Raw genomic sequence first — 57,671 nt, forward strand, 5'->3', positions numbered from 1 at the left:
AGCTAATACGGCGCGGGTCCATCTATAAGTGACAGCAAGACCGTCTTTCACTGTAGAACCATGCGGTTCAACATGTTATCCGGCATTAGCCCCGGTTTCCCGGAGTTATTCCAGTCTTATAGGTAGGTTGCCCACGTGTTACTCACCCGTCCGCCGCTAACGTCAAAGGAGCAAGCTCCTTATCTGTTCGCTCGACTTGCATGTATTAGGCACGCCGCCAGCGTTCATCCTGAGCCAGGATCAAACTCTCCATAAAAGAAGTAAGCTTGATATAGCTCGTTGATTGTTTAAGCCAATCACTCTCGAAAGTACTTTTGAAGTACTCAAATTATTGGAATTAACGTTGACATATTGTCATTCAGTTTTCAATGTTCGTTTTTGCTGTTACAAGAAAACATTATACTTTAAACAAATTTCTCTGTCAAGATTTAATTTAAAGTTTTTTTAAATTTTTTGTTAATAAGTTGTTGTCTCGTTCAACATTTAATATCTTATAATGTTACGGAGAAAGTTTCAAGCGTTAATTTTACACTTTTAATCATTCGTTTACATGCGTTCAATCATGAAAGCATTATTTTTACAATCTCCTCGAAACGACTTCCTTATCTTACCAAGTAGAATACCCATCGTCAACACAAAATCAACTGTTATTTCTAATCAAATTTACTATGTTTTTGAAAACTAACACGTATTGAGTTATTTTTACATCAAAACATTTAAAACATAGCGTGAATTATCTTTTGAATCAATTTAAACAGTTATAGCCTCACTCAATTCAAAAGCGAACGCACACATATCCTTCAGTTCTAACCAAGAAGATTAACATCTTACTAAGTTGCACGTCGTTCAAAAATTTAATACCTGAATTAACATGCACGATTCAAAACAATCAACGCATCTTAAACTAAAAATAATCACTAAAACTTAAAAAAGGCTTATTCATCATAACGTTTCATTCATACGCTTTCTGAATAAGCCTTCAATCACTTATAATTCTTTTTCAGCCTCTTTACACGATTGACAAACACCATATATCTCCATTCTGTGATGCGTGACGTCAAATTCTGTTACATGTTGCGCAAGTTGTTCAACTTCATGAAGTAATGGATAGTGGAAGTCAACAATCTTACCACATTTCTCACAGATGACATGATAATGATTCTGTGTGTCGAAATCAAAACGACTCGACGCATCACCATATGTTAACTCTTTAACAATGCCTGTCTTTTTAAATACTTTAAGGTTATTGTAAATCGTTGCAACACTTATACTTGGGAAGTCAGGTGATAATGATTGATATATTTCGTCAGCAGTTGGATGTGATTCCGCTTTGATGAGGAAATTTAATATTGCTTGACGTTGCGGTGTAATACGCACGCCTGCTTCACGTAAAGACGCTATTGACTCTTTTAATTGATGATCATGAGATTCCAATTCAGCAGTCATTAGGTTCACCCGTCTTTCTTATTAATAATAATTCTTACCTAATAATATATAAGGTTTACCTATTTATTGTCAATATTTATCTAATATCCTCTATCAATATTAACCTTATTCTCAATCAAATTACCATTACTGAGAAAAGATTTTAAATTGTTAGAAAAAATATCAGTTGCTAATTTTTTGTTATCTACGTGACTGCCTGAAATATGTGGTGTTAAAAAGACATTATCCAACTGGTAGAGTTCTGAATCGGATTCTAGTGGCTCCTGTTCAAATACATCTAAATATGCTTTACGAATCGATTTGTTTTTTAAGGCATCAACAATAACTGATTCTTGTGCAATTGTACCTCGTCCTAAATTAACAAATAATGTATGTTGATTCATCGCTTTAAAATCTTCTACGGTCAATAAATATCGTGTATCTGTTGTTTCCGGTAACAAATTCACAACGATATCCACTTCTTTATAAATATGGTGTCGTTCTGAAATAGGATACGTCTCGTCAAAATATTCTGCCGCATGACCTGTTGTATTTAACCCTATCGTTTTCATCCCCAATATTTTTGCTATTTGGGATGCACGTTGAGGAATTTTTCCGGTACCTAAAAATAAAATATGCTGACCTTTAACGGATGGTGTAACACGTTTATGATTATAAATGCGTGCTTGTTGTTCTTCATAAATTGATTTGAGTTCTTTGTAGTCATCTAATATGTACGCAAACAGAAATTCCGTAAGTTGTTGTGCATGTACACCCCCTGCATTAGTCAATTGAATCTCTCTTTTCTTGAGCGTTTCAAAAGGCAAACGATTGACCCCTGTCGCATACCAAGCTATCCATTTTAGATTTGGTGCGTTTTCAATAAAAGCTGCATCAACTTCTGGATGATATGAAATCAACACATCCATTTGTTGGTGCACTTCTTCAGGCAGTTGAGAGGGATGCTTATAAAATTTAAAGTCAACATGAGGAAATGCTTCTTGTAATCTTGTTTCTTGATCATCTAAACGCATCAAGCTAACGACTAACATGTAGAATCACCCTTCCAAGATTTCTTTAAGTTGTGCCATTTGTTCTTTGACTTTTACTTTTTCAATAACATCTATAATTTTCCCTTCTTCATCTAGTACAAAAGTTGTTCGTACGATGCCCATCGATTCTTTACCAAAAGATTTCTTCAATTGGTATACACCAACCGCTTCTGAAAGTTGAAAATCTTCATCTACCAACAAATCAAAATTTAACTGATGTTTCTCTATGAAATTTTGATGTTTGCGTTTTGAATCGCCGCTTACACCGTAAACTTGCACATTTAAATCATTAAAGTATGCGATGTTATCTCTGAAGTCACATGCTTCTGTTGTACATGTAGGTGTGTTATCTCGTGGGTAAAAATAGAGAATTACTTTTTGTCCTTTTAATGAAGCTTTTGAAATTTGCTCGCCATTTTGATTTTCTAATTGGAAGTCTGGAAATGTGTCACCTTTTTTTAACATAACAACCCTTCTTTCTAATATCTTCTCATTTTATGATACGATAATAGGGAAAAATATTAAATTAAAAGAGGTTGGTTGATTTATGAATTTTAATCGAAGTGAAGCATTACAAGAACAATCCAATGAATATATTTTAGGGGGTGTCAATTCACCGTCTCGTTCATATAAAGCTGTCGGTGGTGGCGCACCAGTTGTGATGAAGTCTGGTAAAGGTGCTTATTTATACGACGTCGATGGCAATGAATATATCGACTACTTACAAGCATATGGTCCTATTATTACTGGACATGCCCACCCGCATATTACTGAAGCCATCCAAGAACAGGCTGCCCTTGGTGTATTATACGGTACACCTACAGAATTAGAAATTGCATTTGCACGAAAATTACGAGCAGCCATTCCTTCATTAGAAAAAATGCGCTTTGTCAATTCAGGAACAGAAGCTGTGATGACTACGATTCGTGTTGCACGTGCTTATACAAATAGAGATAAAATCATCAAATTTGCTGGCTGTTATCACGGCCACTCTGACTTAGTGCTTGTCGCTGCAGGAAGTGGTCCATCACAACTTGGTTCTCCTGATTCAGCGGGTGTGCCGAAAAGTGTAGCCCAAGAAGTAATCACTGTGCCATTTAACGATATTGAGTCTTTTAAAGAAGCAATGAAACACTGGGGCAATCAAGTGGCTGGCGTGCTAGTTGAACCTATTGTCGGTAACTTTGGCATGGTCGAACCTCAACCTGGATTTTTAGAAGAAGTGAACCGTGTGACACATGAATATGGTGGCTTAGTTATTTACGATGAGGTCATTACTGCATTCCGTTTTCATTATGGTGCTGCACAAGATTTATTGGGCGTTTATCCTGATTTAACTGCTTTCGGTAAAATTGTAGGAGGTGGCCTTCCAATCGGTGGTTACGGTGGTCGCCAAGATATTATGGAACAAGTCGCACCACTCGGACCCGCCTATCAAGCAGGGACAATGGCAGGTAACCCATTATCAATGAAAGCAGGTATTGCGTTGTTAGAAGTATTAGAACAACCAGGTGTATATGAAAAATTAAATCAACTCGGTAAAAAATTAGAAGCCGGGTTACAAGCTGCTATTGATAAATATCAAATCAAAGCAACTATCAACCGTTTATATGGTGCGTTAACGGTATACTTTACAGATGAAAAAGTGACACATTACGAACAAGCTGATGCGTCTGATGGCGAACAATTTGCGAAATTTTTCAAACTGATGTTACATCAAGGCATCAACTTAGCACCATCAAAATATGAAGCATGGTTTTTAACAACTGAACATACAGAAGCAGATATTGAAAAAACAATTGCTGCAGCGGATTATGCATTTAGCCAATTGTAAACTTCGCTATTGAAATTTGCGATGTAACAGTGTATAACATGATTAAACCTATGCACGACTCAGGCTTTAATTTAATCAAAGGAGCGCGATGATTTGAAACTGGGAGCTAGAATTTTAAAAACAGGTATCGCCATTATACTTGCGGTTTCGATTGCCTCACTGTTACCTCATAGTGCTGGGATGGTGACCGTCGCAGGCATTGCAGCGGTCGTTGCCATGCAGCCTAGTGTCTATCGGACATTTAAAACGATTGTCGATCAATTCCAAGGTAATGTCATTGGTGCCCTTCTCGCTGTAGCTATGGTGACCATTTTCGGCAACAATGTCATTATTATGGGTGCGACAGTCATTTTGTTAATCGCATTACTCTTTAAAATGAAAATCGCACATGTTGCAACGTTAGCGACAGTGACTGCACTGGTTATTATGGGACAACATGACGGCTCTTTTTACATCTCAGCCTTTTACCGATTTTCTCTTGTGATGATTGGGGTCATCAGCTCATTCATCGTTAATCTCACATTTTTACCACCAAAGTTTGAGACGAAGATTTATTACAACTCATTAAACATTTCGACCGATATTTTTAAGTGGTTTAATTTAGTGTTAAATGATGCGACAGAATTTAATTATGTGAAGCAAGATTTAGAAAATTTACGTCAACGTATTGTCAAACTTGAGCAGTTACTTGAATTTTATAAAGAAGAACGTGTCTATACAAAGAAACAAGTCTTCGCACAAACACGTAAGAAAATCTTATTTAAAGAAATCGTCTTGTCGACACGTGATGCGTATGACGTGCTCAGACGAATGAATCGATATCAAAATGATTTGGTGCATTTAAATCATGCATTATTATTACAAATCAAATTAGAAATTGATGAGCTGACACAATTTCACGAACAAATTTTAATTAGTATAACGAAAAAAGCAAAGTTCGACGTGACACTCGATCAACGTTTTGTCCCGAACCCATTGAAAAAAGAAGTCATCACAGCCTTTCAAGAAGAGGTCATAGTAGACCCAGAACCTGAAAACTTTTCTTATGCCAACATTATGCATATCATTTCAGCTTTAGAAGAATATCGCTACAATTTAGAACACTTAGATCGTTTACGTGTCAGTTATTTTAAATACCATAACACAGACCCCGATATCGATATCATTGAAGAAGATTTTGATTTATAACAAATAAAAGCTCGAGCAAAATGATTTAACGTCATCTTGTTCGAGCTTTTTCTGTATTGATAAGGCTAGTAGATCAACTTTTTCTGCCTCTATCACATTTAATGAGGGTGCGCATCAAAAATTTTTTGTACCACCCCATTTCCCCATTTAATCAATCAACTTTAATTGATATTGATGAACCGATTCAATTTCACCATTCTGATATTTAATCGTCACATGTTCAGGACCGATTTCAGTTGGACTTTTCACACCGACCGCTGCCGCAATATTAAACAACCCTTCATGCAAGCTCGTAATATAGTTCGTTACACGATATTGTTTTTCATCGACGACAAGCGCTTCTTCTTTTTTAGGATCCGTCGTTGCAACACCGACTGGACAAATATTTTTATGACATTGACGACTCATGATACAACCTACACTAATCATCATCGCTCTGGCTACATTCACGAGGTCAGCCCCTAATGCTAATGCAATGGCAATTTTATCAGGCGTGACCAATTTTCCAGATGCAAAAATTTTCACCTTGTCTCTTAACTGATGCGCTTTGAGTAAACCATCAATGATAGGTAACGCTGTAAATAACGGTAAACCGACGCCATCTTGCAATTCCTGGAACGTTGCACCTGTCCCACCTTCACCACCATCAATCGTAATAAAGTCTGGATAAATCTGTAACGTTTGCATAGCGTCAATCAATTGTTTAAAGTCGTCTTTTCTACCAAGTACCATTTTAAAGCCCACTGGTTTTTGACTCATTTCTCGCAACTCATCAATCCATTTCAACAAATCATACGCGTTATTAATAAAGTCAAAACGGTTCGGCGAGTCGACAGTTTCATAAGGTTGAAGCTTACGAATTTTGGCAATTTCTTCTGTCACTTTTTTACCTTCAATATGACCGCCACGTGTTTTAGCGCCTTGTGCCAACTTGATTTCAAACGCTTTAACTTGGGTATGTTGTGCAACTGCCATGAAATGATCAGGGTCGAATTGTCCGTGCTCGTCCCTAACGCCAAATAAGCCAGGCCCGATTTGGAAAATAATATCAACATCACCGGCAAGATGATAATCAGATAAGCCGCCTTCACCGGTATTCATCCATGTGTTCGCCATCCCTAATCCTTTCGAAAGTGCCGTAATCGCATTTTTACCCAGAGCACCGTAACTCATGCCCGACTGTCCAACTAAACGTTTAACATAAAATGGATGCGCGACATGCTCACCGATTTTGACATAATGTTCAGGCGCCAAATAAAAAGGTTCAATTTCTTTCGCACGAATATGCTCTGAACGATTAAACAATGTTTCGCTTTTAATTTGATAAATGAACGTTGAAATCCATTCATCATTGTCGACCCTTAACTGATGCTTTTGCGTTGGAAACATTGCATTATTAATAAAATAACCGCTGTCGTAATTTTTCTGCGTCCCAAAACTCGCCCCTCTTGAGTTGTACTTGCCCGCAATAACAATATTTTGATATTCCATTCTTGAAAAAGGTTGGTCTTCATTGTCATTTAAAAATAAATATTGGCGCATTTCAGGTCCAATATGTTCTAAAAAGTATCTCACACGTGCGAGCACAGGATAATTACGTAATACACTGTGCTGCTTTTGTCGTTTATCAAAAATTAAAAACGCAATCAATGCGATACATGCAATGACGAATATACCTACTAATAAAACATTGATAATTAATTGAAGTACAGTTAAAAAAGTCATTGTACCCCCCACTCCCTTTTTCTTTCATTATACATGAAATATAGGGCCATATTGACTTAAGTGACCGATTTAAATTGGAAATAACTTGATTAATCACCTCTAGGCACATGCATCATTGACACATTCCATTTATAGATTTTTCCACTAACAATGAATTCAAAAATGATTTATTCTTATCACATTTTGCACTCAGAACATCCTATTTATTTTTAAATTTAAATTTTCACCTTGCTTTTAGGCGTCACGTTATACCTCACAAACATCAAAAGGAGCTAGGACATTAAATTTCCTTAGCTCCTTTACTATATGTTGTGTATGCCAAGGGATGGGACATAAAAATTTAAGCCTCAAACCCTTCATAGATCGATGATTCATTAATAACTTTAAAAAAGTCAGATAATGAGGGTGAAAAGGATAAAAAATTGATGCTATTGTTTTGGGGTTCATCATCTTGCATCAATAGCATCAAAATTTTTCTGTGTTCCAATCCCTTTCATATCACTATCATACGATTGCAATTGCAATTATAAGTTTTGAATTGAGAATAATCGACGGTATGCGCCTTCTCGTTGCATTAACGTCTCATGGGAACCTTGCTCCACAATTTCACCATTTTCAATGACGACAATTTTATCTGCATGTGTAATCGTTGAAAGTCGATGTGCTACAATAATAGTAGTCCGGTCATGACTCAGCTTTTCTAACGCCTCTTGAATAATCGCTTCACTTTCTAAATCTAACGCACTTGTTGCTTCATCTAAAATCAATATAGGTGGATTATTTAAGAAAATACGAGCAATCGATAAGCGTTGTTTCTGCCCACCAGAAAGTTTTACGCCACGTTCGCCGACTTCCGTATCATAACCTTGAGGCAATGCCATAATAAAGTCGTGGGCATTTGCGAGTTTCGCCGCTTCTACAACTTCCTCAAATGACGCATCTGGACGACCGAGCAAAATATTTTCTTTCACCGTATCAGAAAATAAAATGTTGTCTTGCTGCACCATACCGATTTGACGTCTCAAACTTGCCGTATCGAAATCTTTAACGTCATGGCCATCAATTTTAATATGGCCTTCCGTCACATCGTAAAAGCGAGGAATAAGATGAATTAAGGTTGACTTTCCGCCTCCACTCATACCGACAAATGCGACTGTTTCGCCATGTTGGATATCCAAATTCAAATGGTTCAATACATTTCGCTCTTCTGGATTGTACTTAAATGAGACATTTTCGATTTCAATTTGCCCTTCACGAATCGGTATCGCTTTCGCTTGTGGTGCATTTTTAATATCATAAGGCTCGTCAAACAATTGAAAAACACGATCCATTGATGCAAAACTTTGCGTTAATGTTGTAAAAGAAGACACAAGTCGACGCAATGGCCCGTATAGTTGTTCAAGGTAGCTGACAAATGCCGCAAGTGTCCCCACTGTCACAGATCCCGTAATGGCTAAATAAGCACCGTAACCTATAACAATTAATGGACCAATATCAGTCACAGTGTTGATAGCCGAAAATGAATAAGCATTCCAACGTGTATGTTTAAAGGCCTTGTTTAAAAAGTTCGTGTTGCGTTGATCGAAATTTTTAGCTTCATTTTCTTCAATCGCAAAACTTTTAATGACCGCCATCCCATTGACACGTTCATGAAGAAAACCTTGTGTCTCAGCAAGTTTTTGTGAACGTTCACGAGTCAGAGCCCTTAAACGGCCGAAAAAGAAATATACCGTTAAAATGTAAAAAGGTAAGACAACGATTGCCGCTAACGTCAGTTGTACGTCTAAGAAAAACATCACCGACAACGCAATAATAATCGTAATACAGTCAAGCCAAATATTCATGAGCCCCGTCATGATGAAATCTTTCGTCTGTTCGACATCATTAATAACACGTGAAATGACTTCACCTGCTTTGTTGTTCGCATAAAACTTTGAACTTAACGCTTGTAAATGATCATACAATTTTTTTCGAATATCATATAAAATTTTGTTACTTGTCCATTGTGCTAAATATTGTCTAAAAAACTCAATCGGCGGACGTACTACTACAAAAATAAACGCCGCGATAAGCATAGACACACCTAAACGCATTAACTTATCATCTACTGTTAGAGCCGCATTATTTATGACATCATCAATGACATATTTGATTAATAATGGAATCAGTAATGGAATACCAAACTTCAATATTCCGACTATAATCGTACCAACAATCAGCCATCGATACGGCTTTACAAACTCTAAATATCTTCTTATCAAAAAAACGCCCCCCGGTATTATCCTACGTCAACATTGACCCCATTTGTATCATGTGTTAAATAAATTTCGCGCGTCTCTTTGAATGACGAATTGAACGGGACTGGGACATGATGTTTTCCCAGTCTCTGCTTCTATTTATGGATTGATATCCATTAATGGTGATTAAACCGTTGAAAAATAAGGGTGTATGTAAAAAATGATGCGATCGTTTTCTTGATTTCATCAACTTGCAAGCAGTTGCGCAGTATTGAAATATGATTGCCCAGAAGGCTGAGACTCCTGAGGGATAAGTTAAACGCTAAACAACGTCATTTAACTTTAAAAGTGGCTACCGTTTAACGCAGTAGCTGTCTGACTTCTCAATGCGCATGCTTTTGAGAAGTCGAGTCAGCCTTACGGGGGCAGTACGACGAAATCTTTGTTACACATGAGATTCCTGTACTGCTCCCAAAATCCACAATGAATGGGTGCGCTGGGAATCAATAAACGGTGTTCCAAAAGCAGGATTTTCGACAGAACCCCCGCGATTTCGGCAAAATTTGGAAAGCAATTTTGCTCATCGCTCGGTTCTGCTCAAATCCTAAGCGCTTTTGTCACAACCTCCCTTCATCCCCTAGGAAAGGGAAGCCATGATGGCAATCAAAAACCGAAAATCGTAGGGAGGGCAAGTTTAACAAAATATTGCATCAATCGCATCAAAAATTTTTATGTCCCGCCCCCGTATTACATTGTCATCGCCAATCAGTATTGTTATTCAATTACAAACGATATGATATTTTAAAAGTTTTTCACCTTTTGAAATCGTTGACGCCACACTTTAATAAAATCAGGTGCAAATGGTCCCTTTTTCTGCTCAATCCATTGTTGTAAAATATCAACATTGCGTCTTAAAATCATATCAATATCTTTTGGATAATTCATTTGATTCATATGTTGTTCGTACTCATCTTCATCTAATAAATGATATTTGCCATTTGGATAAACTTTAATATCTAAATCATAATCGATATATTTTAAAGCTTCTTCATCACAAACAAAAGGCGACGATAAGTTACAATAATAATAAACGCCATCTTCACGAAACATACAAATGACATTAAACCAATATTCTGAATGGAAATAGACAATTGCAGGCTCACGCGTTACCCATGTTCGGCCATCACTTTCGGTTACAAGCGTATGATCATTACCACCGATGACGACATCTGCTGTTCCTTTTAAAATTGTAGTTTCGGACCATACACGGTGTATATTGCCATCGTGTTTATAAGATTGAATTTTAATCGATTCCCCTTCTCGAGGTATACACGATTTGACCAACTTCTCACACCACCTTGTTAAAAATTCACCTCGTTATTATATCATATTCCATTCCTATTACTTAATTATTCCGCTTCATTTATTGCGTTAAATATTTTTGTCATCGGGACTGGAAAAGAGTAGTTATCCTTTTCAACGGATGCCATCCATCTTCTTCCATTTGCGACAACCGGTGCGACCGTTTCATCCACCGTTGCAGTATGTACAGTCAAATGCCATGTCAAATGTGTAAATTGATGTTTCACTTTCACTACATTTTTACGTTGAATCGTTAAATGATTGATGTCTAAGGTTGGTTCTATGTCTTCTTTCACACCATGTTCAATCATCGGAAACTGCCACATACCTTTGAGTAATGATGCTGTACGTTGTTCTATTAAAAAGTCTCCTGATTGATTTTGAATGACATACACATCAAAGTTCAACGTTTTTTTCTTCAACTTTTTCGTTTTGACAGGACGTTCTAATACGGTCCCTTGTTCGTAGGATTCACAATGCATTTGAACTGGACAGAATAGACAAAGTGGCGCTTTAGGTGTACACACAAGTGCACCTAACTCCATCATCGCTTGATTAAAATCACCTGATTGTTGTGCAACATAAGGCGCCAGCTCATTTTCATAAGCTTTTCTTGTCGACTGAAGCGCCGTATCACGTGTATCATCATTTAAACGAGACCATACACGAAAGACATTTCCATCCACTGTCGCTAACGGTAAATCAAAAGCAATACTCATCACAGCTGCTTGGGTGTATGGACCTACACCTTTCAAATTTAAAAATGTCTCTGGATGTTGTGGTACGCTTCCATCATGAAATGCGACGACTTCTTTGGCGGCAGTGTGAAAATTACGTGCACGACTATAGTATCCAAGACCCTCCCATAGTTTTAATACATCGTCCTCATCTGCATTCGCCAAATCTTCAATTGTCGGAAACGCTTCAACAAAACGATGATAATAATCACGAACCGTATCGACTTGTGTTTGTTGTAACATCACTTCACTAATCCAAATATAATAGGGATTTTTCGTTTCTCTCCAAGGCATTTGCCGTTGTTCCTTTTCAAACCATTCCAATAAATGTGGCTTGAATGTAAGTTCATCTAACATTTCAATTCTCCTTGCATATATTAATGATTTTCGTTCATTTCAATAATCGACTATAATAAAGTTACGTTATATTGAAAAGAGTGAGACATTATGGATACAGCCACACACATCGCGATAGGCGTTGGACTTACAGCAATCGCAACGACGGATGCTGCTATGAGCGGAAACTTCGCTGCAACAGCAACCGTACTGATTGCAGGTTCTTTAATTCCTGATAGTGATACTGTACTAAAATTAAAAGATAATGCAACATATATTTCAAATCATAGAGGCATTACACATTCTATTCCTTTTACTTTACTTTGGCCATTATTGTTAACTTTACTGGTCTATAGCCTTTTCAAACATGTCGATCCCTTACATGTTTGGTTATGGGCACAACTCGCCGTCTTTCTCCATGTGTTTGTTGATATTTTCAACTCATATGGTACACAAGCATTACGGCCCTTTTCGAATAAATGGATTCAATTGAGTGTCATTAATACATTTGATCCGATTATTTTTGCGATTTTGCTCGTCGGTATCGCCATTTGGGCCATCGGTGTACACCCTTATATTGTGTTTATTCCAATGTTAATTGTCCTCATTGTATATTATATTTTAAGATTTCAAATGCGCAGTTGGTTAAAAAAACAAGCTTTAAATCAAGTGGAACATCTCGGCACACCAATTAAAGTTTTTGTAGCACCGACCCTTCGTTTTATGCAATGGCGTATCGCAATCCAAACTGAAAAACACGATTATGTCGGTCGCAGTTATGGACGTAATATTGTGTTTAGTGACAAGGTAGAACGTCAGCCTTTTCCAAGTAATGCAATCATGAAATATGCACAATATGATAAAAATGTGAAAGCTTTTCTGAACTTTTCTTCCATTTATCGTTGGCATGTGAGACAAGTTGATTCTTATACGACTGAGCTGCGATTTATTGATTTGCGTTATTTGAAGGATGGGCATTATCAGTTTGTGGCGATTTTGCATCTTGATCAAGAGATGAAGGTGAAGCATTCGTATACAGGGTGGGTGTTTAGTGAGGAGAAGTTATTGAGAAAATTACTCACTCATTAATTCAGCGTGATGATATACTATAACGATTTAACTGGTTTTACTCCAATCAAACCTTAGATTGCAACACGATGCTGCAGTTTTTAAAATTATTTAGCCTTTATGGGTTGCACGCTTTAGACTCGTCTTCCTAGGCGCTGAAACTTCAACTAACAAACGTTTTTAATTTTACTGTTACATTCATGAAAGCGATAGTGGATTATTTGTTTCAGCTGATACCTCAGGAGTCTCGCCTAGCTTTGCTCCCCTTAAAGGCTTTTTATTGTTTTATCGCAGCGTCGTTCTGTTATCTGATATGTTTCTTAAACTGAATAAATGCACTAATTATCATTAATTAATCACTTGTATTCATGGTGCTTCATATCTCCTTCACCTTAGCGTTAAAATGTGTTTCCTAGCCCTTACCGCTTCAAAACCATCAAACAAAAAAGCTGTGTGCAACGATGAGATGTCGTTGTTTCACAGCTTTTGGTTTATTCGGCTTTTTCTTTTTGTACTTTTGATTGATGGTGTTCGTTTGGTCTTAATTGTGAGACATAATCTTTTAATGCATAACAAAATACAATCATCAATCCAATGAAACACATGAAATAAAAATGATAACCGAGATGATTCATGGCTTCATGGCCAACGATGACAGCTTGTTGCATGCCATTGACTAGATAATACATCGGGTTCAGCATCATCACATGTGTCACCCAGCCGTTACTATTAGGTGGAATATAAAGGATAGGCACGAGTAAAAACGTCAAAATCACAATCAATGTAAAGACACGGTCTAACTTTGGATAGAGCACATACACTAAACCAAGTAAAAATGACATGATGACAATAAAAACAAACGACATCGCACTATAAAAGAATACGCCTACCCACGTCGTATCAGTATTCAATGGTTTTAACCAAGCCATGACAGTCATTAAAACAGTTAATATTATGGTATGCATGCCGCTCGACAAAACAATATGGAAAAATGGACTCATATTAAAGTGACGCGTCACATAATAATCTCTAGGAAAGAAGCGGTAATGGATATAAATCGCAACCCATATGACACCAAAAGCGACTAGCCCTGTCAGTCGATAATCAAAAGTCGCTTGTGTCACTTCCACGATATCTAAAAAATAAAAAGCTATTGCGGTTAAAACCATTAAACCAAATGCAATTAAAAAAGTTAATGCTGTCCATTTGCGATGTTTTTGAAGGCGATATTTACTGTGTCTAAACAATCTCGTTCGATTATGAAAAAAATGAATTAAGTTTTCTAACACGCTCATCACCTACAATTCGATATAAATCCATTTGGAATGTTTAAGATCGGCAATGAAATAACCTGAATCTGTTTTGCTCATCCAAATATCGGTTTTAATATTAAATTCATCTTTAAATTTGTCTTGCTTCACGATTGGAAATGTAAAGCCGAGTAAATGATCGCGGTCATCAAACAACATTGAAATCGGCTGTTCGACAATCGGCTCTACAAATCGTTGTTCATGTTCTGGCACAAGTGTTTCATTCACCTTTTTATGTGATTTATGGAGTGCACTGTTAAAGTAATCGACAAAGTTAATATAGTTGTCTTTCATATAAGGTTCTAACTGTTTACGATCGACTTCTTTATAAAGTGCTGCTGGATTTAAATAAAGGAATTTGTCTTTGTTTGCTTTATAACTTTTGCCATCCACTTCAATACGGTACGCTGTTTTATTCTCACCCGTAATCGATGCGACTGTATAGTGCGGTAACTGTTCTTCTTTACCCTTATTGTCTAATGGCGTGATCGTCATTTCACTGTCGTTTACAATGCCATAAGCTAATTTGTCCACATATGGATCAGATGTCGATTTCGAAATGGTCGCTTGGGTCACTAATGGTGCGCTTGCAATTTTGCCTAAGTTAGTAAAAATTAATACACCTGCCATGCACATACCAAGAAAAAACAGTGCCAACCAAGTCCATATTCGCGATAAAAAGGCTGGTGGTTGCGCATGACGATAACGTTCAATCCGTCTAAAATTATATGTAAGCTCTGGCATGCGTGAACGATTGCGCTTCCAGTCTTCATCAAAGTGTTCTCGTTCTTCCGCTGTCGTTAACGATGCCATATCCCGTTGATGCGACAGAAAATAAGGCAATACTTGTTTAATCGAGCCTTCTTTACGTACTTGACCGTGTGAAATCCATGCTAAATAGTTACTCACAGCTTTCACTTTTTCGACATCATTGTCAATCGCAATCCAAGTCCATTCGCGGTCGATATAATCTTCTACCATTACTTTTGCTTTTTCAAAAAATCCTTCATCTAAATCACTCAATATATGACTTAGAATGACAATTTTTGCTTCTGATGCGCGTGCTAAGCTGAATAACAACTGCGCATATTGTGCATCTGTTAAGTCTTTGACCCGTTCATCTTGTACAGCTTCTAAATGTGCATACTTAATGACTTGTGTAGCTTTATGTTCAGGTGCATCGTAAGGAAACAGTTGAATGACATCTTTTACATAGTCCATCACTAGAATATTTTCAACTGATTTTTGATTCATATTCGCATAAAACATTGATGCAGCACGTGCGATTCTTCCTTTATCGGGTTCGACAGTCCCAGCTAAAATTTCACCGATTAATGATTTAGATGATTCAGCCTCACCAATAATCCCTAGCGCTTCACCTTCATAAATATGCAGAGAAATATTGTTCAACTCAATATCTTCTGGTTGATAACTAAAAGGTTTAAGCACATTTTGCTTTTTTTGATTACGATAATAATGTGTGACATTAATCATCTTCAAGACAATTGAACTACCCATGCGCTAAAGTCCCTTCTATATTTGTAATAATGAAATTGGTAAACCTTCTTCAGCTTCCGCCCCATTAATGCGATAGCCCCATGCGAATACCCCTTTGAGACGTTCGACTTTAAAATAATTGCCTGTGCCATCTTTAAGGCGATAAATTTTACCAAGTTCAATTTCATTCGTGTCGATTAAATAACTCTCTGCAATAACTACTTTATTCGCATAAACATCATATTCATTCATGATGCCGTTCATTTCAGCTTTTCGCATTTTCTCTTTACTCGTCTGGATAACATGTAAAATTTCTTGTCTATCCATGTCGCTTAATCGTTTTTCAATCATGATCAATACCACTTTCTGTCAGTTTTCGTTGGATATCGTCATACGGATACCCTTTTCTTAGTAATGCCTCAACCGTTTTCATATATAAAGGCTTTCCTTCATATTTCTTCTGATATTTATTATAGACTTTCTCTAAATCCCGTTGCAATAAATTATCCACAGTTTCTGGGTCCTGTTTAAAATCTAATGCATCCATCACTTTAAATATCGTGTCTAGGGTGAATCCTTTTTGTTGTAGGGATTGTTGTACTTTCACCTTTACTTTTGAGGGAGGTCCTTTTTTTTGATTCATTATTTTTTGACCAATGTCTACTATGCTTTCGAATGGTTGTTCCTCTTCGTATACACGGACGCCTTCTTCTATCAAATCCGCTTCAATTCCTGCTTGATGTAGCTTTTGACGAAATACTTCCGGTCCTTTATCCGTTGTTCGTAGCATCGTGTTTTTTAAACTGATCATATAATCGCGGTGATCAATGAGTTTAAGTCGCTCACAATAAGCAATGGCTTCGTGAATGATGTCTTCTTCATAACCTTCTTTTCTTAGCTGTGTGGCGATTTCTTTACGTGTTCTTTTGCGATAGGACAAATATTGAATGGCATGATTGTTCGCTTGCTGTTGATATTCACGTTGGGCCAATGATTTAAGTTCATCTATGTCCAGTTCATCGCCCTTTTTAATATTAAACGCCACCAACGTATCTATTGAAATGCCGATCGCAAATTCATTATCAATATAAATGTTAAAACGTTCATGATTATTTTTTTGCACTTCAATTTTAGTAATTTTTGACATCGTTTCACCCCTTTAAATAAGAAAAAGAGTAGAGCTCAAATCTAAAAATATAATTAGATTCCAATGCTCTACCCCACTCTGTTGACAGCGTCGTGACCGGCATTAAAGTTTGTGCAGTGATAGAAATCGCAAATTGTCTCGTTTTCCTCAACACTTCATGTCCTTATTATGCCATATTCATACATTAAGCACCAAGTTGTTGCAACGCTTCTGTATATTGTTGTTCATTGATAAATTCTTGTTGTTTCATTTTTTCTAACGTCATTTTCGTACGATTAATAAATGAAGGTGACATGTCATTCACATTGTACACGGAAGGCGCATTCACCTTACTTGCTAATATGGCACTTTGTAATACTGTAATATGCGGTAATGTGTAATTTTGTTCATTTGTTGTGACACCAAAATAATCATTCGCAGCAGATTCAATTGTATAATGATTGTCGCCATAATAAATATTATTCATATAGTAGCTTAAAATTTCATCTTTGTCGTAATACCGCTCAATCCGTTTAGCGACAAACATTTCTTTCAACTTACGCGTCACGGTCTGTTGGTTATCATAATAATAATTTTTTGCAAGCTGCTGTGTAATCGTACTCCCACCTTGTAAACGATCACGGTCACGCACCGATGCAAAAATCGCACGTAAACTTCCTCGATAATCTACACCTGAATGTTTGTAAAAACGACGATCTTCTACAGCGATAAATGCCCCTTTTGTATAATCTGGCATTTGTGAAGCACTGACATAACTACTTTTTTGTTCAATACTTTTTAATTCATCTATGTCCGCGCGCTGTGCCATAAAATACATCGCACCAATAAATAATGCACCTGCTAATACAATTAACATCAATAACGTGCGAAAAATACGGCGTGGCTTTTGTTTCTTCGGCGGTTGTCCGACAGGTTGATAATACGTATTGTGATGTGGTTCATTGTGCGGTGCAGGCTTGGCTATTCGGCCTCTTCTTTTCATATATGTGTGACCTACTTTCTCATATTAAATCACTTAATAATGTGAGTTTACCAAGTCCTTCAAAATTATGCTATATGTTTCGGCAAAAATCAGTCTGTAGAACGAGCTTGAGCACGAACATTGAAGATTGTTACTGAACGTGAAAAAATGGGTATGTAACTGTCATAAAGAGAATCAAAACAGAAGGAGTAATCATTATTATGGGAAAAGTAAAAGCAAATATGGCGTTAGTAAGCGCATTAAAAGCATGGGATATTGACCATGTCTATGGGATACCAGGTGACTCTATCGATGCTGTTGTCGATGGATTAAAAGTAGCTGAAAACGACATTGACTTTATTCACGTACGACATGAAGAAGTCGCAAGTCTTGCAGCAGCCGCTTATACTAAATTAACTGGCAAAATTGCAGTTTCACTTGCAATCGGTGGACCTGGTGCCATCCATTTATTAAACGGGATGTACGATGCGAAAATGGACAATGTGCCACAACTTGTATTATCAGGACAAGCAGACAGTCATAAACTAGGCACAAAAGCATTCCAAGAAGTGGACTTACCAAAATTATTTGAAGATGTTGCAGTTTACAACTATCAATTGAAAGAGAGTGATGCGACACGTATTTTCGAAATTGTTGACGAAGCGATTCGTACCGCATATCGTGAAAAAGGTGTTGCAGTGTTGACCTTACCAAACAACATTTTAAATACAAAAGTTGAGGACAATTTTCCTACAGAAGTTGAACCTTACGTACCAGAACGTCGTCAACCTTTAAGCCACGAAATTCAACGCGCTGCACAGTTATTCAATGAAAGTAAGCGCCCTGTCATTTTAGTCGGTAAAGGGACAGACCATGCGAAAGCAGAAGTACGTGAATTCATTGAAAAAGGTAAAATTCCAACTATCGTGACGTTGCCATCAAAAACGATTGTAGGCGATGACCATCCATACAATCTTGGTAACCTCGGTAAAATTGGTTCAAAACCTTCTTACCAAGCCATGCAAAATGCGGACTTGCTCATTTTAGCAGGCACGAACTATCCGTATGTGGATTATTTACCGAAGAAAAACATACCAGCGATACAAATCGATGAAAATCCAGAAGCTATCGGTCACCGCTTTGATGTCGATGCACCTATCGTTGGGGACAGTCAATTGGCATTACGCGCATTGACAGACGCAATTCAACCTGTCGAAAAACGATCATTCTTAAATGAAATGTTAGACCATCGTGAAACTTGGAAAGGTTGGATGACTGAAGATAAAAATAATGATGCTTCACCAATCCGTCCTGAACGATTGATGGATGCGATTAATAAAGTTATGACTGATGATACGGTCATTGCAGCTGACGTGGGCACATCAACTGTATGGTCAACACGGTACTTGAACTTAGGTGTGAACAACCACTTCATTATTTCAAGTTGGCTCGGTACAATGGGTTGTGCCCTTCCAACAGCTATCGCATCACGCATTGCTTTCCCTGGCCGCCAAGTGATTGGGATTACAGGTGACGGTGCGTTCGAAATGGTGATGCAAGACTTCTCAACAGCGGTGCAATACAATTTACCAATGGTGTTGTTCGTCCTTAATAACAGTGAACTTTCATTTATTAAATATGAACAACAAGAAGCGGGTGAATTAGAGTACGGTATCGACTTTAGTGATATTGACTTCGCGAAATTTGCAGAAGCTTGTGGTGGTGTCGGTTACACATTAAAAGATCCGAAAGACATTGATTCAATCGTACAAACAGCAGTACAACAACACAAACCAACAATCGTTAATGTGTATGTAGATAAAAATGCTGCACCACTTCCAGGTAAAATCGTGCCTGAACAAGCGATAAATTATGCAAAATGGGCATACCGTAGCTTAACAGAAGACCGCAAATTTATTTTTAACGAAATGCCATCATTAACAACAGCAGTAAGACGTTTCTTATAAGCACATTCAAGCAGCATAGGTGAAATCACCTGTGCTGTTTTTTTACCGTTTTCAACTGTTACGTTCAAATGTAAGTTTAAGACATTTTGAGGCAATGTAAATTGTAAAAATTTCATATTCAGACGACTCAATCCAAATATAAAAATCGGCAATGCAAAGTGATTTCCATCAATTAAAATAAATGAGAAGTGTAAACACTTAATATACTTTCCCTTCGTATTACGACCATTCTCACATTCGAAGTTTCACTTGAAATTGTAATCATAGAAATTAAGAACTGCGAGTGCTAAAGACGTTCGCTTTCTATTACAACACAATTCATTTTTTGCCATAAACTGTTAGATGACAAGAACTTCCCGAGACTGTTGATGAATCAGACCCAGCCGAAAATCCAATACAGCTTCATTTAAATGTACACTACACTCAAGCTGAATTGAGTTGAGGCCCCCTAAGAAAGCAAAGGTTAGTTCTGCAAACTAGAAAACCCTTTAAATATATGAGTATGTATCAAAAACAGGACATATTAAAAAAGCGAACACTAGAAATTCTAGCGCTCGCTCTCAATCAATCACATATTATTTAAATTGATTTACAATTTCTCTATTAAAGTCATCTAAGTCATCAGGTGTACGACTTGTTACTAATTTTTTATCAACAACAACAGATTCGTCAACAACGTTTGCACCTGCGTTAGATAAGTCTTTACGTACATTAAGCACAGCCGTTAAAGTACGACCTTTTAACTCATCTGTGTCAATTAAAATTTGGGGTCCGTGGCAAATGGCGAATGATGGTAAATCTTCTTTTAAGAAATATTTCGCGAAAGTACCAAATCTTTGTTCTGCATCTCCACGTAATATGTCTGGTGAGAATCCACCTGGTAATAATAAACCATCATAATCTTCTGGTTTTGCATCAGCAATAGATAAATCCACAGTCACTTTAGTCCCGTGTTTACCTACAACTTCAGCATTGGCAGTTGTACCAATGACTACCGTTTCATGGCCCGCTTCTTCAAGTGCTTCTTTGGGGCTTGTGAATTCAACATCTTCAAATTCGTCTGCTAATAATACAGCTACTTTTGCCATAATTTGCATCACCTTTCTTTTAAATATCTATTTCAATGTATACCCCAAAGTAAATCGTTCAAACATATTGACCCATATTTATTGACGTAATTGATTCACTTTCGCTTCAAGTTGGTCTAACAATTGAAGCCATTCGTCGATATCCGCAACATCCACCTTGTTTGGATCCGCATGTTCAATCTCTTCTAAAAATTGAGAAAGTCTCTCTTTCACTTGATTCATAGTTTGTGGCTCTTCCATACTTTACGATTCTCCTTTATAATTGCAGTTGTCATAGTTATATTAACATGAATTTGATTTTCCTCAATGGTAAATATCAAGTGATCATGTATTTTAAGATGAGGAGTTTTTAAAAATGTTAACGACCCAAAAGGAGCCTATTTCAATATTTAATGACCCGTGGGAGCCTTATATAGATATAGAACAATACGGTCAATTGACGCTGAGCAACGTGGAATTCACGACAACGAATTTGTGTAATATGCGTTGTAGTCATTGTGCTGTGGGCTATACATTACAAACGAAAGACCCCGATATATTACCGATGTCATTAATTTTACAACGTTTAGATGAAATTCCAACGTTACGTACGATTTCTATTACGGGTGGCGAGCCCATGTTTTCAAAAAAATCAATTCGTGAAGTAGTTAAACCATTATTAAAGTACGCATATCAACGTGGAATATATGTCCAATTGAATTCGAATTTAACTTTACCGTTAGACCGTTATTTGGACATTGCAGAATATATTGATGTCCTCCATATTTCACACAATTGGGGCACAATTGATACTTTTACTGAAGTCGGTTTCGGTGCGATGGAAAAGCAGCCCCCATTAAAAGCGAAATTGAAATTGTATGAACAAATGATTTCAAACGCACGTACTTTAAGTGAGCAAGGAATGTTCGTCTCAGCAGAAACGATGTTAAACAAAAGTACCTATCCACATCTCACGTCTATTCATCGTGAAGTCGTGAATGATATGAAATGTCAACGTCATGAAATTCATCCGATGTACCCTGCTGATTTTGCGAGCCAATTGGAAGTGCTCGATTTGAAAACGATGAAAGAAGCCATTTCACATTTATTAGATGTGCGTGATTCAAACACGTGGATGTTGTTTGGAACTTTGCCGATATTCCCTTGTTTGCAAGATGAAGCAGATGCGAAATTACGTCAAAAGCTAAAACAAGCACCGAATGTAACGATGCGTAATGATCCTGATGGCCGCAGTCGCTTAAATGTGAATGTGTTTACGGGAGATGTTATTGTGACAGATTTTGGTGATGAAACAGGTACAATTTCTAATATTCGTCATGATCAATTGACGGATGTATTCCAAAGATGGTTGGACAGTCCTTTAGCTCAGGCAATTAATTGTCATTGTCCAAAATTTGAATGTCTCGGACCGAATATTCTTGTTAAAAATATGTATTATCCAAATGTTGATTTTAAGGTACAAGAAGCGCGTATGCATACACTTTTTAATCAATAACGAATAGATGCGTGCTAAAAAAGGCTAGGAAGCAGTTTTTGACGTTTCCCAGCCTTTCTATTGTTTATTGCTTAAATTCTAATTCTGAAATAAATTGCAATGTTTGTTTACTTTCTTGTCTTCTTGCTTTTCGACGTGCTACACGGGCTTCAGCTGTTTCGTGAAACCATTTTTCTGCTTCCGTTTCAGGATATACTGCAGGCACTTTTGTTGGCTTGCCGTCATCATCTAATGCGACAAAAGTTAAAAAGCTGAGTGCTGCTAACTCCTGCTTATTGTTCGGAATATCTTCAATTAAAATTTGAACACAAACTTCCATTGATGAACTACCTGAATACGAAACCATCGCGATATACGTTAAAATGTCACCGTTACGAATCGGTTTTAAAAAGTCTACTGAATCTGTAGACGCCGTCACGACAGTTTGATTCGCATGTTTCATTGCACAAATTGCCGCAATTTCATCAATATTCGCCATCATTGTACCACCGAACAACGTCCCGAGATGATTGGTGTCTTGTGGAAATACTTGTCTCGATTTATAAACTTTCGAATCTTGCATCGCTTTTTTATCTATTTTTGCCATGTCGTCACCTCAATATGTTTAATTGCTCCAATTTCCGTCTTTAAATATTTGTTCTTTTGTACCATCTTCAAGTACACCGTAAATATTAAGGTCACTACTACCAATCATAAAGTCCACATGTGTTAATGAATCATTCAAACCATGGGCTTTCAGTTCTTCAGCCGTCATTTCAGTCCCACCTTGCAAATTAAACGCATATGCAGCACCTAATGCAATATGGCATGATGCATTTTCATCAAACAATGTATTAAAGAAAATCGTGTTTTTATTTGAAATCGGTGAATCATCTGGCACTAATGCGACCTCACCTAAACGACGCGCACCTTCGTCCGTGTCTAGTAAGTCTGCTAAAACTGCTTCTCCTTGTTTCGCTTCAAAATCAACGACAGCGCCATCTTTAAACGTTAATTTGAAACCATCAATAATGGTGCCGTTATAACTGAGCGGTAATTTATTAGTGACATAACCATTCACATTGTTACAATCTGGTGCAGTGAACACCTCTTCAGTCGGGATGTTTGCGATAAAACCTTGACCTTGTTCTGTATAACTCATCGGTTCTTCCCAAATATGGCCTTTCGGTAAGCCAATATGTAAGTCTGTTCCTTCTGAAACGAAATGAAGCGCTGTATAAGCTTTGTCGTTCAACATTGCTGCACGCACTTTTAAGTTTTGTGCATGTCTTTCCCAGTTTTCAATTGGATCATTGCCATCGACGCGTACAATACTCAAAATATCTTCTAAAAACCTCGCCATCGCTTCTTCATCACTTAATTCAGGATACACACGGTTTGCCCATGCTTGGGAAGGATAACATGCAACAAGCCACGGGAAACTATTTTTTTGTGCTGCAATCATGTATGGTTTAAAAGCTTTTGCGTATTGACGTTGTGCCGCCTTTAATTTGTCAGAATCGATGCCATTCAGTAAATCTGGATCTTCTGATAAGAGTGCTAGCATACATGCACCACGGTTCACGTAATCCATGCGTTCTTCTACGTCATAGCCTTTAACCTCTTGTTCAAAAAATGAAGTCGGCTCATTTTCGTAAGTCAGACGTTTAACTTGAGGATCCTCATATTTCACTCTTACATCCGAGGCCCCTGCTGCATAAGCTTCTTTTACAATTAAACGTGTGAAGTCCACGGTTTCTACAGATGTGCGAATGTACACAGGTTGACCTTGTTGCACATTCATCCCCACACGTACGAGCAATTTAGCATATTGTTGTAATCGTTTCTCAGTTGTCATATAAAAACCTCCCAATTCGAATTACTTGCGAATATCACCTAATGCTTCAGTAATACCTGTCATTTCACGTGGTGTAAAGTCACGTTTCGAAGTGACAAACGCATGTATATCTTCTATATCTTCACGATCATTTTCACTATAGTTTTCTGGATCAATTAATCCGGGGTTTACTAAATTTAAACGATTGCGTATTTCTACAATCATTTCTTCAATAGATTTTGACATTTATCTCATCCTTTCGTCTCCAATATTTTATCAAAGTGATGAATATTTGAAAAATTTTTGTCGCTATCACTTTCGAATTGTTTTAAAAAAGGCTAAAATGGGCATATAGATTTAGAACATGGAGGTTATCTGCATGACAACAGTTGCTTTTGTATGTTTAGGTAATATTTGTCGATCTCCTATGGCTGAGGCAATTATGCGCCAACGTCTAAAGGATCGCAATATTGACGACATTGAAGTATACTCGAGAGGGACAGGTCGCTGGAATTTAGGTGAACCCCCTCATCAAGGTACACAAAAAATTTTAAAAGCACATGACATTCCTTTCGATGGGATGATTAGCGAATTATTTACAGAAACGGATGATTTTGATTACATTATTGCCATGGATCAAAGTAATGTAGATAATATTAAGGACATTAATCCTCATCTTAAAGGTAAGGTGCACAAATTGCTTGAATTCAGTGATATGGAGGAAACAGACGTTCCAGACCCATATTACACAAATAATTTTGAAGGTGTTTATGAAATGATTCAGTCATCTACGGATCATTTAATAGACTATATTCTTAAAGACACACGAAAGGGGTAACATCATTATGCAAAACAAATTATTACCTGGAATCTTAATTGGGGCTACAGTCGGTGGTGCGATTGCGTTAATCGACAAAAACACACGCCGTTCTGTGAAAACATCAGTGAATAACATTAAAACAGGGCAACGTTCAAGCCAACCTTCTAAGTTCACTCAAGTGAAAGATGAAGTATTATACTGGAAAAATACGTTTGACGAAATTCGTCGTAACAATCCAGAACTAGAACGTTCTTTACGCAACGCAAAAGATACGTTTATGGAACGCAAAAACAACAAACAAATTGGTCTTTAATCTAACCATTTTTAGAACTATCGTTGGATGACAATGACATCTTAAGTATGAACAGCTCATATGACTCACATTGATACGTTCACATTTCAATGCATTGACGCTATATGTCGTTCATATGTTTGATGTCGTCTGTCATACCCAAGGGCAATTTCAATGCACATTTTATGATGCCTTGGAGATTGCCCCTTTTAATTTTTAAGATAAGGAGTTTAGCTATGTCTAAAAACGAACAACAGTCAGAAGGCTTTATTGATAAAGTCAAAAAGACAATTTCTAATGACGATCATGCGCAAAATCAAAAAGAAGAAACGCCTTCTCCTGATCGAAAAGGAGATGCGACAGGTGAAACGGAAGAGAAGCATAAATTCGTAAAGCCTCAACCGTTTCAATCTAAAGAAGCACCGAAAGAAAATCAAACATTTTTCGTTTCAAGAATTAACAAACCAGCCAAATATACAGACCGTCCGAACTTTTTTAACTATTTAATTTATCGTATTGGAAAAGACGATGCATCTGGATTAGCCGCACAACTTGCTTACTATTTTATGTTGTCGCTTTTTCCAATGTTGATTTTCATCTTATCGCTCGTCCCACTCTTTAACATTGATAGCGATACGATTACAGCACAAATTTCAAAGAATGCCCCTGCAGAAACGTCCTCCATCATTACCGGTATTATTGATGATGTCATGGGTAATGCAAGTGGTGGTCTACTCTCAATCGGGTTGATCTTGGCATTGTGGACAGCATCGAACGGAATGACTGCGATGATGAATGCTTTTAACGTCGCTTATGATGTTGAAGATAGCCGTAACTTTGTCGTATCGAAGTTGTTAGCGATTTTCTTTACATTATTAATTGGGATTACATTACCACTCACACTCGTCTTATTTACGTTTGGTGAGCAAATCGGCAACTTATTATTCGGACCACTAGGCCTAGACGAACAAGTTCGTTGGGTATTTAGTCTGTTACGTACTGCCCTTCCTGTATTAGCTGTACTGATTGTTTTTACAATTATATATACGTTAGCACCAAATGTGAAAATTCGATTTAAATCGGTTATTCCTGGTGCCCTATTCTCAACGATTGTATGGATTTTAGGTTCATTGGCATTTGGTTTTTACGTTTCAAACTTTGCCAACTACTCTAAAACGTATGGTAGTATCGGAGGCGTGATCGTTTTAATGTTATGGTTGTACATCACTGGCTTTATTTTAATTATTGGTGCTGAAATCAATGCGATTGTTCATCAACGTAAAGTCATTAAAGGCAAAACACCTGAAGAAGAAACGTATGATGAACTTGAAGCAGAAGACGAAGAAGACTTAGCTGAAGCACATAATAATTATGGCGAAAAAGACGATAAACAAGTGAATGATGATCAAGAAACAAACGACACGCGCCATAAAGAGAGCGTACAGAACACAGCGTCTGAATCAACACATGACACGACCACGTCAACAGACCGTGCACCACAATACAAAGAACCAGAAATAGTCGAACGCACGAATACAGGTCGTTCAAAGCATATTAAAACAACAGAAGATTAAACAACACTGTACCAATCTTGGGAGGAAGTCTAATGACATTACTAGAACACATTTTAGAATACAACGAAGAATTTGTAGCGAATAAAGCGTACGAAGCTTATTCAACAAGTAAAACACCTTCAAAAAAAGCGGTATTACTCACTTGTATGGATACACGCTTGCAAGATTTATCAACCAAAGCACTCGGTTTCAATAATGGGGATTTAAAGGTAGTTAAAAATGCAGGGGCTACGATTAGCCATCCATTCGGTTCAACAATGCGAAGTTTACTCGTAGGCATCTATGCATTAGGGGCTGAAGAAATTATTATTATGGGACATAAAGACTGTGGTATGGGAAATATTAATGTCGAAGAAGTGATGACAACGATGCAGCAACGTGGTGTCGACCAGCAAGTGATCGATATTCTCAACTACTCTGGCATCGATGTTTCCAACTTTTTAAAAGGCTTTGACGATGTTTATGATAATGTAAAACACAACATTGAAATGATTTATGAACATCCGCTATTTGATAATAAAGTGCCGGTTCATGGTCTTGTCATTGAGCCGCATACCGGTGAATTAGACCTTGTGCATAACGGTTATGAGCGCGCTGAATCCTATCAAAATTAAACGAACTTGAGGAGGAGTAGGAGATAAAAATTTATTTCCTACTCCTCCTCATTTTTTTGACTGTTTCATCACCATTACTGAAATCGATTAATGGTAATCGAGCAGTCGAAAAATAGGGGTAAATGGGATATAGAAAATGTTGCTATCGTTTTCTTGATTTCATAAATTTGCACTCTGTTTGCGCTGTATTTGATATACGATTGCCTAAAAGGCTGAGACGGCTGATGGAATGCATACATACTGCTGACAGTTACCGCTTCTCTTTAATAGTGGTTACTGTCAGCAGTAGCTGTCTGACTTCTCAATGTTTGCAAGGGCAGTCAGACGAAATCTTTGTGACACATGAGATTTCTGTACTGCTCCGATAATCCACTATTGTCTCAACAAATGTAACAGTTTAATCAAACAGTAGTCAATTGAAGGACCAGTCCCTCGGAATGCGAAGCCATGAGGGCAATCTAAAGCCTCAAGTCATAGGAAGGGCAAGTACAACAACCATATTACATCAACAGCATCGAAAATTTTTATGTCCTACCTCTTTCCCTTTTTATGAATACTCGTACGTTCTACTCAATCAAGCCGTGTTGGAAAGCATAAATAACCGCTTGCGTACGATCCTGCACCTCAAGCTTACTTAAAATATTACTCACATGCGTCTTCACTGTCTTAATCGTAATATGTGATGCACTCGCAATCTCTTGGTTCGAATAGCCTTTTGAAATCAACAACAAAATTTCCATCTCGCGCTCAGTCAACAATTCATATAACTCCGCACGCTGCTTCATTCGATTGCGCATTTTCACTAATACTTCCGCTTCAAACACAGACTCACCACGACTCGTTTTACGTACAGCTTCCGCAATATCATTCGCACTCGTCGTTTTTAAAATGTAACTATCGACACCGGCATCTAACGCTCGATACACTTCTTTATCTTCAATATAACTCGTCAGCATCACGACTTTAATATGTGGCAAATCTTTCTTAATTTGCATTGTCGCTTCAACGCCGTCCATATCCGTCATCACTAAATCCATTAAAATTAAATCTGGTTTCAATTCGTGGGCTTTTGCGATTGCTTCTTTACCTGAGGCACCTTCTCCCACTACTTCGATATCGGGTTGTGTTGATAAATAACTTGAAATCCCAATACGTACCATTTCATGATCATCAACAAATAATACTTTAATTGTCATGCTGTTCCTCCTTTTCAAGTGGTGCTTTCACTTCTATTCTCGTCCCCGCATCAGGTAATGAGACGATATGAAATGTGGCACCAATCTCTATTGCACGTTCACGCATATTTTTTAATCCATAACTTTGTTCTAACTTTTCATCGACATTAAATCCAATGCCGTCATCTTGTATACGCAACAATAAATAATCATTGCGGTTAAGTAATTCTACCGTTACTTGCGTCCCCTCAGCATGTCGTAACGTATTGGAAATCGCTTCTTGGGTAATTCTAAAAAGGTGATCCTCAATGCCTTTAGGTACTTCAAACTCATCAATTTCTTGCACGACTTTAATGGGTACTTTACGTTGTAGATCCGTCACAAGCGATTTAATTCCCTCACCTAACGATTTGTCCTTCAATCCTATAGGTCTCAAGTGAAGTAACAGAGCGCGCATTTCAAGTTGTGAGTCTTGCACCATTTTTTCTAACGTTGGAATTTGTTGGTCTAACGGTGGTGCTAAATCTGTTTCTTTGATTGCAGACAACATCATACTTGCCGCGAAAAGTTGTTGCGACACACTATCATGCAATTCTCGTGCTAAACGCTGTCGTTCATCTTCTATAATCTTTTTCACCTTCAAATCATTTAAATTATACGTTTCATTCGTTAAATTTTGTGTTTTAATTCGCATTTTATGCAATTCTTGATTTAATGGGACGAGTGCTTGATATAATTCAATCGTTTCATTATACAGCTCGAGTTGTTGATCATTGATGCCCACTGTTTCACCTTCAAAGGCACGAACGATTTGTTGCTTGAGCCAATCATTTTGTTGATTGATTTTATAAGCTAACACACTGCCCACAATAATACATAAAAAAATGACGACTAAATTTAAAAAGATAAAAACAGGAATACCTAAAATTTGTGTATAAAACATGCCTTGAAAGAAAATAATATTGGTGAACACTTTGTCAATAAAGAAAAACGCGGTGAGCATACTATATACGAGAATGAGCATCGAACCTATCGCTCGGACGTAGTGATTCATCGATAAACCACCTCAACATCGCCTATAAATGTTGAGACGAAGATATTGACGGTATAGTTTTCTGGTTTATGTTGTGATTGCATTAAAATGTTATTATTTTCAACTTTAAAACGCTGTTGATCTAAAGTGACATTGCCGTAAAATGCAGCCACATTCAAATTCACATTATAATTAAGGGGTACCACGACTTGCACTTTACCTACGATGTGACGAATGACGACATGGTTTTGCATTTTTAAATTCGCCGCTTTCGTCATATCCACAACTACGTCACCAATCCCATGTTGAATTTGCAAATCTTCCCATTTATAAACATAGACTGGTGTTTTTTGTTCGCCAAACCATTTTTGTTTGATGAATGAAGGGTTTTGCGCCGCATCTTCTGTTGATAATATTTCAAATGGTCGTCTTTTGTAGATCACATAGCGCACCGCAACGATAATCATAAACAAGAATAATATGACGAGTGTGTACTTATTAGATAATAATGTAAATAAAATCATTAATGCGCCAATCCAAAAGAATAGTAATCCACGCACTTTATGAAAGTAAATATAACCGACATACATTAAAATACTGCCTAATAATAAAACGAAGAGGAACCCGATTTTCTCAAAAAAGATATAGTAAAGGTTCGCAATAATCATTAGCGCAGTAAAAATAATGAGTAATTCGGTCGAAATATATTTTTGTGTCATATTTCCACCTTTCTAGTATGCATACATTAAAGATTGAACAAAATCACATTCCTTTTTCATCAAACCTTTATCTTCTCTTAACTTGAGGAAGTAATTTTCCAATTGCGCATACTCTTTTTCAATTTCATTCAAATCACTTTTAATCGAATTGATGTCTCCACCCTCAATCACTTTCGCACTTGAGAGATGATATTCATTCATTAAGTCGATATATTTATTTTCTAATTCAATCGTTCTTCTGTCAATCATCATCCGCATTTGGCATTTTTTGCGTTCGATATAAGCCATTGCACAGTCAATATTTTGAATTTTAATATCTAATCGATTCAAATATTGATGAAACAGTTGTTGATAAACCTCACGAAAAAACTTTTCAAAATAACTTTTTAATAGTTGTAACATTTTAGAATCACCTCTAACGTTACCCCTATTATAAAATGGTTCTATAACCTTGATAATAGGCTACAGAACCATTTCCCTTTAAGACTTAAGTCCGAATCTATTCATCACGGTCGATTTTCGTTGTGAGTACAGGACCGTCTTTTGTCACAATGACAGTATGTTCGATTTGAGCGACATAACTTTTATCTTTCGTTTCAAATGCCCACTCATTTTTACCTTCAGTGACATATGTCGCATTAGAAGAAATAAACGGCTCAACAGCAAGGACCATCCCTTCTTTTAACAACAACTTTTCATGCGGATCGAAATAATTTAAAATGTGCGCAGGTGCTTCGTGTAAAGATTGACCGACACCGTGACCTGTTAAGTTTTTAATGACAGTCAAATCGTTTTTACGCGCCACAGCATGCACCGCCTTACCTATTTGACTGATTTTAGAACCTGGCTTAATTTTTTTCATTGCAGCTTCAAAAGCTTCTTCTGCAACGTCACATACTTTTTGCTTCATCGGCTCACTCGTTTCACCTACAACGAACGAAACGCCCGTATCCGCGTAATAACCATTTTTCAATGCTGAGACGTCAATATTCACCAAGTCACCTTCACGAATGACACGCTGACTTGGAATCCCGTGAGCGACTTCTTCATTAACACTAATACAAGTCTGTCCAGGGAAATTTTCATCATGAATCGGCGCAGAAATTGCACCCGCTTGTTCAAACATATCTTTAGCGATTTGATCAAGTTCTTTCGTTGTCACGCCTGGCTTAGTCGCTTCACGCATTGTATCACGAACCTCAGCACAAATCGCACCTATTTCTTTTAATGCCTGTAATTCTTCGTCTGTTTTTACTATCATTGTTATCCCGTTCCTTCTAAAAGTTTATACAGTCCTTATTATAACAAAAAATTTTTGATATACTAATAATGAACTACGAAACAGGAGATACGAACTATGAAGGATAAATGGTATAAAAATTTAGTCGGTGCACGGACGCTTAAAACAGGGTTAGCTACTTTTCTTACTGCGCTTTTTTGTTTGTCACTCGATCTCAACCCTATTTTTGCAATTTTATCAGCCGTCGTAACGATTGAACCCACTGTCAAAGCTTCCATTCGAAAAGGTTACAAACGACTTCCAGCCACAGTCATTGGTGCATTTATTGCTGTCGTCTGCACTTACTTTTTAGGTGATGACTCGGCACTCACTTATGGTTTGACTGCAACTTTAACCATCTTACTTTGTATTCGCTTGAACTTACATGTCGGGATTACAGTTGCGACACTTACCGCTTTAGCAATGATTCCAGATATACACGAAGATTATTATTTCAACTTTTTTTCACGCTTATTAACAGCCTTCATAGGATTAGGTACAGCAGGACTGGTGAACTTCATCATAATGCCACCGAAATATTACGACCAAATCGATGTCCTTATTGAAAAAACAGAACGTGAAATTTACCATTTATTTGATACGCGGATGAAAGAACTGGTCATCGGCTTATTTCACTCTAAAAAAAGTGATCAAGCGGTACAAAAATTGCATGTATTGAACGCACGGATTGAAGAATTACTCGGGTACCAAAAAGATGAATTGAATTATCATAAAAGTCGCAGTCAATCCGATGAATGGTTGCGTTTAAGACGGTTGACAAATCGCGCGCATGAAAATCGACTGATGATTACACATTTGTCGAATATTATTTATTTACCAAATGATACAATGATGATTTTTACGGACGAAGAAAAAATTGCGATGATTTCGATATCACAGCGGATGGATCAAATTTTTAATTGTGGCACGTTTAAGCCGGAGAAAAAAGCAGCATCGACATTGAAGAACTCAGTGAAAGGTTTGAATGAGTTTGACGATAACCAAGTTAAAAGTCATACCATTTATGAGATTTTGTTAATTTATCGTATTTTATTGTTGCGTTATAAAGTGAAATAGAGTGTATAAAAGTGAGTGCGAACCATTCATACACTTCTTATATAATGAACCGGGAATGGGACATAAAATTTTGATGCCATTGATGCATTTTCATCTAATTGCCTCATTTATCACCTTTTTAAATTCTCACAATTGCCCTTAATGGACTCGCGTTCCTAGGGGACTTGCCTCAACTAGCCAACGCTTTATTGAGCTGTTAAATATGAATGAAGCGTTGGCGGATTTTCGGCTACGTCTGATCCCTCAGGAGTCTCGTCCATTTTAGCAATTTGAATTTAAATGCTGTGAATCAATGAAACGAGCTGATAAGATGAAACAATCAAAAATTTTTATCCCCATTCACCTTAATTAATTTTATATTTCTATATTTTGCTTTTCGTTCATCGTAGGAGAGGGGCTCGGAAACTCAATGTCCTACCTCTGTTCTTTCAATTTTTAAACACTTTATTTTCAATGAGACTAACAGCAATGGGTCATTTAAAAATCTCTTTACGTTTGTTCGCTCCGGTGAAATGAGTGAATAACAATTTTGGTTTATATGAAAATCTGACCTCTTTTGCGTTCCTTCCCGAAAACTTTAAAACAAGTTCTATTCTCTACTTTAGCGTAAAAAAATGGAGCAAGGCACTGCTATCGCTCACTCCATTTTGAAATATGTATTTTATATAATGGACACTACCGCAACACACTGCTGTCTCAAAAAGCTTCTAAGTGCACACTCAAAGTTATAAGAAAAAAACACAATTCTTGATGTATTGAATCGCTTTATTCACATAAACCTGCCTGCTTCTTTTAACAATTAACGTAAAATTGCCCCAATGGACGAGACTCTTGAGACTTCAGCCCCTAAGAACGCGAGTCCATTAAGGGCAATTACAGTTAATATGAATGTTTAAATTTAGATAAAGGCAGGTTTATAGAATAACCTCATTAAAAATACATCAAAAATTGTGTCCGAGCCGCTAGATTCATTTTCTCTTACGCGCACGATCCACTAATACTTGTTTGGCTTGTTCTTCTTCCGCATTATCAATATGGAGTGGTTCGAACGGAATGCCTTTTCGTTCTGCAGCGGCTTTCAATAAATAGTCCGTCATCTCATGGTTTTTCGGTAAAATCGGCCCATGTAAATACGTCCCTAACAAGTTTTTATAATGAATCCCTTCTTTAAAGTCGGTATCATTATTACCGTAACCGTGCGTCACAGTGCCTAATGTATCATAATCATGGTACGTGCGACCGCCATGATTTTCAAAACCGACGATAGTGCCAAACGTATCACTTTCGATCACGATATCACCTGTTAGACGCTCTTTTTTTGATTCTGTATAAAAGTCTAAAATGTGTAAGCCTTCGAGTTCTTGCCCATCCGGTGTAATATACTTTTCACCCAAAAACTGGTATCCCCCACAAACTGTGAGACCCGGTAAGCCATCTTCTATTGCTGCTTTCAATTCCGTTTTAATTTTGCGTAGTGATTCCGTAGCCAAACTTTGTTCACGGTCACTTCCACCACCGATGAAGAAAATATCCGCTTTAGAAAGGTCGACATTCTCAGTATCATTTACATCAACAACGTTAAGATGAATACCACGCTTTTTGGCACGATATTTCAACGCCATAATGTTGCCAATATCACTATATAAATTGAGTTTGTCTGGCATAAAATGATAGACAGTGAGTTCATGCATATTAATCGACCTCCTTAAATGAACGATTCAGTTGTTCGAGCATTGGTGCTAATGATGTGTAGTTCGGTATCGCAACTGTAAAACTGTTGTAGTCCATCGTCAGCGCCGTTGCTTTATAAATGTCTTTTTCTAAAATAATCGGTGCTGTCACTTCCGCAAGTTTTAATCGCAATTGCAATTCTTCCGCTCGTGAACCTGTTACAATGATTGCTTCTATCGTTTGTTCATTTAACTTTTCAAAGTCAGCATCATAAATCCATGACGTATCCCGACCATCAGCTGCAAAGTCGTTCAGGCTCAAGACATACACTTTTGATTCATCTAACTTTTCACCCATAGCAATCGATGCGTTCATGCCAGCCGGGTTTTTCGCCAAGTTAATCAGTGCCTTTTTCTGTCCTTTTTCGAAATACTGCATACGACCATTATCTGAAGTATACGTTTCAAAACCTTTACGAATCGATGTATCACTTAAACCTAATTCTCTTAATACTGTATATGCTGCAAGTGCATTGTATGCGTTAAAGTCACCTGCAATTTTCATATTAAAGGTCGTGTCATTGACCGTCATTTCAATAAAGGGGTCCACAGTAAATGAAGCAATCTCATATTGCGGTGTCTCTCGCTTAAAGCCACAATGACATGTGTAATGACCGAGTTGGTTATAATGAATGTGGGAATAATTCAGCAGTGACCCACAGTTCGGACAATAACGACTCTCATTCATCGTGGACTGTTCAAATTCGTACGCATGGGCTTGCATCCCATAATATGTGACATGATCACTTGCGATTTTCAAACGTGTCACAAATGGATCGTCAGCATTTAATAATAACTGAATGCCTTTATTTTCAATGGCTGAAATAATGCCATTTACCATAATATCGATTTCGCCAAACCGGTCCATTTGATCTCTGAAAAAGTTTGTAAATACCATTTTAGTAGGTGTCATTTCATTTAAAACACGTGGAATAGAGCCTTCATCAATTTCAATGATGGCGATTTTCGTTTGAGGTGTCGATTGGACGATGAAAGCTGAAGTGATCCCAGCAGCCATGTTCGCACCTTCATTGTTATGAATAATTTCGATATGATTTGCTTTAAGCGTATGACCGATTAAATTCGATGTCGTTGTTTTACCATTTGTACCACTAACAAACACGACTTCATCCACACGGCCAGCCAGTTTACGTAAAATATTTTGATCAATTTTGCGCGCAACTTGGCCTGGTAAATCTGTTCCTTTACGCCCTGTTGCACGACTTGCTTTTCTTGCGAGCTTTGCCATATTAATTGCTGTCCATTGTCTCATATTCAACATTCTCCTCCGATTTCCTACAATATTATATCATGGTGACACAAATTACCAAATAAAAAGATAATCGCTCAACATCGACTGACGACCGATGTACATTTTGATAAAAAACTCTTAATACAACGTTCTTTTGAATATTGTTCACAATATAGGGTACAATGAATAAATACCAAAGATTTTAGGGGTGATTGATATGTTAAATGAAAAATTATTAAATGCATTAAATCGTCAAATGAACCATGAATTTTTTGCAGCACATGCTTATATGGCGATGGCTTCTTACTGTGATTATCATTCGTACGAGGGCTTTGCGAATTTTTACATCCAACAGGCAAAAGAAGAACGTTTCCATGGTCAAAAAATTTATGATTACATTAACGACCGTGGAGAACAAGCCGTTTTCAGTCAACTTGACGCACCAAAAGTTGAGTTCAACAGCATTCTTGAAACATTTGAAGACGGTTTAAAACAAGAGCAAGATGTGACACACCGTTTTTATGATTTATCTGAAATTGCACATGAATATAAAGATTATGCGACAATTTCATTTTTAAATTGGTTTTTAGATGAACAAGTGGAAGAAGAATCAATGTTCGAAACACACATCGATTATTTAAAACGTATTGGTGATGATTCAAATGCGCTTTATCTTTATGAAAAAGAATTAGCGGCACGTAAATTTGAAGTTGAAGTATAAACAATCCTTATAGACCAAATTTACTTTCCGCATAAAAGGCTAGGTAAACACCCTTGTAACCTAGCCTTTCTTTCTACAGATATAGAACATGGCTTTCTGGCAAAAATCCCCTACTGAATGCTAAACTGGACAAATTTGTACTTAACTTGTTCTCATTTCTTGATTGGTTTCAAATACCGAGAATGAAATCTTATTCATTTTTCCACAAACCGCTTCAACATCATCTTATTTTTATCTCTCGTCCAAATGTGCTAATATTTAGCTATTATTTTGAAAGGAAGTATGGCTATGATGGAAAATAGTTTTGTTGCGCTCGATTTTGAAACTGCCAATTATAAACGGACGAGCATTTGTTCAGTCGGTATGGTGAAAGTTGTCGCCAATGAGATTGTAGAAACTTTTTATACGTTAGTAAATCCGAATGATTTTTTTGCAGCACGTAATATTGAAGTTCACGGTATTCAAGCAAAAGACGTACAACATTCGCCAAATTTTGCGTACGTGTATCCCTACATGATGCAATTTATAGGCGATCTTCCAGTCGTTGCACATAATGCCGCCTTTGATATGTCAGTCCTGCACGCCAGCATCCAAGCAGAAAACCTCATCACGCCACCAATGACTTACTTTTGTTCATATCAACTCGCAAAAAGGACGGTATCTGCACGTCGCCATGGCTTAAAACATATGATGTCTCATTTCAATCTTGATTTTCATGGTCATCATGATGCTTTAAATGACGCGAAAGCCTGTGCAATGATTACGTATCGTTTGCTGAAACACTATCCTAGCCTTAACAATGTCCTCCAAGTTTATGGCAAGCAACTGACTGATAAAGATATGTTATAAAAAGTCATAAATCGTCATGTTTCTGAAAAAGGCATCTTGCAAACCGCCTGCCGTCACACCGACTAAACGAATCGGGACTTCTGCTTCTTTCAATTCATAATATAAATCATATGCAATGCGATATATTTCATCGGCATCTTGGACAGGCGTGATTAAACTTTGTTGCTTGGAAAAATTTTCAAAGCGATGTGTTTTAATTTTTACTGTGACCGTACGTCCTGCCTGATTCATTTTTTCGAGACGCTGTGCAATTTTCTCGCTTAACATTTCTATTTTTTGTAAAATTTCTTCGTCATCGTTCGTATCGAGTGAAAATGTCCGTTCCGCCCCTACAGTTTTCCGAATTCTTTCCGCTTTTACTTCTCTATCATCATAGCCGCGTACACGTTGATATAACTGATGTCCTCGTTTACCGAATAAATAGACCAGTTCGCGCTCAGATTTTTCGTATAAGTCTTGACCATTATAAATCCCTTTTGCATGCATTTTTTCTTTTGATGCTTTGCCAATACCTGGAAAGTCACCGATATCGAGTTGCATTAATATGTCGTGTACATTTTGGTAATCAATTACCGTCAGACCATTTGGCTTGTTCATCCCACTTGCGAGCTTTGCTAAAAATTTATTATAAGATACACCTGCGCTCGCTGTCAGTTGTGTTTGATTATAAATATCGCGGCGAATATATTCCGCAATTTTTGAAGCTGGGAGGTCTGGACGAACAAGTTCTGTAATATCCAGATAGGCTTCATCAAGTGAAAGCGGCTCGACCAATTCAGTATAACTTTTAAATATTTCCATAATTTGTTGTGATACTTCACGGTAGGCTTCAAACCGTGGTGTGACATAATAACCATTCGGACACAGTTGATAAGCACGCGCCATGGGCATAGCTGAATGAACACCAAAGGCACGCGCTTCATAGGATGCTGTAGAGACAACACCGCGTCCACTCGCTTTACCACCGACAATGACTGGCTTGCCTCGTAAACTCGGATGATCTCTCACTTCGACTTGTGCGAAGAAAAAGTCCATATCAATATGAATGATTCGCCGCTCTTTCACATAAGCCCCTCCTTTCTATCTCTTCATTTTTATCCACTTTTTGATTGCCCTTTCAAAAACAAAGAACCTTCACACGCCAGTAAAAACGCGGAAGATCCATCCTATCAATGTGCAGTTCGTTCAGCTGGTTTTTTGCGAGAAACCAATAACCCTGCTTCAGTCATTTCAATATATTGTGCTTTTTTATCTCTTAACGCTAAAAAGACTAAGTAGAACGACAATAGGCTATAACCCATATAAATCGCAAACGTAAAAATAATCGACGTATAGGGCATATTAATAAATACAATAAACAACAACATCCCAACTAACGCAACGGGCATTAACATCACAGTAGAAAATGTCATTCGGTTGAAGTAATATTGCGGAAGAAATGTTAATAAGACACCGTTTTTCACCTGGTAACGACGTGTCTTCACGGACATTATTTTGAGTAATATCGTCTTAATCCCTTCATGACATAACACTGTCACTAAAAATCCAATGATTCCTATGAAAAGGTTGGTTGAAAAGTGTTGCTCTTGTAATGAAATTGCCGCCATCGACCATTTGTAACTTAATACAATGAACGCAAGAATGACAATAAATTGAAGTAATAAAAAACGTTTCATGATCTGTTGATTTTGAAATAGATCAATTTTATACATGCATTCACCCTCTTATGATGTATCGTTAGGCTTCATGGTCATTCTTATTATACCCTAGCTATGCAAGCAAATTGTAAGACTTAAGCCCTAAATTTATCCCATCGATCACAATGTTCATTTACTTCCATATTCATGAGGTGTTGAAGACACATTTCAGCTAATAGTTTAGCACTTTTCATCAGATTTTGAAATATTTCAATCTTACAGAGGATATCTCCTTTTTGCTTCAACTCCAAATATCATTTATATAGTAGGACCATTCATAGATATTGATTTGCATACATTTGACATCGTTTTGCTCATTGATTAAGTGCAAAAAAGACACTTATATGTTATAAGTGCCTCATCATGTGATTATATGGACTGTAGAAAAATGCACACATGAAATGTCAGACGATTTGCTTTCTTTTTTTAAATACTAGCAAACACGCCAATAATAAACAAATGACGACAATCCAAAAACTGAAGATTACCCCAAAAACATGAGTGATTGAACTCATCACAAAAACAAAACTTGAAAATGCGAGTGTAGAGATGACCTCAAATACAGAAAAAACATTGACCAAATCTGCTTCATCCACAATTTCCTGTAAAAAACGCGTTCTGCTATTTCTTTTAACTGAGAAAGCACACCCATAATTAATGAGAATATTAAAAAAGCCCAAGCATTCTTAAATTCAATAATTAAAACTGTTACTATAGCCATGAAGATTAAAGAAAAAAAGATGCTTTGCCATTTATATTGCAGTATTTTGTCTGATAATCGAAAAACGATGATAGCGCTTAACAAAATACCAATAGAATAAGTGGTATTTGCATATCCCCAATAACTTTCATCTTTATGCAAGTATTCATTCACAAACACTAGAATAACCGATGACACCCAGATCGTATTCGCCAATATTTCTAAAAGATTCGCTTGTACAAAAAATCGTAGTTTAGGCTCAACAATGATTAAGCGCCATCCCCTCGTCAATGTTTCTATATTTGTCTCAGATTTTATCACTTTTGTTTTGACAGCTGGTAACATCAAAAATAGAATTGTGGATATGACATATAAAAATAAAATGATTACAGTACTCATTATCAAACCTAAAGTGGCATATAATAATCCACCTAATCCCCACCCCACTAGTTCTACACCTTCACCACTCATTGAAAGCGCGGCATTGGTTTTTCCTAAATCTGTTGCATAGATTGGCACGATGGCAAAAGCTACAGGTGCTTCAAATCCATCAAGTATAGAAATTGTAACAACAAAAAAGTACAAAATCGAAATATCAATCACTTCGCTATAACACATTAACCCAAGAAGTAATCCTAGCGAAATCGTTTTACACAATTGTGTATATGAAAGCACCCGATTTAATAACATTTTTTTGGTAACTAAAGGGACTAAAAAACTTGCAATAAAAGAAGATAAACCTATCAGAATAGGCACCATTGATGTCGCAATGACTGACTTTGTGATGGTGAATACATTTGCAATGACTACAACTCTAAGAAACACATCAGCTAAATTACTAACTGCTTGAGAAATCAATAATTGTTTGATTGCCTTAGTCATTTCTGTTCAGTTTCTCCCTTACTTGTGGAATTAAAATGGCCTCCACAAACTTTTCAAATTCCTTTTTTCCATCTCACATTGTTTAACAAAATCAATGTCAGCAGATAACTTACACCCACCAGAACAAAAACCGCCTATATGACAAATCTGACAATCTTTATAATCTAAGAAGCTTTTTGTTTCATGTTGGTAGTTCATTAAATCAATATCTTTTAAGTTTCCTAAAATATATTGAGGGCGCCCTACTGTTACAGTACATCTAAACAAATTAAGTTCATTGTCAATATAGAAAACTCTATCATAGGGAGACACGTTCCAGCAGTAATGATATGTGCCTTTAATTTGAGATTCATTAAAAGACAAGTTCAATTTATCAGTTAAGTTCTTGCACGTTTGAATAAAGCCTGCATGAAGGTTTGATGGTACTGGTTTAGGTATTTTCATTAATTGTAGAAGTATATCAGTCTCAGAAACAATATATTCATCATAACCAGTATCAAAAAGGCGATCGTCAACCCTTCCGATATTCCAATGAAAATTCCACTTTGAAAAATACCCTTTGTCGAAAAAATAGTGATAGATTGGCAACAGTTCACTTAAATTATTTCTATCAAAATTTGTCCCCACATCTACAACTATATGATAGTGTAATAATAAATCAGTAACAGCTAATAATTCCTCAACATTGTTTGCAACTTTCGTTATTTTAATTGTCTCATTATATTTGTCCGGTAACGTATTAATAGTAATTGCTATAACAGATATAATACTTCTATGTATCACTATCTTTTTGGCAAAATAAGGCAAAAAGCTTCCGTTAGTAGTAATGTCTATCTTCAATTTGTTTTCAACACAATATTGAAAAACTCTATCAATAATTTTTTCATTTTGTGGCAATAGTGGTTCCCCACCAAATAACCCAATAGAAACATCAACTTCTGGATTTTGATAAAGGATTAATGAAATCTTATCTAAAATTTTTTCAAGTGCTTCTATAGTTATTGGTTTTCTAACGAGATGATCATAGTTCTGCTGAAAACAATAACTACATCTTAAATTACAAGAATAAGTAATTGCTAAAGATATTTGTATTTTCTTTTTTGACTCTGATAACAAAAGTTCATTATAAAGTGTATCAGAAGAAAATTGATTTTTATTAGAAGAAGGTGTATCCAACCATTCACGTAATCTATAATCAAATTCCATTTCTTAATCTTATATCTTTAATATAGCGTATGAATACAGAATATGTAAATGTGTATTTTGAATATTCAGAACAATGATTTTATTTTATATTTAGAATAACTTCAAAACTTCATTACTCGCCATTCTCTAGAGATTAACACTGTCAAATCAGTTCCAGTATCAACGCTCCTAAAATAGCACCAAAACAAAAAAGGGTTCTAAGTCACATTCTCAAAAATGTTCTCAAAAACCCTTGAGTGATTAATCTATATCAATATTTTCTTACTAATAACGCAACTGTCTCGACATGTGTCGTATGCGGAAACATATCGACAGGTGTCATTTCTTTTAGTTCATATTGCGCGCTTAGCATTTCAATATCTCGTAATTGTGTACTTGGATTGCATGACACATAGACGATACGTTTTGGGGCTAACGCGTTTAAAGTTTCAATAAATGTCGCGTCACACCCTTTGCGCGGTGGGTCAATTGTCACCACATCAGGCTGAATCCCGTCTTGTTGCCATTTTAAAATCACGTCTTCAGCAGCACCAGCGACAAAAGTTGTATTGTTCAATTGATTGTAGCGCGCATTTCTTTTCGCATCTTCTATCGCTTCAGGGACAACTTCTACACCATATACATGTTGGGCGTGCGGTGCCATAAATAAACTGATCGTCCCAATACCACAATACGCATCTAATACGACTTCATTACCAGTTAAATTCGCATACTGTAACGCTTGACGATACAACTTTTGCGTTTGTGTCACATTGATTTGATAAAAGGACAAATCGCCAATTTCGAAAGTCAAATCATCTAATGTATCCTCAATAATGTCTTTACCGAAAATCGTTTTGGACGTATGCCCCATAATGACATTCGTTTTGTTCGTTTGGAAATTCAACTTGATACTCACAATTTGCGGAAACTGTGATGTTAAAGCGGTCACAATATCGTTATGATGTGGTAACTTTTTTCCGTTGAGCACAAAAATAACCATCACTTCATTCGTATAATAGCCTTTACGAATCACGACATGACGTACGAGACCTTGATGTATGTGTTCGTTATAAGCTGGAATATGATATTTTTCCAGTAAACTTTTAATCACATTCATCATGTCGTTTTGATCATCATTTTGTATGAGACAATGGTCCATATCGATAATATCATGGCTGCGTTGACGATAAAAACCCATTTGGATCTGACCATTGCGATTCGTCCCAACCGGAATTTGAGACTTGTTTCGATAACGCCAAGGATCATCCATTCCAATCGTGTCATGAATCGGCACCTCTGTCATTTTTCCTTTATGATGAAACAAATTAATCACTTGTTTACGCTTCATCTCTAATTGCGCACGATACGACAAATGTTGAAGTTGGCATCCCCCACACTGTTGGTAATAATCACATGGCGGTGTAACACGATCTGGACTTGCTGTTTTCACATTCATCAGCTTGCCAATCGCGAAATTCTTTTTCACTTTAATCACTTTATATTGCACTTCTTCATCAATTAACGTTTGAGGGATAAATATCGGATAGCGATCTTGTTTAATCACACCATGCCCTTCATGTGTCAAATCAACCACTTTTCCCTCATACACTTCATTTTTCTTTACTAAAACCATCAATTTCATCTCACTTTTTTATAAACAGAATCTACTTCAAAGGGAAAGGAGCAGGACCAAAAACTTAACATCTGAGTCAAATTTCATCGTCCCGCTCCCACGAGAGTAATGTCATTACATCATGCGGTTTTGCGTACACTACCTATTTATTTTCAGCACACCTCTGGATCGTTACTCAGATTGCGTAGGCTCATCAATTAACAACGCATTATCTTCTTGCGCCGGAGAAAAAACTTCAATATGACGAACTAAATTTAAAAAGTTCGCTGGTAATTGACCCCCATATTCACCATCTACGTTTAACGGCATATCGCTAAAGGAAGAAATATTTACCGATTGCGCTTTATGGTAATGTACTTTCGGATGTTTAATATGTTCACCGCGTGAGGCAAGTGTCATAATATGTCCCAATTCTGCAATATTTGCCTTTTCAACAATCAACAGTGTAAACATACCGTCATCCAACTTCGCATCTGGTACTAACTTCTCAAAACCAGCCATTGAATTGGTTAAGCCGAGTAAGAACAACATGATTTCACCTTCAAAGACTTGCGAATCAAACTCAATCCGCACGTCGACTGCATGCATTTGAGGTAACATTTCAAATCCTTTAATATAGTACGCAAAAGGTCCGACTATCGATTTTAATTTACTCGGTGCTTCATACGAAACTTCCGTAATTTTACCACCGCCAGCTAAATTAATAAAATAACGGCTATTCATTTTACCAATATCAACTTGAACAGTTTTACCATCTAAAATGACATCCACGGCTTCAAAAATATCAGTTGGGAGATGTAGTGCTCGACCGAAATCATTCACCGTCCCCATTGGAATTAAACCTAACTTAGGACGATTCGGTTTTTCAGCAATACCATTCACGACTTCATTCAATGTACCGTCTCCACCAGCGACAATTAACAAATCGTATTGGGCCTCAATCGCACGCGCCGCCTCTTCTGTCGCATCGCCAACCTTTTGAGTCGCATAGGCACTCGTCTCATAACCAGCTTGTTCCATTTTAATTAGTACATCAGGTAATGCACGTTTAAACACTTCCTTACCCGATGTAGGATTATAGATTATTCTCGCACGTTTTCTCATTTATATCCCTCAATTTTTCAGTACTCACAACTTATATTATAGTAAACAAAGATGTAATGAAAGCTAAAAACAACCAAAAGCGTAAAAATGATAAGAAAATAACGTCAATCCCGTTTTCAAAAGGCGATTGCGTCATATGTTGACATTTCAACTTTCCTAGCCAAGCAAAGAAATTGAGTTACTTCATCATTCTTTCACCACTACACCTAAGATCAATTAATAATCATATAAATAAAATGAGTGAAAAAATGCATGCGTATGATTAATACATGCGCCGTCTGTTTGGTAAGAGTTATTCGTCATTTCAACTCGTTTGAGCACCGCAACTAAGATTGCTAGAACAAGCTCGCTTTCATTCCTTGTTACGCAACTGATTACCATTCAGGGCGCGACTCCTGAGGGAAAAGATGCGCCGGAAATCCATCAACGCCTCTACCTTATAACAGTTTCAGTTAAGCGTTGATTACTTGGGAACAGCCCTAGGAAAGCAAATCCTAAAAGGCAATCCATACAGATATTCACATTATGAAAGCGAGCCCTAGTTCTGCGATTGCAAGGTGTTATAATCAATACGACATCTTACGTCATACTCAAAAAACAAAATGTCACAAAAAAGACGAGTGTGAAATACAATCATCACCATTGCATTCCATCTACTCGCCTCTATTCAAAACAACCTATTGTTTATCTAACTCTTGCTTCAACAACTGATTTGCAAGCTGTGGATTCGCTTGACCTTTCGACAATTTCATAATTTGTCCAACTAAGAAGCCCATCGCCTTACCTTTCCCATTCTTATAATCTTCAACAGATTGTGGATTTTCAGCAATTGCTTGTTGTACAAATTCTAACACAGCACCTTCATCAGAAATTTGAACAAGACCTTTATCTTTCATAATTTGCTTTGCGTCCCCACCATTTTGCGCTAATTCTGGGAACACTTTTTTCGCAATTTTACTACTCATTGTGCCATCTTCAATTAATTTAATCATACCTGCTAAGTTTGCTGGTGTAAGGCCTGTATCTTGTAACTCAATTTGATTTTTATTGAGATATTCGTTTACGCCACCCATTAACCAGTTCGAAATCATTTTCACATCTGCGCCTTCTTCAACAGCCGCTTCAAAGAAATCTGACATCTCTTTTGTTAATGTTAAAACATGTGCATCATATGCAGGTAAACCGAATTCTTTTACGTATTTTTCTTTACGTGCATCTGGTAATTCAGGAATCGATTCACGAACACGCGCTTTCCATGCTTCATCGATATATAAAGGTACAATGTCAGGTTCAGGGAAGTAACGGTAGTCATCTGACGCTTCCTTAACACGCATTAAAATCGTTTTACCTGTGGATTCATCAAAACGACGTGTTTCTTGTAAAATTTCGCCACCATTTAACAATTCTTCTTCTTGACGTTTGACTTCATATTCTAAACCTTTACGCACGTTGTTAAATGAATTTAAGTTTTTAAGTTCAGCTTTCGTACCAAACTCTTTTTGACCATATGGACGTAAAGATACGTTCGCATCACAACGCAATGAACCTTCTTCCATTTTACCGTCAGATACGCCTGTATATTGAATAATAGAACGTAATTTTTCTAAATATGCATACGCCTCTTCTGGCGAGCGAATATCTGGTTCAGATACGATTTCAATTAATGGTGTCCCTTGACGGTTTAAATCGACAAGTGAGTAACCGTCTTTATGTGTAGATTTCCCAGCATCTTCTTCCATGTGTAAACGTGTAATACCGATACGTTTCGTTTCGCCGTTCACTTCAATGTCGATATAACCATTTTCACCAATCGGTTGGTCTAATTGTGAAATTTGATAAGCTTTCGGGTTGTCTGGATAGAAATAGTTTTTACGATCAAATTTTGATTCAGTTGCAATTTCCATATTTAATGCCATTGCCGCACGCATTGACCAATCTACTGCACGACGGTTCACTGTTGGTAAAACACCAGGATACGCCAAATCGATGACGCTTGTATTTGTATTCGGTTCTGCACCGTATGCTACCGGCGCATTTGAAAACATTTTTGAGTCCGTTTTCAATTCAACATGGACCTCAAGTCCGATTATCGTTTCAAAATGCATTGATTGCCACTCCTTATAATTTTTGATATTGGTCGTGTAAGTTAAATTGTGTTTCGTATTGATGTGCGACGCGATATAACGTTTTTTCATCAAAAGGTTTACCGATCAGTTGTAAACCAATTGGACGACCATTTTCCGCTAAACCACACGGTACAGAAATACCAGGTAAACCGGCTAAGTTCACTGGTGTTGTTAATAAGTCATTGGCATACATTGTTAATGGATCATTAATTTCAGCACCTAAATCAAACGCAACAGTTGGTGTTGTAGGTCCTAAAATCACATCGTAATCTTTAAAAACATTTTCGAAGTCATTTTTAATTAATGTACGTACTTTTTGTGCTTTTTTATAGTAAGCATCGTAATAACCAGAACTTAACACATATGTTCCTAATAAAATACGACGTTTCACTTCTTTGCCAAAGCCTTCGCTACGAGACAATTTGTAAAGTTCTTCTAAAGTTTGTGCTTCTTTTGAATGATAACCGTAACGAATACCATCAAAGCGTGCCAAGTTAGATGATGCCTCAGCTGAAGCGATGACGTAATATGAAGGAATGCCATATGCTGTCCTTGGTAATGACACTTCTTCAACGATGGCACCTAAAGATTTAAGTGTTTCTGCAGCTTTTAATACCGCTTCTTTCACTTCTTCGTCGACACCTTCACCGATGTATTCTTTTGGCAACGCAATTTTCATATCTTTAATGTCTTTACCAATATCAGCAGTAAAGTCTATCGCAACGTCTGGTGCACTTGTTGAATCCATTTCATCTTCACCAGCAATAGCTTCTAACACTAATGCATTATCCTTAACATTACGTGTAATCGGTCCAATTTGATCCAGTGATGACGCAAAGGCAACTAAACCAAAACGTGACACACGACCGTATGTTGGTTTTAATCCTACAACACCACAATACGCTGCAGGTTGGCGAATAGAACCACCTGTGTCTGTACCTAATGTAAATGGTACAAGCCCTGCTGCAACTGCTGCTGCTGAACCACCTGATGAGCCACCTGGAACAGCTTTATGGTCGAATGGGTTTACCGTCTTTTTAAAGTAAGACGTCTCTGTAGAACCACCCATCGCAAATTCGTCTAAATTCACTTTACCGATAAGAATACCATTTTCATTATGTAGCTTCTTCATTACTGTTGCTTCATAAATCGGTACAAAGCCTTCTAACATCCTACTTGCACAAGTCGTCTCTAGACCTTCAGTAATGATATTATCTTTAATCCCCATTGGAATACCGAACAATTTACCTTCCATTTCACCTTTCGCTTGTAAGGTATCTAATTCTTCAGCTTTTTTCATCGCATTTTCTTTATCGAGCGCTAAAAATGATTGGATAGTTGGATCTGTTTCTTCAATTGCATCGTAAATATCTTTCACAATTTCAGAAGGTTTAATTTGATTATCCTTAATCATCTTTTGTAAGTTTTCAATAGATTCATAGCGGATGCTCATCTTTATGCGTCCTCCCTGTTCATAACTGCTGGTACTTTAAATTGTCCAGCTTCCACTTCTTTTGCATTCGTTAATGCTTTTTCTTGTGGCAATCCTGTTACCGCCACATCGTCACGTAACACATTCTGTAAATCTAATACATGGTTTGTAGGTTTAACTTGTTCTGTATCGACAGAATCAATTTGATGACAAAAATTTAAAATACCTTCTAATGTCTGTTGCATATCGGCAGTATCTTCTTCTGTCACATTTAAGCGTGCAAGATTCGCAATATGCTCAACTTGTTTTTTGGTAATCTCAGCCATGCCGGTAAAGCCTCCTTAAAAATACTCTTTTATCTATAAATTGTACCAAATTTCAGCATAAAAATCTAAAATATTTCAAACAAGGCGCATCACGACACAATGTTGACACGAACGAACACGGACGACGCTATCATTTTTCACAAGTACGCCGCCTCACTATATGTTTTATTTATATTTATAACATTAAACTTAATAATTATCGATATTCAACTTCTCTCTGCTTATGCGCCTAAATCGCTATTTCTCTTGTGATGACAAGGTTAAATTACACATAAACTGTGAAATACTTCTTTCCTTTCATATACAATTCTGTATAATAATCTTATGCAAGTGAAAACAAAAGGGGAGATCAATATGGTTTTATTTGGTTCTACTTTGTCAAATCAAGTGAATCTCGATTGGCAAACGTATATTATGATTGCCATTTATTTCATTATCTTACTCGGCATTGGTTACTATGGCTATAAACAAGCAACGAGTAACTTGAGTGAGTATATGTTAGGTGGCCGTAACATTGGTCCATGGGTAACTGCCCTCTCTGCCGGTGCTTCTGATATGAGTGGTTGGATGATTATGGGATTACCTGGTGAAGTATATTCAACTGGGTTATCTGCCGTATGGATTACGATCGGTCTAACACTCGGTGCTTACATTAACTATTTAGTTGTTGCACCAAGACTTCGTGCACATACAGAAATTGCCGGTGATGCGATTACGTTACCAGATTTCTTTAAAAACCGTTTAGATGATCAGTCGAATTTAATTAAAATAATTTCCGGCTTAATCATTGTCGTATTCTTTACATTGTATACGCATGCTGGTTTAGTATCAGGTGGTAAGTTATTCGACAGTGCATTCGGATTAGATTATCATGTCGGCTTAATTTTAATTGCGGTTATCGTTATTCTCTACACGTTTTTCGGTGGGTATCTCGCTGTTTCGATCACTGACTTTTTTCAAGGGGTCATTATGTTAGTGGCAATGGTCATGGTACCTATTGTTGTGATGTTAAAGTTAAATGGTTTAGACACATTCCATACGATTGCAGAAATGAAACCGACCAATTTAGATTTATTTAAAGGGACAACCGTGATTGGGATTATTTCATTCTTTGCATGGGGACTTGGGTATTTTGGCCAACCTCACATTCTTGTTCGTTTCATGTCGATTCGTACTGTGAAATTATTCCCTCTTACACGTCGTATTGGGATTGCATGGATGATTGTCGGATTGTTAGGTGCTGTGTTAGTCGGGCTACTCGGTATCGCGTTCGTTCCAGCACAAGGTGTTCACATTCAAGACCCAGAAACATTATTTATTTTGATGAGTCAGTTGCTATTCCATCCATTAGTCGGTGGTTTCTTGCTTGCAGCGATTTTAGCAGCGATTATGAGCACCATTTCTTCTCAATTACTCGTTACGTCTAGTTCATTAACAGAAGACTTTTACAAACTGATTCGTGGTGACAAAGCCAATGCCGCTGCACATGAGAAAGAATTTGTGTTAGTAGGACGTATTTCTGTAATGATTGTAGCGGTTGCTGCTATTGCCATCGCTTGGACACCGAACAACACGATTTTAAACTTAGTCGGTAATGCATGGGCAGGTTTTGGTGCGGCTTTTGGCCCGTTAGTTATACTTTCATTGTATTGGAAAGGGTTATCACGTACAGGGGCAATAAGCGGGATGGTTGCTGGTGCGTTAACTGTGATTTTGTGGATTGTATTTGCGCATCCATACGGTGACGTGAACGATTTCTTTAACTTATACGAAATTGTTCCAGGCTTTATTGTGAGTTTAGTCGTTACTATCCTGGTTTCAAATATGACACAAAAACCGGGTGCCTTTGTAGAAGACGATTTGAATCAAGTCGTCAAGCAATTGAATGACGCAAAATTAAAAAATTAAAAGAAACGATACAATTTTTACAATCAATTGCTTATTGTGAATGTGTTCCATGATATGATTATACTGAGAGACTGGGATAATGCCCGGTCTTTTTTATTTAGCTTATGCTGTCCAAACTGCGGACTTTCAATGTTTTTTACGCTTTTTCTCGAAATATAGAATCGACATGCATTGATGTTGGACGAGTCATCATATAGAGTTATCTGGAAAATAAAAAGTACTTACAAATGTGACGACGAATTGATATTACGCTTTTAACTACCATGTTTAAAAAGAATAACTACTTTGATTCTCAAAATGACTGCCTTAAAAAACGACCACTGTTACCTTAGAGTCATATGAACTCATGGTATCGTGGTCGTTTTTCTCATTTTATTCACCATTCATATTAGTTTTGATAAATATGTACTTGTGGTGACTTTTCTTCTTTCGTTTTACGTATAAGCGCACGTGGCTGACTTCCATCTTTAATATGAATCTCATATTGATCCACAGATTTAAAGTCTTTTTCAGCGAGCTGTGTCACATATTGCGTAATCCCGATTAACTCCGCTTTACCATAATAATCAATTGGTAAATCAACAGTTAAATTTTGTACTTTTTTGTTTTTAAACTCTGCTTTACCAACAGCTTGTGTAAAGTTAGAGAAGTAAGATTGTAATGCACTGTTAAAGTCTTTGAAGTTCGCATTGAGATTTTCATTCAAATCTGATGCCTCACTTGACGGTAACAACACAGTCTTTTGATCAATTTGATGCCAGTCTGACAGTTTAGACCCTTTTTTCTCGGCTGTCGCATAACTCACAAAACGACCCGGAATAATGTCCTCTTGTGCTGACTGAATGTATATCGCAAAGGTGATTGGAATATCTTTCAAATCATCATTTTCTCTTAAACGTACTAACATTTCTTCAGCCATTTGTCGGCCTTGCTTTTTAATTTCTTTTTCATCGAGTTTTTCATGATATGTTTCGCCATATTTTTCTTTTTGATAGTAATACACACTATTCATTGCTAAACCTATTGTCATACCTTCAATATCTTTACCTTTAGTGTCACCATTATCGTAAAAATCTTGTTCTAAAATATTAGATAAATAAGCAGGAGATTTTTTAGCGATTTTTTCTTCATCTGTTTCGCCATTCACAGATGGATTTAATCCTAAGTTCGCTGTCGCATTTTTATTCTCTTTTTCTTTGTCGCTCATTTTATCAAGTTCTTTTTTCGTATATTTCGGACGCAGGTAAGCTCTAATCGTGTCTTTATCTAAATATTGACCATCTTGATACAAGTATTCATCAGTTGGATACACTTCTTTACTGATATTGAGTAGGCCATCTTCAAAATCTTCACCGTTATAGCTATTCGCCATATTTTCTTGAATTAATCCACGTGCCTGACTTTCTTTAAATGGCAAAATTGTTCGATAATCTGTTCCTTGCACATTTTTATCTGTTGCGATTTCTTTTACTTTATTGTGGTCTCGTTGTTGCGCTTCTGTTTTTTCTTTCGAGGACTTTGATTCATCTTCATCTGGACCACAAGCTGATAATACAAGTGATAAACCTAAAAGAAGTACTATTGACTTTTTCATCGCCTATCCCCTTACTCATTAATTTCATTTTGCTTATCAATAAAATCTTGTTCTGTCCAAATCATTGTACCAAGTGATTGCGCTTTTGTTAATTTTGAACCTGCATCTTCACCTGCAATGACAAGATCTGTGGACTTCGTTACGCTACTTGTTACTTTTGCACCTTGTAGTTTCAACCAATTCGTTGCCTCATTACGTGTCATCTGTTGAAGTTTACCTGTTAAGACGATTGTTTTACCTGCAAATTCTGGATGGCCTTCAATTTGCGATAATTTTTGCCCTTTAAACGTCATATTGACACCTTTTGATTGCAACTTTTCAATCAGTGCGCGAATGTCTTCATTTTCTAAATACGTCACTAACGATTGCGCTAACTTTTCACCGACGTCATAAATTTCAACTAATTCATCTTCAGTGACTGTTAATAGTCGGTCCATCGTTTCGTATTTTTCTGCTAGTACTTGACTCGCTTTAACACCTAAATGACGAATACCCAGTCCAAATAATAAGTTTTCGAGGGAGCGTGCTTTTGAAGTTTCAATCGCATCAATTAACTTTTGCGCTTTCTTTTCACCCATACGTTCTAACGGTAATAAATCTTCTTTCGTCAAGTAGAAAATGTCAGCTACATCTTTAATCAATGCGTGTGTATACAATTGTTCAATTATTTTCGTACCTAAGCCGTCAATATTCATCGCTTGTCGAGATACGAAATGAATTAAACCTTCAACGAGCTGTGCCTGACATTTTGGGTTGATACAGCGGAGTGCCACTTCGCCTTCAATCCGTACAAGTTCATGATCACAGCTTGGACAATGTGTCGGCATGTGATACGTCTCGGCACCCTCTGGACGACGATCTAAAATGACACGCACGACTTCCGGAATGATGTCTCCTGCTTTTTTTATGACGACACTATCACCAATACGAATGTCTTTATCATGAATTAAGTCTTCGTTATGTAACGACGCACGAGAAACAGTTGTGCCTGCCACACGTACGGGTTCGAGTATCGCAGTTGGTGTCACTACCCCTGTACGACCAATACTCAACTCAATATCTAACAGTTCTGTAATGACTTCTTCAGCAGGAAACTTGTATGCAATCGCCCATCTCGGTGATTTTTGTGTAAAGCCCATCTCCTCTTGATGCTCAAGATGATTCACTTTAATGACAATTCCATCAATATCATAAGGTAATTGTTCACGCTGATTTGTCCATTTTTTAATATATTCCAGCACTTCATCAATCGTTTTTACTTTTTCACGCTCATGGTTCGTTTTAAAACCAAGTTCGTCCAGTTCATCTAATGCTTCACTTTGAGATGACGCATCAAGTTCTGTAAAGTCATTAATACTGTATAAAAAGATGTCCAATTTTCGAGCTGCTGCAAGTTTTGAATCGAGTTGGCGTAACGACCCTGCAGCGGCATTTCTCGGATTGGCAAACGGTTGTTCATCACGCGCCGCTTTCGCCTCATTCAACTTTAAAAATGATTGACGCGGCATGTAAGCCTCACCACGCACTTCAAAGGAAATCTTTTTGTCTAAAGTAAGTGGGATCGCATAAATCGTCTTTAAATTTTCAGTAATGTCTTCACCTGTTGTGCCGTCACCGCGTGTTAAGCCTTGAACGAGCTTTCCATCGACATATTTTAATGATACGGCTAAACCATCAATTTTCAATTCACACATATATTCAACTTCACCGACTGCATCGCGCACACGTTGATCGAACTTTCTTAAATCCGCTTCATTAAATGCGTTAGATAAGCTTAACATAGGAGTATCATGATTGACCTTTTCAAACGATGACTGTGCCTCGCCGCCTACACGTACAGTAGGTGAATCCGAAGTTTTCAGTTCAGGATGTTTTGTCTCAATATCAATCAATTCATGTAATAATTTGTCGTATTCACTATCTGGAACACTTGGATTGTCTTGAACGTGGTATTCATAGTTGTATTGATGCAATAATTTGTGCAATATTTCAACACGTTGAGCTATAGATGACATCCTTTAATCCTCCTTCTTTTCAATAGGCGCAAATTGAGCAAGTAAACGTTTAGGTCCTTCAGATTTGAAAATAATATCTAACTCGATTGAGCCATTTTTATCATTGACGTTCGAAACCATGCCTTCTCCCCATGATTTATGCATCACTTTATCGCCGACTTTCCAATTTGACGCTGTTGATGATGAAGCTGAATTTTTCACCGCACGTTGACTAAAGCCTCGTTTCGCCGGTTGACGTTTTCTCGAACCAATCGTCGTTGCATATTGACGTTCTGGTAAATCAAGCAGTTCTTCTGGAATTTCATTTAAAAAACGTGAACGCGCATTGCTTTGCGGACGTCCAAATAACGTACGTGATGTCGCATGTGATAAGTAAAGCTCTTCTTCAGCACGCGTAATGGCAACATAACTGATGCGTCGTTCTTCTTCCATTTCGTGATCACTCTCACTTTGAATTGCACGAATGTGCGGGAAAATGGATTCTTCCATACCGATAATAAATACAATTGGAAACTCTAGCCCTTTCGCTGAGTGCATCGTCATTAACGTCACACCATCTTCTAAGTTCGCTCCGTCGACATCCGCCACTAATGATAAGTCCGTTAAAAAATTAATCAGCGACTGCTCCTCTAAAGGTGTGTTCTTTTCATAATCGACAGGTACAGACATAAATTCATCAATATTTTCTAAACGGCTACGTGATTCTATTGATTGTTCACGCTCTAACATTTCACGATACCCTGATTTTTCGAGCACTTCATCAACAATTTCTGAAACCTCTAGAAATTCTTGTTCTTGCATTAAGTTCGACATCAATTGATAAAATTCTGCCGCCGCTTGTGTTACCTTTTTTGATAACCCGATGAAGTCGACTTCTGCCAATGCATCAAACATTGTCAATTCATGATCTACAGCATAGGTTGCTATTTTTTCAACTGAAGACGGTCCTATACCACGCTTTGGCACATTAATAATACGTTGTAAACTGATATCATCGGCACTATTCGCAATTAAACGCAAATAACTTAGTAAGTCTTTAATCTCTTTACGATCATAGAACTTTTGACCGCCGACCATGACATAAGGAATGTTGGATTTCAAAAATGTTTCCTCAAGTACACGTGATTGTGCGTTTGTTCGATAAAGTACCGCCATATCTTTATAACGTTTACCCTTTTTTTGTTGTTTAAAAATTTCTCTCACGACATATTCAGTTTCATCACGCTCACTCATCGCTTCATAATAATGAATTTTTTCACCTTGCTGATTGGCAGTCCATAGTCCTTTAGGTTTACGTTCAGTATTATGACGAATAACCTCGTTAGCCGCTTGTAAAATCGTCTTTGTCGAACGATAGTTTTGCTCTAAAAAGATTGTACGTGCATTCGGATAATCTTTTTCAAACGATAAAATATTGTGAATGTTTGCGCCACGCCAACCGTAAATAGACTGGTCTGAATCCCCTACAACACATAGGTTTTTAAACTTTTGCGCTAACATATTCACCAATGTATATTGTGCTGTGTTCGTATCTTGATATTCATCTACATGGATATATTGGAATTTGTTTTGATAAAAATCTAACACGTCAGGCACACGTTCAAACAATCGAATTGTCGTCATAATCAAATCATCGAAATCTAATGCTTGGTTACGAACAAGCTGTTGTTGATAGCCCTTGTATACCGTAGCGACCATACGTGAATAAAAGTCATCTGCTTCTGCCTCAGCTTTTGCAGGTGTCAATAAATCGTTTTTAAGTTTACTGATTTCTCCAATAAAAATTCTCGGTTCATACTTTTTCGGGTCGATATTTTCTCGTTTTAAAACATCCTTAATGACTGACTTTTGGTCGGTCGGATCGATTATCGTAAAGTTGCGTTCAATACCGATACGATCAGCGTCACGTCGCAAAATGCGCACACACATAGAGTGAAATGTTGACATCCAAATCACTTCTGCCTCTTCACCTACAAGTGCTTGCACACGTTCTTTCATTTCCTTTGCCGCTTTATTCGTAAAAGTAATCGCTAAGATATTGTATGGAGATACATCTTTTTCATCTAATAAATAGGCAATTCGATGCGTGAGTACTCTCGTTTTACCAGAACCTGCACCTGCCATAATTAAAAGCGGTCCCTCAGTCGTGCGCACCGCTTCACTCTGTTCTTTATTCATATTTGCAACGAGTGGATTCATTATGTTCTCTCCTTTATTTTCGTCGTTTTAAGTGCTGCTTTTAAATCTTCATAAATCACATTACCTACAATAATCGTATCTGCTATTTGTGCCATTTCCATCGCTTTATCTACGCCATCAATTCCCCCGCCATAAAACAAATGCGTATGGTTAAGCGATTGTTTCGCTGCACGGACGATTTCAGGATTGCCGTATTGCCCACTGTATTCTAAATAGAGCACGGGCAAACGATAAAACGATTCAGCCATTTGCGCATAAGCCACGACATCTGATTCATCTAATGTGGCCTGTGCACTTGTCTTTGTCGCGACCTTACTTTCAGGATTCAACACGACATAACCTTCAAACACCATTTCATCAAAATCAATCATGTGTCCATAGGCTTTAAGCGCACTATGTAATAATCCGTTATGGTATGTCACATCTGTACTATTCAATACTGTCGGCACAAAATAAAAATCAAATCCTGGCATCGTACTCTCAAGATTTGAAATTTCTAAGGCTAACGGTAATGGATAACGACGAACGCGACTCATTAAATGAATGACATTATCTTCAGTGACATCATCTGTGCCCCCAATCATAATGGCGTCCGTATTTGACATACAAATCTGTTCTAAATCGGCGTCTGAAATCTCTTTAGCAGGATCAAGTTTAAAGATATGACGCCATTCCTTGATATCATACATCGTTGGTGACTCCTTTAATTTTCGTAACTCATATTATAGCACTTTTGGTGGTTGATATCTAAGTTCATTTGATGATTGTGCTTACTTTTTTTGAACATGTCATATGCATGCATTCCTTTTTGAACATGTCACTTGCATACGCTCCTTTTGAACACTTCACTTGCATACGCTCCTTTTGAACATGTCACTTGCATACTATTGCCGTCTTGGACTCGCGTTCCCAGGGGCTGATACTTCAACTAACCAACGCTTTGATTTTACGGTGACAATTGTTGTAAGCGTTGGTGGATTTTCCGGATCAGCTGTTCCCTCGGGAGTCTCGTCCATCCGGCAATCTCGCATGAACAGAAGCAAAGGAGGAGAGCAATGTCATGCATCTCACTCAGTTAACGTTATTTAGATAGCTACTGCGTTTAATATGAACATGTGGGTATATGGTTCAAATGAAAGAAACGGTTCAGACTTTGGTCATGGTTTTCACGTTAATTAACCACTTCGCAAAAATGAATGCTATCATCAACCAAAGTGCATCTGCTGACTTTTTATCATGTTCTTCCAACTGTCAGACAGCCACTTAAAAGATAACCATTCCGTGATTCAGAAGTGCTTTATTTGTATTTTTTGTAGTGTGATTTGAACGCACTGTTTCATTTGATACTCTCGCACGAAAATTGAGTGGTGCGTGTGCATTGCTCAAATGAAAGAAACGGTTCAGACTTTGGTCATGATTTTCACATTAATTAACCATTTCGCAAAAATGAATGCTATCATCAACCAAAGTGCATCTGCTGACTTTTT

The 57,671-nt window shown here is 37.2% G+C and carries 50 protein-coding genes and 1 rRNA gene; 13 read left to right on the forward strand and 38 right to left on the reverse strand.

What is annotated here, in order from left to right:
* The 4 genes from BJK46_RS07940 to bcp form a co-directional block, all read right to left on the reverse strand.
* Window positions 1-256, reverse strand: a 16S ribosomal RNA gene (locus tag BJK46_RS07940); the annotation flags it as partial.
* Between the two features lie 731 nt (window positions 257-987).
* Window positions 988-1,446: a peroxide-responsive transcriptional repressor PerR gene (gene perR, locus BJK46_RS07945; protein ID WP_014613510.1), complete on the reverse strand. Its 459-nt coding sequence runs from the start codon at window positions 1,444-1,446 to the stop codon at window positions 988-990.
* 80 nt (window positions 1,447-1,526) lie between these two features.
* Window positions 1,527-2,477: a phosphoglycerate dehydrogenase gene (locus tag BJK46_RS07950; protein ID WP_014613509.1), complete on the reverse strand. Its 951-nt coding sequence runs from the start codon at window positions 2,475-2,477 to the stop codon at window positions 1,527-1,529.
* Between the two features lie 6 nt (window positions 2,478-2,483).
* Entirely contained in the window at window positions 2,484-2,942 is a 459-nt protein-coding gene (bcp, locus tag BJK46_RS07955; RefSeq protein ID WP_014613508.1) for a thioredoxin-dependent thiol peroxidase, read from the reverse strand.
* 82 nt (window positions 2,943-3,024) lie between these two features.
* Between bcp and BJK46_RS07960 the strand changes: the two genes are divergently transcribed.
* Both BJK46_RS07960 and BJK46_RS07965 read left to right on the forward strand, forming a co-directional pair.
* Window positions 3,025-4,311 carry a glutamate-1-semialdehyde 2,1-aminomutase gene (locus BJK46_RS07960; protein ID WP_103263581.1) on the forward strand — a complete coding sequence of 429 codons (1,287 nt, stop codon included), beginning with the start codon at window positions 3,025-3,027 and terminating at the stop codon, window positions 4,309-4,311.
* A 93-nt stretch (window positions 4,312-4,404) separates the two neighbouring features.
* Entirely contained in the window at window positions 4,405-5,499 is a 1,095-nt protein-coding gene (locus tag BJK46_RS07965; RefSeq protein ID WP_014613506.1) for an FUSC family protein, read from the forward strand.
* A gap of 147 nt (window positions 5,500-5,646) precedes the next feature.
* On the opposite strand, the gene BJK46_RS07970 is transcribed toward BJK46_RS07965, so the two are convergent.
* The 4 genes from BJK46_RS07970 to mutY form a co-directional block, all read right to left on the reverse strand.
* On the reverse strand, window positions 5,647-7,224 hold the full coding sequence (locus tag BJK46_RS07970) for an FMN-binding glutamate synthase family protein (protein WP_014613505.1): 1,578 nt from the start codon (window positions 7,222-7,224) through the stop codon (window positions 5,647-5,649).
* Between the two features lie 524 nt (window positions 7,225-7,748).
* A complete protein-coding gene (locus tag BJK46_RS07975; protein ID WP_099987221.1) occupies window positions 7,749-9,485 on the reverse strand; it encodes an ABC transporter ATP-binding protein in 1,737 nt (578 codons plus the stop codon).
* 777 nt (window positions 9,486-10,262) lie between these two features.
* On the reverse strand, window positions 10,263-10,805 hold the full coding sequence (gene ntdP, locus BJK46_RS07980; protein WP_014613502.1) for a nucleoside tri-diphosphate phosphatase: 543 nt from the start codon (window positions 10,803-10,805) through the stop codon (window positions 10,263-10,265).
* Between the two features lie 65 nt (window positions 10,806-10,870).
* The gene (gene mutY / locus BJK46_RS07985) at window positions 10,871-11,917 is read right to left on the reverse strand and encodes an A/G-specific adenine glycosylase (RefSeq protein ID WP_014613501.1); all 1,047 of its coding nucleotides are present in this window, start codon (window positions 11,915-11,917) and stop codon (window positions 10,871-10,873) included.
* Between the two features lie 90 nt (window positions 11,918-12,007).
* Here mutY and BJK46_RS07990 point away from each other — a divergent pair, with 90 nt between their 5' ends.
* On the forward strand, window positions 12,008-12,985 hold the full coding sequence (locus BJK46_RS07990; protein WP_099987219.1) for a metal-dependent hydrolase: 978 nt from the start codon (window positions 12,008-12,010) through the stop codon (window positions 12,983-12,985).
* Between the two features lie 470 nt (window positions 12,986-13,455).
* Here the strand turns inward: BJK46_RS07990 and BJK46_RS07995 are convergent, their stop codons facing one another.
* The 5 genes from BJK46_RS07995 to sgtB all read right to left on the reverse strand — a co-directional run bounded on the left by BJK46_RS07995 (window position 13,456) and on the right by sgtB (window position 17,900).
* The gene (locus BJK46_RS07995) at window positions 13,456-14,253 is read right to left on the reverse strand and encodes a membrane protein (RefSeq protein WP_014613499.1); all 798 of its coding nucleotides are present in this window, start codon (window positions 14,251-14,253) and stop codon (window positions 13,456-13,458) included.
* Window positions 14,254-14,262: 9 nt separating this feature from the next.
* Window positions 14,263-15,792 (reverse strand): ATP-binding cassette domain-containing protein, encoded by a 1,530-nt coding sequence (locus BJK46_RS08000; RefSeq protein WP_015729380.1) that lies wholly within the window; start codon window positions 15,790-15,792, stop codon window positions 14,263-14,265.
* A 15-nt stretch (window positions 15,793-15,807) separates the two neighbouring features.
* Window positions 15,808-16,122 carry a YfhH family protein gene (locus BJK46_RS08005; protein WP_014613497.1) on the reverse strand — a complete coding sequence of 105 codons (315 nt, stop codon included), beginning with the start codon at window positions 16,120-16,122 and terminating at the stop codon, window positions 15,808-15,810.
* Window positions 16,115-16,918: a recombination regulator RecX gene (recX, locus tag BJK46_RS08010; RefSeq protein WP_015729382.1), complete on the reverse strand. Its 804-nt coding sequence runs from the start codon at window positions 16,916-16,918 to the stop codon at window positions 16,115-16,117. The genes BJK46_RS08005 and recX overlap by 8 nt, the downstream gene beginning before the upstream one ends.
* A gap of 184 nt (window positions 16,919-17,102) precedes the next feature.
* On the reverse strand, window positions 17,103-17,900 hold the full coding sequence (gene sgtB / locus BJK46_RS08015) for a monofunctional peptidoglycan glycosyltransferase SgtB (RefSeq protein ID WP_014613494.1): 798 nt from the start codon (window positions 17,898-17,900) through the stop codon (window positions 17,103-17,105).
* A gap of 200 nt (window positions 17,901-18,100) precedes the next feature.
* Here sgtB and BJK46_RS08020 point away from each other — a divergent pair, with 200 nt between their 5' ends.
* Complete coding sequence (locus BJK46_RS08020) at window positions 18,101-19,846, forward strand: pyruvate oxidase (RefSeq protein ID WP_015729383.1); 1,746 nt, start codon at window positions 18,101-18,103, stop codon at window positions 19,844-19,846.
* Between the two features lie 575 nt (window positions 19,847-20,421).
* Here BJK46_RS08020 and BJK46_RS08025 read toward each other — a convergent pair.
* Window positions 20,422-20,937 carry a type 1 glutamine amidotransferase domain-containing protein gene (locus BJK46_RS08025; RefSeq protein ID WP_096533566.1) on the reverse strand — a complete coding sequence of 172 codons (516 nt, stop codon included), beginning with the start codon at window positions 20,935-20,937 and terminating at the stop codon, window positions 20,422-20,424.
* A gap of 75 nt (window positions 20,938-21,012) precedes the next feature.
* Window positions 21,013-21,174 (reverse strand): SE1561 family protein, encoded by a 162-nt coding sequence (locus BJK46_RS12190; protein ID WP_015729384.1) that lies wholly within the window; start codon window positions 21,172-21,174, stop codon window positions 21,013-21,015.
* Window positions 21,175-21,289: 115 nt separating this feature from the next.
* On the opposite strand from BJK46_RS12190, the gene yfkAB reads away from it, so the two are divergent.
* A complete protein-coding gene (yfkAB, locus tag BJK46_RS08030; RefSeq protein WP_101431680.1) occupies window positions 21,290-22,429 on the forward strand; it encodes a radical SAM/CxCxxxxC motif protein YfkAB in 1,140 nt (379 codons plus the stop codon).
* Between the two features lie 64 nt (window positions 22,430-22,493).
* Here the strand turns inward: yfkAB and BJK46_RS08035 are convergent, their stop codons facing one another.
* From BJK46_RS08035 to BJK46_RS08045, 3 genes are read right to left on the reverse strand one after another with little or no spacing between them, the layout of a single operon-like run.
* Entirely contained in the window at window positions 22,494-23,015 is a 522-nt protein-coding gene (locus BJK46_RS08035) for an acyl-CoA thioesterase (protein ID WP_014613489.1), read from the reverse strand.
* 18 nt (window positions 23,016-23,033) lie between these two features.
* A complete protein-coding gene (locus BJK46_RS08040) occupies window positions 23,034-24,266 on the reverse strand; it encodes an aminopeptidase (RefSeq protein WP_037542648.1) in 1,233 nt (410 codons plus the stop codon).
* A gap of 21 nt (window positions 24,267-24,287) precedes the next feature.
* Window positions 24,288-24,491 (reverse strand): DUF1128 family protein, encoded by a 204-nt coding sequence (locus BJK46_RS08045; protein ID WP_037542646.1) that lies wholly within the window; start codon window positions 24,489-24,491, stop codon window positions 24,288-24,290.
* Between the two features lie 133 nt (window positions 24,492-24,624).
* Here BJK46_RS08045 and BJK46_RS08050 point away from each other — a divergent pair, with 133 nt between their 5' ends.
* The 4 genes from BJK46_RS08050 to BJK46_RS08065 all read left to right on the forward strand — a co-directional run bounded on the left by BJK46_RS08050 (window position 24,625) and on the right by BJK46_RS08065 (window position 27,545).
* Window positions 24,625-25,083, forward strand: coding sequence for a low molecular weight protein-tyrosine-phosphatase (locus BJK46_RS08050; RefSeq protein WP_014613486.1), 459 nt, complete (start codon window positions 24,625-24,627; stop codon window positions 25,081-25,083).
* A gap of 7 nt (window positions 25,084-25,090) precedes the next feature.
* A complete protein-coding gene (locus BJK46_RS08055) occupies window positions 25,091-25,378 on the forward strand; it encodes a YtxH domain-containing protein (RefSeq protein ID WP_014613485.1) in 288 nt (95 codons plus the stop codon).
* A gap of 215 nt (window positions 25,379-25,593) precedes the next feature.
* A complete protein-coding gene (locus BJK46_RS08060) occupies window positions 25,594-26,931 on the forward strand; it encodes a YihY/virulence factor BrkB family protein (protein WP_037542645.1) in 1,338 nt (445 codons plus the stop codon).
* A 32-nt stretch (window positions 26,932-26,963) separates the two neighbouring features.
* The gene (locus BJK46_RS08065; protein ID WP_063278570.1) at window positions 26,964-27,545 is read left to right on the forward strand and encodes a beta-class carbonic anhydrase; all 582 of its coding nucleotides are present in this window, start codon (window positions 26,964-26,966) and stop codon (window positions 27,543-27,545) included.
* A 566-nt stretch (window positions 27,546-28,111) separates the two neighbouring features.
* On the opposite strand, the gene vraR is transcribed toward BJK46_RS08065, so the two are convergent.
* The 5 genes from vraR to map all read right to left on the reverse strand — a co-directional run bounded on the left by vraR (window position 28,112) and on the right by map (window position 31,733).
* The gene (gene vraR / locus BJK46_RS08070; RefSeq protein ID WP_014613482.1) at window positions 28,112-28,741 is read right to left on the reverse strand and encodes a response regulator transcription factor VraR; all 630 of its coding nucleotides are present in this window, start codon (window positions 28,739-28,741) and stop codon (window positions 28,112-28,114) included.
* Entirely contained in the window at window positions 28,731-29,774 is a 1,044-nt protein-coding gene (vraS, locus tag BJK46_RS08075; protein WP_014613481.1) for a sensor histidine kinase VraS, read from the reverse strand. Before vraS ends, vraR begins: the two co-directional genes overlap by 11 nt.
* Window positions 29,771-30,472 (reverse strand): cell wall-active antibiotics response protein VraT, encoded by a 702-nt coding sequence (gene vraT / locus BJK46_RS08080; protein ID WP_103263580.1) that lies wholly within the window; start codon window positions 30,470-30,472, stop codon window positions 29,771-29,773. The genes vraS and vraT overlap by 4 nt, the downstream gene beginning before the upstream one ends.
* 12 nt (window positions 30,473-30,484) lie before the next feature.
* Entirely contained in the window at window positions 30,485-30,874 is a 390-nt protein-coding gene (locus tag BJK46_RS08085) for a hypothetical protein (RefSeq protein WP_014613479.1), read from the reverse strand.
* A 97-nt stretch (window positions 30,875-30,971) separates the two neighbouring features.
* The gene (map, locus tag BJK46_RS08090; RefSeq protein ID WP_014613478.1) at window positions 30,972-31,733 is read right to left on the reverse strand and encodes a type I methionyl aminopeptidase; all 762 of its coding nucleotides are present in this window, start codon (window positions 31,731-31,733) and stop codon (window positions 30,972-30,974) included.
* Window positions 31,734-31,829: 96 nt separating this feature from the next.
* Between map and BJK46_RS08095 the strand changes: the two genes are divergently transcribed.
* Window positions 31,830-32,828 carry an FUSC family protein gene (locus BJK46_RS08095; RefSeq protein WP_014613477.1) on the forward strand — a complete coding sequence of 333 codons (999 nt, stop codon included), beginning with the start codon at window positions 31,830-31,832 and terminating at the stop codon, window positions 32,826-32,828.
* Window positions 32,829-33,796: 968 nt separating this feature from the next.
* Here BJK46_RS08095 and gatD read toward each other — a convergent pair.
* Together gatD and murT are read right to left on the reverse strand one after the other, a co-directional pair.
* Window positions 33,797-34,519 (reverse strand): lipid II isoglutaminyl synthase subunit GatD, encoded by a 723-nt coding sequence (gene gatD, locus BJK46_RS08100; protein ID WP_014613476.1) that lies wholly within the window; start codon window positions 34,517-34,519, stop codon window positions 33,797-33,799.
* Between the two features lies 1 nt (window position 34,520).
* Window positions 34,521-35,831, reverse strand: coding sequence for a lipid II isoglutaminyl synthase subunit MurT (gene murT, locus BJK46_RS08105; RefSeq protein ID WP_014613475.1), 1,311 nt, complete (start codon window positions 35,829-35,831; stop codon window positions 34,521-34,523).
* A gap of 196 nt (window positions 35,832-36,027) precedes the next feature.
* On the opposite strand from murT, the gene BJK46_RS08110 reads away from it, so the two are divergent.
* Window positions 36,028-36,531: a ferritin gene (locus BJK46_RS08110; RefSeq protein ID WP_014613474.1), complete on the forward strand. Its 504-nt coding sequence runs from the start codon at window positions 36,028-36,030 to the stop codon at window positions 36,529-36,531.
* A gap of 288 nt (window positions 36,532-36,819) precedes the next feature.
* Window positions 36,820-37,380, forward strand: coding sequence for a 3'-5' exonuclease (locus BJK46_RS08115; protein ID WP_014613473.1), 561 nt, complete (start codon window positions 36,820-36,822; stop codon window positions 37,378-37,380).
* Here the strand turns inward: BJK46_RS08115 and dinB are convergent.
* The 9 genes from dinB to gatC form a co-directional block, all read right to left on the reverse strand.
* Complete coding sequence (gene dinB / locus BJK46_RS08120) at window positions 37,375-38,445, reverse strand: DNA polymerase IV (protein ID WP_014613472.1); 1,071 nt, start codon at window positions 38,443-38,445, stop codon at window positions 37,375-37,377. The genes BJK46_RS08115 and dinB overlap by 6 nt on opposite strands.
* 104 nt (window positions 38,446-38,549) lie before the next feature.
* Window positions 38,550-39,092, reverse strand: coding sequence for a metalloprotease family protein (locus BJK46_RS08125; RefSeq protein WP_103263579.1), 543 nt, complete (start codon window positions 39,090-39,092; stop codon window positions 38,550-38,552).
* A 499-nt stretch (window positions 39,093-39,591) separates the two neighbouring features.
* The gene (locus tag BJK46_RS08130) at window positions 39,592-40,659 is read right to left on the reverse strand and encodes an MFS transporter (protein WP_240621164.1); all 1,068 of its coding nucleotides are present in this window, start codon (window positions 40,657-40,659) and stop codon (window positions 39,592-39,594) included.
* A gap of 30 nt (window positions 40,660-40,689) precedes the next feature.
* Window positions 40,690-41,865 carry a radical SAM/SPASM ryptide class RiPP maturase gene (locus BJK46_RS08135; protein ID WP_242058976.1) on the reverse strand — a complete coding sequence of 392 codons (1,176 nt, stop codon included), beginning with the start codon at window positions 41,863-41,865 and terminating at the stop codon, window positions 40,690-40,692.
* Window positions 41,866-42,115: 250 nt separating this feature from the next.
* Window positions 42,116-43,480 (reverse strand): 23S rRNA (uracil(1939)-C(5))-methyltransferase RlmD, encoded by a 1,365-nt coding sequence (rlmD, locus tag BJK46_RS08140; RefSeq protein ID WP_100006611.1) that lies wholly within the window; start codon window positions 43,478-43,480, stop codon window positions 42,116-42,118.
* Window positions 43,481-43,651: 171 nt separating this feature from the next.
* Window positions 43,652-44,584: a diacylglycerol kinase gene (locus tag BJK46_RS08145; RefSeq protein ID WP_014613461.1), complete on the reverse strand. Its 933-nt coding sequence runs from the start codon at window positions 44,582-44,584 to the stop codon at window positions 43,652-43,654.
* Between the two features lie 677 nt (window positions 44,585-45,261).
* Window positions 45,262-46,689: an Asp-tRNA(Asn)/Glu-tRNA(Gln) amidotransferase subunit GatB gene (gene gatB, locus BJK46_RS08150; protein WP_014613460.1), complete on the reverse strand. Its 1,428-nt coding sequence runs from the start codon at window positions 46,687-46,689 to the stop codon at window positions 45,262-45,264.
* Between the two features lie 13 nt (window positions 46,690-46,702).
* Window positions 46,703-48,163 (reverse strand): Asp-tRNA(Asn)/Glu-tRNA(Gln) amidotransferase subunit GatA, encoded by a 1,461-nt coding sequence (gene gatA / locus BJK46_RS08155; RefSeq protein ID WP_103263419.1) that lies wholly within the window; start codon window positions 48,161-48,163, stop codon window positions 46,703-46,705.
* A gap of 2 nt (window positions 48,164-48,165) precedes the next feature.
* Window positions 48,166-48,468 (reverse strand): Asp-tRNA(Asn)/Glu-tRNA(Gln) amidotransferase subunit GatC, encoded by a 303-nt coding sequence (gatC, locus tag BJK46_RS08160; RefSeq protein WP_014613458.1) that lies wholly within the window; start codon window positions 48,466-48,468, stop codon window positions 48,166-48,168.
* A gap of 354 nt (window positions 48,469-48,822) precedes the next feature.
* Between gatC and putP the strand changes: the two genes are divergently transcribed.
* Entirely contained in the window at window positions 48,823-50,376 is a 1,554-nt protein-coding gene (putP, locus tag BJK46_RS08165; protein ID WP_020219895.1) for a sodium/proline symporter PutP, read from the forward strand.
* A 388-nt stretch (window positions 50,377-50,764) separates the two neighbouring features.
* Here the strand turns inward: putP and BJK46_RS08170 are convergent, their stop codons facing one another.
* From BJK46_RS08170 to pcrB, 4 genes are read right to left on the reverse strand one after another with little or no spacing between them, the layout of a single operon-like run.
* Window positions 50,765-51,970 carry a CamS family sex pheromone protein gene (locus BJK46_RS08170; protein WP_014613456.1) on the reverse strand — a complete coding sequence of 402 codons (1,206 nt, stop codon included), beginning with the start codon at window positions 51,968-51,970 and terminating at the stop codon, window positions 50,765-50,767.
* Between the two features lie 11 nt (window positions 51,971-51,981).
* Window positions 51,982-53,985, reverse strand: a complete 2,004-nt coding sequence (gene ligA, locus BJK46_RS08175) for an NAD-dependent DNA ligase LigA (RefSeq protein ID WP_014613455.1) — start codon at window positions 53,983-53,985, stop codon at window positions 51,982-51,984.
* A gap of 3 nt (window positions 53,986-53,988) precedes the next feature.
* Complete coding sequence (gene pcrA / locus BJK46_RS08180; protein WP_015729396.1) at window positions 53,989-56,184, reverse strand: DNA helicase PcrA; 2,196 nt, start codon at window positions 56,182-56,184, stop codon at window positions 53,989-53,991.
* A complete protein-coding gene (gene pcrB / locus BJK46_RS08185) occupies window positions 56,184-56,873 on the reverse strand; it encodes a heptaprenylglyceryl phosphate synthase (protein ID WP_014613453.1) in 690 nt (229 codons plus the stop codon). Before pcrB ends, pcrA begins: the two co-directional genes overlap by 1 nt.
* Between the last annotated feature and the right edge of the window lie 798 nt (window positions 56,874-57,671).

The sequence above is a fragment of the Staphylococcus pseudintermedius genome (assembly GCF_001792775.2).
Classification (GTDB): domain Bacteria; phylum Bacillota; class Bacilli; order Staphylococcales; family Staphylococcaceae; genus Staphylococcus; species Staphylococcus pseudintermedius.

Coding starts and splice junctions, on each gene's coding strand:
- BJK46_RS08045 (WP_037542646.1), bottom strand. CDS start 24,491: ATGTCAAAATCTATTGAAGAAATGATTGTAGAAATACGCAATCGTTTA.
- vraR (WP_014613482.1), bottom strand. CDS start 28,741: ATGACAATTAAAGTATTATTTGTTGATGATCATGAAATGGTACGTATT.
- BJK46_RS08020 (WP_015729383.1), top strand. CDS start 18,101: ATGGGAAAAGTAAAAGCAAATATGGCGTTAGTAAGCGCATTAAAAGCA.
- BJK46_RS08095 (WP_014613477.1), top strand. CDS start 31,830: ATGAAGGATAAATGGTATAAAAATTTAGTCGGTGCACGGACGCTTAAA.
- BJK46_RS08115 (WP_014613473.1), top strand. CDS start 36,820: ATGATGGAAAATAGTTTTGTTGCGCTCGATTTTGAAACTGCCAATTAT.
- BJK46_RS08060 (WP_037542645.1), top strand. CDS start 25,594: ATGTCTAAAAACGAACAACAGTCAGAAGGCTTTATTGATAAAGTCAAA.
- BJK46_RS08050 (WP_014613486.1), top strand. CDS start 24,625: ATGACAACAGTTGCTTTTGTATGTTTAGGTAATATTTGTCGATCTCCT.
- gatA (WP_103263419.1), bottom strand. CDS start 48,163: ATGAGCATCCGCTATGAATCTATTGAAAACTTACAAAAGATGATTAAG.
- BJK46_RS08000 (WP_015729380.1), bottom strand. CDS start 15,792: ATGGGTAGTTCAATTGTCTTGAAGATGATTAATGTCACACATTATTAT.
- vraS (WP_014613481.1), bottom strand. CDS start 29,774: ATGAATCACTACGTCCGAGCGATAGGTTCGATGCTCATTCTCGTATAT.
- gatD (WP_014613476.1), bottom strand. CDS start 34,519: ATGCATGAACTCACTGTCTATCATTTTATGCCAGACAAACTCAATTTA.
- BJK46_RS08005 (WP_014613497.1), bottom strand. CDS start 16,122: ATGATTGAAAAACGATTAAGCGACATGGATAGACAAGAAATTTTACAT.
- BJK46_RS08085 (WP_014613479.1), bottom strand. CDS start 30,874: ATGTTACAACTATTAAAAAGTTATTTTGAAAAGTTTTTTCGTGAGGTT.
- BJK46_RS08035 (WP_014613489.1), bottom strand. CDS start 23,015: ATGGCAAAAATAGATAAAAAAGCGATGCAAGATTCGAAAGTTTATAAA.
- BJK46_RS07990 (WP_099987219.1), top strand. CDS start 12,008: ATGGATACAGCCACACACATCGCGATAGGCGTTGGACTTACAGCAATC.
- sgtB (WP_014613494.1), bottom strand. CDS start 17,900: ATGAAAAGAAGAGGCCGAATAGCCAAGCCTGCACCGCACAATGAACCA.
- BJK46_RS08040 (WP_037542648.1), bottom strand. CDS start 24,266: ATGACAACTGAGAAACGATTACAACAATATGCTAAATTGCTCGTACGT.
- vraT (WP_103263580.1), bottom strand. CDS start 30,472: ATGACACAAAAATATATTTCGACCGAATTACTCATTATTTTTACTGCG.
- BJK46_RS08125 (WP_103263579.1), bottom strand. CDS start 39,092: ATGTATAAAATTGATCTATTTCAAAATCAACAGATCATGAAACGTTTT.
- BJK46_RS08065 (WP_063278570.1), top strand. CDS start 26,964: ATGACATTACTAGAACACATTTTAGAATACAACGAAGAATTTGTAGCG.
- BJK46_RS08145 (WP_014613461.1), bottom strand. CDS start 44,584: ATGAGAAAACGTGCGAGAATAATCTATAATCCTACATCGGGTAAGGAA.
- yfkAB (WP_101431680.1), top strand. CDS start 21,290: ATGTTAACGACCCAAAAGGAGCCTATTTCAATATTTAATGACCCGTGG.
- recX (WP_015729382.1), bottom strand. CDS start 16,918: ATGTCAAAAATTACTAAAATTGAAGTGCAAAAAAATAATCATGAACGT.
- BJK46_RS12190 (WP_015729384.1), bottom strand. CDS start 21,174: ATGGAAGAGCCACAAACTATGAATCAAGTGAAAGAGAGACTTTCTCAA.
- gatB (WP_014613460.1), bottom strand. CDS start 46,689: ATGCATTTTGAAACGATAATCGGACTTGAGGTCCATGTTGAATTGAAA.
- BJK46_RS08135 (WP_242058976.1), bottom strand. CDS start 41,865: ATGGAATTTGATTATAGATTACGTGAATGGTTGGATACACCTTCTTCT.
- pcrB (WP_014613453.1), bottom strand. CDS start 56,873: ATGTATGATATCAAGGAATGGCGTCATATCTTTAAACTTGATCCTGCT.
- perR (WP_014613510.1), bottom strand. CDS start 1,446: ATGACTGCTGAATTGGAATCTCATGATCATCAATTAAAAGAGTCAATA.
- bcp (WP_014613508.1), bottom strand. CDS start 2,942: ATGTTAAAAAAAGGTGACACATTTCCAGACTTCCAATTAGAAAATCAA.
- BJK46_RS07950 (WP_014613509.1), bottom strand. CDS start 2,477: ATGTTAGTCGTTAGCTTGATGCGTTTAGATGATCAAGAAACAAGATTA.
- murT (WP_014613475.1), bottom strand. CDS start 35,831: ATGAGACAATGGACAGCAATTAATATGGCAAAGCTCGCAAGAAAAGCA.
- ligA (WP_014613455.1), bottom strand. CDS start 53,985: ATGTCATCTATAGCTCAACGTGTTGAAATATTGCACAAATTATTGCAT.
- BJK46_RS07970 (WP_014613505.1), bottom strand. CDS start 7,224: ATGACTTTTTTAACTGTACTTCAATTAATTATCAATGTTTTATTAGTA.
- gatC (WP_014613458.1), bottom strand. CDS start 48,468: ATGGCTGAGATTACCAAAAAACAAGTTGAGCATATTGCGAATCTTGCA.
- putP (WP_020219895.1), top strand. CDS start 48,823: ATGGTTTTATTTGGTTCTACTTTGTCAAATCAAGTGAATCTCGATTGG.
- BJK46_RS08110 (WP_014613474.1), top strand. CDS start 36,028: ATGTTAAATGAAAAATTATTAAATGCATTAAATCGTCAAATGAACCAT.
- BJK46_RS08170 (WP_014613456.1), bottom strand. CDS start 51,970: ATGAAAAAGTCAATAGTACTTCTTTTAGGTTTATCACTTGTATTATCA.
- BJK46_RS07960 (WP_103263581.1), top strand. CDS start 3,025: ATGAATTTTAATCGAAGTGAAGCATTACAAGAACAATCCAATGAATAT.
- mutY (WP_014613501.1), bottom strand. CDS start 11,917: ATGTTAGATGAACTTACATTCAAGCCACATTTATTGGAATGGTTTGAA.
- BJK46_RS08055 (WP_014613485.1), top strand. CDS start 25,091: ATGCAAAACAAATTATTACCTGGAATCTTAATTGGGGCTACAGTCGGT.
- BJK46_RS08130 (WP_240621164.1), bottom strand. CDS start 40,659: ATGACTAAGGCAATCAAACAATTATTGATTTCTCAAGCAGTTAGTAAT.
- pcrA (WP_015729396.1), bottom strand. CDS start 56,184: ATGAATCCACTCGTTGCAAATATGAATAAAGAACAGAGTGAAGCGGTG.
- map (WP_014613478.1), bottom strand. CDS start 31,733: ATGATAGTAAAAACAGACGAAGAATTACAGGCATTAAAAGAAATAGGT.
- rlmD (WP_100006611.1), bottom strand. CDS start 43,480: ATGGTTTTAGTAAAGAAAAATGAAGTGTATGAGGGAAAAGTGGTTGAT.